The following is a 57,671-nucleotide window of genomic DNA, read 5'->3' as shown; positions in this document are numbered from 1 at the left end:
GTGCCCGATCGCCGAGACCACGGGGGTACGGGCCGCCGCGACGGTCCGTACGACCTCCTCGTCGGAGAAGGGCAGCAGGTCCTCCACGCTGCCGCCGCCGCGGGCCACGATGATCACGTCGACCTCGGGCATGGAGTCCAGCTCCTTGACCGCCTGGACCACCTGGGGCACCGCGTGCACCCCTTGGACGGCGACGTTGCGGACCTCGAAGCGGACCGCCGGCCACCTGCGCCGGGCGTTCTCCAGCACATCGCGCTCGGCCGCCGAGGCCCGCCCCACCACCAGCCCGATCAGCTGCGGCAGGAACGGCAGCGGCTTCTTGCGGTCCAGCGCGAAGAGCCCCTCGGAGGCGAGGGAGCGCTTGAGCCGCTCCAGCCGGGCGAGGAGCTCGCCGATGCCCACGGGCCGTATCTCGGTGGCCCGCAGGGACAGCTGCCCGCGCGGGGCGTACCACTCGGGCTTGGCCAGCACGACGACGCGCGCGCCCTCCGTCACGGAGTCCGCGACGTCGTCGAAGACCTGCCGGAAGCAGGTCACGCTCAGGGAGATGTCGTGCGAGGGATCGCGCAGCGTCAGGAAGACCACCCCCGCTCCCGGCCGCCGCGAGAGCTGCGTGATCTGCCCTTCCACCCACACCTGACCGAGCTTGTCGATCCAGCCCCCGATGAGCCGGGACACCTGACCGACCGGCAGCGGCGCGTCAGCCGACGAATTCAGACCCATGCACGCAGGCTAACCGCCCGCACCGACACCGGCGTCGGGCCGGGAGCCTTCGTCCTGCCCGCGTCGCCCGCGCTGGGCCACCAGGACGCCCAGGCCCACCAGCAGCCACACCGCCCCCACCAGTTGCGCCGTCCACGAGGCCTCGACGATCACCGCGATGGTCACGGCGGCGCCGAGGACCGGGATCACCAGGTGCTTGAACCAGTTCGGAGCCCCCCCGCGCCGCTTGACCACGAACCAGCCGACCACCGAGGCGTGCAGCAGCGTGAACGCCACCAGCGCCCCGATGTCGACGACCGACACCAGGTGGTCCAGCCCGTCGTCGCGCCGGGCCGCCCACACGGCCGCGATCAGCGTGACCGTCGCCGCCAGCAGCAGGGCCGGACGCGGGGTCCCGTGCGAGGTGTGCGCCAAGGCGCGGGGCAGCCGCCGCTCGCGGGCCATCGCGAAGAGCAGCCGGCCCGCCGCGGCCTGCCCGGCCAGGGCCGCGAAGGCGGCCCCGATGGCCTTGCTGACGGCGACCAGGTCGTGCAGCCACATCCCTACGGAGGCCTCGACCGTGGTGTAGAAGGCCGAGCCCTGCTTCCCCGGTTCGGCCGCCAGCTCCGCCGCCGACAGGGGGCTGAGGAGGGCCGCCAGATAGGTCTGGGCGATGAACAGCACCCCGGTCAGCGCCAGGCAGAACAGCACCGCCCGGGCCACCTTGGCGCTGCCCCCCGTCACCTCCTCGGCGAAGGAGGCGATCGCGTCGAAGCCCAGGTAGGACAGGACCGCCACCGAGACCGCGCCGAGCACGGCGGCCGTGGAGAACCCGCCGAGCGAGCCGTCGCCGGTGAAGGGGGAGAGCCAGTCCCGGTGCGCCGCGCCCCGGGCCAGTACGGTCACCGCCGAGACCAGGAACACCAGCAGCACCGCGATCTCCATGGCCAGCACGGCGAAGCCCACGCGCGCGGCGGCCCGCACGCCCCACAGGTTGAGCAGGGTGGTCACGACCACCGCCAGGGCCGTCCACACCCACCGGGAGACCTCCGGGACCAGGGCGTTCATGGCGATCCCGGAGAAGAGGTACGCGACCGCCGGGATCAGCAGGTAGTCGAGCATCGCCATCCAGCCGGCGATCAGCCCGGGACCCTCGCCGAGGCCCTTGCGGGCGTACGTGAAGACGGAGCCGGCCTGCGGGGCCACGCGCACCATCTGCGCGTAGGAGAAGGCCGTGAAGGCCATCGCCACCGTCGCGACGAGGTAGACGAGGGCGACGGCGCCGTGCGATTTGGCGTCGAGGGTGCCGAAGACCCCGACCGGGGCCATGGGAGCGATGAAGAGCAGCCCGTAGACCACCAGGTCCCGGAAGCCGAGACTGCGGCGGAGCGAGGTGCCGGGCGCGGCGGACGGGCCGCCGGACGGGCCATCCGGGCCGGGCGGGCCGGGCGGCGTACTGGGATCCGTCGCGGACGCCATCTTTCCTCCGGGGGTATGGCCGGTGTGGATGTTCGACCCAGTTTGTGCCGAACGGGGGGCCCCCGGCCTGCTGGACACCCCCGTACGATGGAGCCCATGACTGCTGACGCCCCCGCTCCCGCATCCCGCCGCGTTCTGCTCGCCGCCCCGCGCGGCTACTGCGCGGGCGTGGACCGAGCCGTGATCGCCGTCGAGAAGGCTCTCGAACAGTACGGCGCGCCGGTCTACGTGCGGCACGAGATCGTGCACAACAAGTACGTCGTGAAGACCCTGGAGAACAAGGGCGCCATCTTCGTCGAGCGGACGGAGGAGGTCCCCGAGGGTTCCATCGTGATGTTCTCCGCGCACGGCGTGGCCCCGGTGGTGCACGAGGAGGCGGCCCGCGGCAAGCTCGCGACGATCGACGCCACCTGCCCGCTGGTCACCAAGGTGCACAAGGAAGCGATCCGCTACGCGAACGAGGACTTCGACATCCTCCTCATCGGCCACGAGGGCCACGAGGAGGTCATCGGCACCTCCGGCGAGGCCCCGGACCACATCACCATCGTGGACGGCCCGCACGACGTGGAGAAGGTCACCGTCCGCGACGAGTCGAAGGTCGTCTGGCTGTCGCAGACCACCCTCTCCGTCGACGAGACGATGGAGACGGTCGACGCCCTGAAGACCAAGTTCCCGCTGCTCGTCTCGCCTCCGAGCGACGACATCTGCTACGCCACCTCGAACCGCCAGGAGGCGGTGAAGGTGATGGGCAAGGACTGCGACCTGGTCATCGTCGTCGGCTCCAAGAACTCCTCGAACTCCATCCGCCTCGTCGAGGTCGCCCTCGACGCGGGCGCGAAGGCCTCGTACCTGGTGGACTTCGCGAGCGAGATCGACGAGGCCTGGCTCCAGGGCGTCACCACCGTCGGTCTGACCTCGGGCGCCTCGGTGCCGGAGGTGCTCGTCGACGAGGTGCTCGAGTGGCTGTCCGCGCGCGGGTACGGAGACGTGGAGATCGTCAAGACGGCCGAGGAGTCCATCGTCTTCTCCCTGCCCAAGGAACTGCGCCGCGACCTGCGCGCGGAGGCGGCCGAGCTCGTGGCCGCGCCGGGCGCGGCCGAGGGCGCACAGAAGTAGCACCCTCCACGGCAGGGCGCTCCGCCGGGTCCTTTCGTACGGTGGGTCCATGGAGATCTTCGGCGTGGACATCGGCGGTTCCGGGATCAAGGGCGCTCCCGTGGACCTGAACCGTGGCGACCTGGCGCAGGAGCGCCACAAGGTACTGACACCGCAGCCGGCCACCCCCCACGGGGTGGCCGGCTGCGTCGTCGAGGTGGTGCGCCACTTCGACTGGGACGGCCCGGTGGGGGTGACCTTCCCCGGGGTGGTCACGGGCGGGGTGACCCGGTCGGCGGCCAACATGGACAAGGCCTGGGTCGGTGTGGACACGGCGGCGCTGCTCTCCTCGCGCCTGGACGGCCGTCCGGTGACGGTCCTGAACGACGCGGACGCGGCCGGCGTCGCGGAGATGGCCTACGGGGCGGGGCGCGGGGTCGACGGCACCGTCATCCTGCTCACGCTGGGCACCGGGATCGGCAGCGCGCTCTTCACGGACGGGCGGCTGGTGCCCAACACCGAGCTGGGCCACCTGGAGCTGAAGGGGCACGACGCGGAGACGCGGGCCTCGGTGAAGGCGAAGGAGGACGGGGAGCTGACCTGGGAGCACTGGGCGCGCCGGGTCGGGAAGTACCTGGCGCACGTGGAGATGCTGTTCTCCCCGGACCTCTTCATCATCGGCGGGGGAGTGAGCCGCAAGCCGGAGAAGTTCCTGCCGCTGATCGAGGGCGTGCGGGCACGGATCGTGCCGGCGGAGCTGCAGAACAACGCGGGCATCGTGGGCGCGGCGATGGCGGCGCGCTCGGCGGCGGCGAAGTAGCGGGCGGAGTCGTCGGCGGGTCGGCGGTGGGTCGGCGGTGGGTCGTCGGCGGGTCGGCGGTGGGCCTGGTCCCCGCCTCGCTCAGGCGACGCGGCGGGGCATCCGCCGGCGGCCGATGAGGACGGCCTTGCGCACCACCGTGATCAGCGCGGCCACGAGCGTGCCGGCGTACAGCCAGCCGGCGTGCAGGGACAGTGCGGACACCAGCCCCATCACCTCGCCCGCGAAGCCGCCGGAGCCGCCCGACACGGGCCACACTCCGGCGGCGAAGGCGATCGGGGCGGTGATCGGCGCGGTGATCAGGTCGGCGGGCCGCACCCACAGGGCCGTGGCGGCCGCCACGGGCAGGAAGAACAGGCCGTAGACGAACAGCGAGGCGTCGAACAGCAGCCAGTCCAGGCCGCCGATCAGGAACATCGCGGCGCAGGCGAAGAGCCCGCCGCCGAGCCCGGTCAGCCGGGGCCGCGGCAGTCGGCGCACCGCTGCGGGCGCTCGCTGGGGGGACCGCCCGGCAGACCGCTCCGCCGGGTGACGTACCGTACGCGCCTTGTATCGCTCCACCCCCCAAAACTAGGCCGGGAGGCCGCCGATCGCGTGCCCGGACACGCGTACATCGGGGCCCCCTCATCGGAAAGTAAACTGTCCGGTGGCCCACTCCGGGCCGCCGCCCCCCTCCAGCTACGGGAAGTCGCCAACGTGTCGCTCACGATCGGAATCGTCGGCCTGCCGAATGTCGGCAAGTCGACCCTGTTCAACGCCCTGACCAAGAACGACGTGCTGGCGGCCAACTACCCGTTCGCCACGATCGAGCCGAACGTCGGCGTCGTCGGCGTTCCGGACGCCCGCCTCGGTGTCCTGGCCGGCATCTTCGGCTCCGCCAAGCTCCTCCCGGCGACGGTCGACTTCGTCGACATCGCGGGCATCGTGCGCGGTGCGTCGGAGGGCGAGGGCCTCGGCAACAAGTTCCTCGCGAACATCCGCGAGTCGGACGCGATCTGCCAGGTCATCCGCGCCTTCAAGGACGAGAACGTCGTCCACGTCGACGGCAAGGTCTCGCCGAAGGACGACATCGAGACGATCAACACCGAGCTGATCCTCGCGGACCTCCAGTCCATCGAGAAGGCGGTGCCGCGCCTGACGAAGGAGTCCCGCCTCCAGAAGGAGAAGGTCGCGGTCCTGGCGGCCGTCGAGAAGGCCACGAAGATCCTCGAAGCGGGCGACACCCTCTTCTCGCACGGCATCACGAAGGGCACGGAGCAGGGCGACCTCCTCCACGAGCTCCACCTCCTCACGGTCAAGCCGTTCCTGTACGTCTTCAACGTGGACGAGGACGAGCTGACGGACGATGCCTTCAAGGCCGAGCAGAGCGCGCTGGTGGCCCCGGCCGAGGCGATCTTCCTGAACGCCAAGCTGGAGGCCGAGCTCATCGAGCTCGACGACGACGAGGCCCTCGAGCTCCTCCAGTCGGTCGGCCAGGAGGAGCCGGGCATGGCCACCCTCGGCCGCGTCGGCTTCGCCACCCTGGGCCTGCAGACCTACCTGACGGCCGGCCCGAAGGAAACCCGCGCCTGGACCATCAAGAAGGGCGCCACCGCCCCCGAGGCCGCCGGCGTGATCCACACCGACTTCCAGCGCGGTTTCATCAAGGCGGAGATCATCTCCTTCGAGGACCTGGTCGCCTGCGGCTCGGTCGCCGAGGCCCGCTCCAAGGGCAAGGCCCGCATGGAAGGCAAGGACTACGTCATGCAGGACGGCGACGTGGTGGAGTTCCGCTTCAACGTCTGATCGATCTGGCGAAAGGCCGCCTGACCTTCGATGGAGAGGGGCGGGCGGCCTTTGCGTTGTGCGCGGAGTCTGCGGCGTGCTGAGTTGAGCCGGGCCTCGATCAGGTTTTTGACCAGTGTTGGGTGAGGACCGTTATTGCCTTGGTCACGTCGTTGATGTGGGCGTTATCCATCCTTATGGCCCGTGCAAGCTCAATGTGGAGGAATCGGAGATTTTCGTCGGCCGCCACTTGGCCCTGTTCGTTCGACGTGCCGGCCAGTTTGCATTTGCGGGCATAAGCGCGGCAGACCTCCAGGCCCTCTTCGGTCAATGCCGTCGACAGGGTCTTGGCCTCGGATGCCGCGCGGTCGCCGGCGCCCGTCGAGACGACGGCGTCGAATTGCGGGAAGGACTCGTTGGCGAACCCGTGTAGCTGTATCCCCGGCAGGCGGCGCTTCGTGAGTTCCTCGATGACCTGGTGGAATACCGAATCCGTACGGTGGGCCACATCGGCGGAGTCCCCCTCGCCGGCCGTTCGGTGGGCGCCGGCCAGGACCATCACTCCGCCGGGGGCCCCGCGCAGTACCCGGGCGCCGAGCCGCTCGGTCTCCTGGTCGGCTACCGGGTGGGGGACCTGCACGCTCCAGCTCGGCTTCGCGCCCAGGTCCACGTACACCCGGCCCCAACCCCGGTTCTCGGGGCCCGAACTGCCCGCCGCGTCCGTGACCTCGGCGAGGTGGCGGCCGCTCGCGGTGTCCGTGAACGACTGCACGGTGTAGTCGACCTCTGTCAGGCGCTTCCGCGCCCCCTCCAGGTCGCCGTCCAGGAGCAGGGCGACGCCCCGGGTGACCGTCCGGCGTTCGTCCGCCGTGGGGATCCGGTAGCCCCCTCGCTCGCCGAACCCCTGGGTGAATTCCGTGATCCGCTCCTCCAGGTCGACCCCCGGAGCCGTCGGAGTTGTCGAGGGTTTGGAATTCACCTGCATTTCACCTGATGGTCGACAGGATGAGATTGCGAAATACGCCATAATCGCGGCCATGGCCATCACTGCGCACAGAGTTGCCTTAATCGTTATACGTTTCGCGAGGAACGGAGTCATGGTCGGATAAAGATAGACCGAGTGAAGATATCCGTCTCTCTCGTCGCGCTCCGATCCGGAGTTCTCACCCTTCTCCTGTCCACCGCCCTCGCCGGCTGTGGGCTTCTCGGAGACGGGGAACCCGGTGGTGACGCCAAGGGTCGTCTGGCCGTGGGAGCCAAGGGCCGTTCTTTCACCGTGGCCGCGGCCGGTGACGTCCTCATCCACCCCGAGCTGACCACCCAGGCCGAGCAGGACGGCAAGGCCGCGGGCAAGGGCGGTTTGGACTTCGGCCCGATGATGGCGTCGGTGAAGCCGGTCATCAGCAAGGCCGACCTGGCGATCTGCCACATGGAGCCGGTGCTGGGCAAGCCGGAGGGGCCGTTCCAGAGCTTCCCCGACTTCCTCGCGCCGCCCCAGATCACCACGACCCTCAAGGACATCGGGTACGACACCTGCTCGACCGCGTCGAACCACGCGCTCGACCACGGTGAGGGCGGAGTCAAGAACACCCTCGACGCCCTCGACAAGGCGGGTCTCAAGCACACCGGCTCCGCCCGCAACCAGCAAGAGGGCGGCACGCCGCTGATCATGGACGTCAAGGGCGTCAAGGTCGCGCAGCTCTCCTTCGCGGGCGGGTTCAACGGCCGCCAGGTCCCCGCGGACAAGCCCTGGCTGGCGAACAAGACCTCGCTGGACGCCATCTCGGCCGCCGAGAAGGCCGCCCGGGCCGCCGGAGCCGAGGTCGTCATCCTCGGCATCCACTGGGGCACGGAACACCAGCCCGCCCCGAACGCGCTCCAGCTGAGCCTCGCCAAGAAGATCTCCGAGAAGACCGGCATCAACCTGGTCATCGGCCACCACGCGCACGTGGTCCAGCCCATGGAGAAGGTCGGCGACATCTGGGTCGCGTACGGGCTCGGCAACCAGCTCGCCCGGCACGAGGTGCCCAGCGGACTGTCCGAGGAAGGCGTCATCGGCTGGTTCGAGTTCGCCGAGAAGAACGGCCAGTGGGACGTCCGGGCCCGGTACGTCCCCACCTTCGTGGAACTGCCCCCGGACCTGGAGGCGGCCGACCCCGCGGTCAAGGTGCCCGACAACGGACAGGTCAAGGACCACCGGCTGATCGACCTCGCCGCCGCGCTGAAGGACGGCGGCGGGCTGACGCCCGAGCGGCGCGCCCGCTACCGGCTCGCGTACGACCGCACCCAGGGCACCCTGCTCAACCGGGGCGGTGGCAAGGACGGACTGGCCCCCCTGACGAGCCGCTGACGAGCCGCTGAAGAGCGCCGACGAAGCGCTGCACAGCGCCGACGAAGCGCCGCACAGCGAACCACCCGCACCCGCACCCGCACCCGCACCCTCACCCACATCCACAGGAGTCCCGTTGTCCGCGTCGCGCACGAAGCGGCGGCAGAAGGTCCGCCGCAGGGCGGACATGTCGCTGCTGGGCGGCATCCGGCCGCCCATCGCCGCGCTGTCCGCGCTGCTGCTCGCCCTGGCCGCGCTCACCGCCTTCCACCTCGGCAAGGTGGGCAATGAGTCCGTCCCCGAGGCGGTCCGCACGTCCCAGCAGTACTTCGCCGAGGACGGCGCCATCGCGATGCGGGCTTCGCTGGACGAGTCGATCATCGACCTCTCCCGCACCGCCACCCTCTTCAACGCGGGCAGCCCGGTCTCCGCCGACACGGTGCTCGACAAGCTCGGCAACGTCTACCAGAAGTGGCGCGGCACGGCCGTCATCGAGGTCAAGTCGGGGCGCCTGGAGGCCCAGCGCGGCGAGAACGTGCCGCTGACCGCCCTCGACCACACCAAGCTCACCGAGGCCAACGGCCTCGTCCCGCGCATGGTGCGGCTCGAGAACGGCGAGACCCGGCTGCTCACCTTCGCCGTACTGTCCTGGCCCGGCCAGCCCCAGAAGCTGCTCGTCGCCTCGAGCAGCCTGAGGTTCCCCGGTGTCAGCCTCGGCAAGTTCCGGGCCATCGCGGTCACCGACGCCAACGGCCAGATCCTCAGCAGCGACGGCCTCGCCAACGATGAGCAGATCCAGTCGGACGACGTCAAGGAAGAGACCGAGCGGGCCCGCAAGCAGCTCAAGAAGTACGCCAAGATCGCCGCGAGGAAGACCAAGGCCAACCCGCTGACCACCAAGGAGCCCGGCGGAGGCGGCTTCCGCGGCGTCAGCGGCAGCCTGCTCGGCCCCTCCGACGGCGGCGAGCGGACCGTCGTCGGCTACGCGAGCCTGATCGGCCCCGAGGCGGGCAAGGGCACCGCCGCCACCGCCCTCGGACTGACCGTCATCTCCCTCGTCGGCGTCACCGAGGACCGCACCGCCGTCGTCGACCCGTTCTTCGGGATCGCCGCCGCGGCCGTCCTGCTCGTCATCGGCCTCCTCGCGGTCTCCCTCCTCATCGGCACCGTGCAGAGGCCGCTGCTCCAGCTCTTCCTGGAGAGCCGCCGGCTCAGCCGCGGCGACCTGAACCGTCCGGTCAACCGTCCCAAGTACGGTGAGGCCGCCCGCATCGGCACCGCCCTGGAGCGGCTGCGCCGCCAGCTGCTCGGCGAGTCCGCCGAGGCCCAGAAGGCCCACGACCCCGGCCGCGGCCGCGGCCGGATCGGCGCCCGCGCCCTGCTCGCCACCTGCGGCGCGCTCCTGCTGCTGTGGTCCGCGCCCCTGGTGCTGCTGCTCAACCGGGCCGGCGAATCCGTCCCCGTACCGCAGACGCTCGTACACGACCAGCGCGAACGCACCGACACCATGGCCGACCGGGTCCGCCGCGCCCTCAACGAGGGGCACGCCGACCTCACCTCCGTGGGCTCGCTGATCGGCCCGGCCACCACCTCCGCCGAGATGACCGGCATCCTGGAACGCACCCTCACGCAGCACCAGCGCTACGAGTCCCTGTACGTGCTCCAGGAGAACGGCACCATCACCGCCAAGGTCGGGCCCGAGCCCCGGCGCCCGAACGCCAAGGCCCCCGTCGACGAGCCCGTGGTGCTGCTCGAGTCCGGGAACGCGCCGGTCATCATCGAGTTCGTCGCGGCCCCCGGTCTCAAGGGGGCGTCCGTGGTCGGAGAGTTGCGCATCGACTTCCTCAACTCCCTTCTGAAGCGGCCCGGGTTGGGCGAAATCCGGGTGATCGACGAGAAGCAGCGCGTCATCGGCGGCAACACCGGCTACCTGGCCTTCCAGCAGCTGCCCAACGAGAGCATGCGGGCGCTGGCGGCCGGCGCCAACCAGAAGGTCGGCAAGGGCCCGCGCCCCAGCAGCGTCCTGCTGCGCGGCAAGAACGACGACATCACCATCGCCGCCGCGGTCCCGATGGCGGGCGGCGGAGCCGCGAAGCCGCTCGCCTGGACCGTGGTCAGCTGGCAGCCGGCCAAGGGCCTCGCCATCCCCGAGTACAACCTGCAGAACCGCACGGTGCTGGCCGGCCTGCTCGGCCTCACGGCCGCCCTGGTCTGCCTCGGCTGGCTCCACATCGTGGTGATCCGGGCCCTGCGCGAACTCGCGAAGTGCGCCGAAGCCCTGGCGGACGGCGACCGCCGTACCGTCCTCTACCCGCGCCACCACGACGAGGTCGGCGCCGTCACCCGCAGCCTGGAAGTCGTCAGGCAACAGCTCCAGGAGCTGCGCAAGCGGGAAGCGAGCGGCACCGCCGGCCGGACCGGCCAGGCTGCCAAGGCCGGAAGGAACTGACCCGTGCTCTTTCTCTTCAGCGTGCTGGTCGTGTGCTGCGTGGTGATGCTGATCGCCGGCATCGTCGAGCAGCGGCGCCACTTCGCGAACCTTGCCGAAATACCCACCCGGGTGCTGGTCAACGGCATCCGCGGCAAGAGTTCCATCACCCGGCTCGTCGCGGGCGCACTGCGCGGCGGCGGTCTGGTCACGGTCGCCAAGACCACCGGCACCGCGGCCCGCTTCATCCACCCCGACGCCACCGAGGAGCCGGTCTACCGCAAGTTCGGCATCGCCAACGTCGTCGAGCAGATCGGCATCGTGCGCCGCGCGGCGGCCTACAAGCCCCACGCGCTGGTCATGGAGTGCATGGCCGTCATGCCGCCGCTCCAGGAGCTCAACCAGGAAAAGCTGATCCAGTCCACCATCGGCGTGCTGTGCAACGTGCGCGAGGACCACGTGGCCGAGATGGGCCCGACCCTCGACGACATCGGCCGCTCGCTGTCCCGCTCCATGCCGCACGGCGGCATCTGCGTCACCGCCGAGAAGGACCGCTTCCACGTCCTCCAGGAGGAAGCGGACGCGCGGAACTGCCAACTCGTCTACGCCGACCCGGAGATCGTCAGCGACGAGGAGCTGCGCGGCTTCAGCTGGTTCACCTTCAAGGAGAACGTGGCCATCGCGCTGGTCGTGGCCGAGCTCCTCGGCATCGACCGGGACACCGCGCTGCAGGGCATGTACGACGCCCCGCCGGACCCGGGCGTGCTCTCCGTCGAGCGCTACATCGGCCCCGGCGGCAAGCGGCTGCGCTTCGCCAACGTGTTCGCGGCCAACGACCCCGAGTCCACGCTGATGAACATCAACCAGCTCCTCGACCTCGGTGCGATCAGCCGCCCGCTGAACGTGGTCATCAACTGCCGGCTCGACCGGGTCGAGCGCAACGGCCAGATGGGCCAGATCGTGCCCGACCTCCAGCCCGACAAGGTGTTCGTGATCGGTCACCCGGCGAAGAGCGCGATCGACGCGATCCCCGCCGAGTGGCGCGGCCGTGCCGTCGACCTCGGCGGTGACCGCGACGGCGAGGAGTTCATGCACGAGCTCCTCGACCACCTCGGCCAGGAGTCCTCGCTCGTGGCCATCGGCAACATCCACGGCCAGGGCGAGGTCCTGCTGGAACACCTCGCCGAGCTGCCCTCCTTCGAGGAGGACGGCGAGGCTCCGGCCACGCCGGGCGCGCCGGCCCAGCACGTACGGCACGACCAGACCATGGCGCTGTACGTCAAGCACCTCGACCCGTACGCGAACCTGCCCGCGGCCGAGGAGGAGCGCCGGATGCGCAACCCGCACATCCCGGCGCCGCGCGGAGTGAACCGGCAGTACGCGAACCAGGAGTTCGTGAACCAGTACTACGCGAACGAGCAGTTCCCGCAGCAGCAGTACCCGAACCAGCAGTACCCGCAGCATCCGGAGTTGATCTCGGCGTCGTGGCCGCAGCTCCAGCAGCCGCAGCCGCCGGAGCTCCCGCCGCCGCCCCGGCGACCCCAGCCCGAGAACCCGCAGCCCCCACAGTGGTCCAACCCAGGAGAACCCCGTTGATCCCCGCCGTCCTCACCCCCGAGATCGCCGCGATCGGCATCGCCCTGGGCCTGCTGTTCTCCCTCGTCTGCTACCTGACGACGAACCTGTCACCCGGCGGCATGATCACTCCGGGCTGGCTCGCCCTCACCCTCATCGAGGACCTCCAGCGCGCCGCGATCGTCCTCGGCGTCACCGTCCTGACGTACGCGCTCACGCTCGTCGCGCAGCGCTACGTGATCCTCTACGGCAAGCGGCTGTTCGCGACCGTCGTGCTCATCGGCGTGCTGCTCCAGGGCGGCGTGGTGATCCTGCTGCAGATGAAGTTCCCGCTGCTGTACGCGAACCAGACCCTCGGCTTCATCGTGCCCGGCCTGATCGCCTACCAGCTGGTCCGCCAGCCCAAGGGGGCCACGCTGCTGGCCACCGGCTCCGCGACGCTCATGACGTACGTCGTACTGACCGCCGGCATCCTGCTCGGCGTCATGCCGCACGCGTGATCCCGGCCCGGCCCGCCGCCCCCGCCCGCCCTTCCGTCCGCCCCTTCTTCCGCCCGACCGACCTCGCCCGGAGTATCCGATGACCGCCACGTCCAAGCGCCGCACACGTCCCGTCCTGCACGCGGCCACCGTGATCGCCCTGCTGGCCGGCAGCGCCTACTTCACCGTCGAGCTGCGCAAGGAGGAGCAGGCCAAGGCGCCCGCCATCCAGTCGCTCGTCGATGCCCCCGTAGCGGCCAAGGGGGGCGACGAGGGCGCCCAGAAGTGGGAGCGGCTGAAGAACCCCGAGCGGTCCGTGCTGCGCGACGGCAAGGGCGGGATCCTGGCGACCTTCACGGACGGCGCCCGCACCGCCACCCTCACCGGTCCCAGCCGCACCTTCACCGAACCGGCCACCACCAAGACCCGGGTGGTCACCGAGAACTGGGTGCGGCTGATGCCGGAGACCTGGCGCGGCGGGGCCGAGAAGGAGCAGTGGTTCCAGGAGTGGTTCAAGAAGTACCAGGGCAGTGAGGAGGACGACCTCTTCGCGATGGCCTTCCAGTACGGCGACCAGGCCCCGGTCAAGAAGGACGCGGAGGGCGTCTCGTACGCCGGTGACGCGAGCTTCGGCCCGATCAACCCCAACGGCTCGGTCGGCAACGACTACCGCCTCGAGGAGTCGGACTTCTACGACTACCTGGGCATCCCGTACACCTTCCGCAGCGGGACCACCGTGAAGCCGGAAGCGATGCGCGCCCGCTCGATGGACTGCTCCGGCTTCATCCGGACCGTGTTCGGCTACCGGGCCCGCTTCCCGCTGATGGCCTCGGACACCTCCGGCGACGGCCTGCCGCGCACCGCGAACGGCATGGCACGCTCCAAGGCCGGCGTGGACGTCATCCCGCTGAAGGGGGTCGGCGTCGACGGCCGTCCCACCTCCATCGACGTCCTGCAGCCGGGCGACCTGCTGTTCTTCAAGCTGGACGGGCGCACCGGAGACCGGCTGGACCACACCGGCATGTACCTCGGCACCGACACCGACGGGCACCAGATCTTCATCTCCAGCCGCGAAGAGGCCAACGGCCCGACCATCGGCGACAAGGGCGGCACCTCCCGCCTGGACGGCAACGGCTACTACGCGGCGACCCTGCGGAGCGCGAAGCGGCTCTGAGGGTGAGGTCGCGGCCAGTACAAGCCGGAAGGGGCCGGACTCCGAGGAGCCCGACCCCTTCCGCATGACCGTGTCCCGGCTTTCAGCTGCTCCGGGGCGACGTGAGCTTGTCGAGGTCCAGGCTGATCGCGAGGGGCACCGGGCGCTGGAGGGTGCCCCGGAAGATGCCGCAGGGTGCATAGCGGCTGGTGGGCTCGTCGAGTTCGTAGACGTGTACGACGGGTGCCCCGTCCTCGTCCTCGATGCACCAGTAGTGCGGGATGCCGGCCTCCGCGTACTTGCGGAGCTTTACGGTGCGGTCACGGTGGGCGGACTCCGGGGAAACGACCTCGGTGACGAGCTGGACGTCCTCCGGTGCGAACCAGGTACGGTCGCCGTCGAAATCGGCTGTCGTCACCAGCAGGTCCGGTTCGGGACGGTTGCGCGGGTCGAGCTTGATGGTCATCTCGCGGCCGACTCTGGTGCCGGCGGGCACCTGCTCCATGAGTGCGACCGTGAGCACGGTGACGAGGTGGCCGTGCCACCACCGCTGGGGCGACATCCTGAAGACGAGGGCTCCATCGATCAGCTCGGTGTGGCGGGGCGCCTCGGGGAGGCGGTCGAGGTCCTGCGCGAACCAGCCTTCCGCGCGGGGCGGGCGCATCCAGTCGGGCAGTGCGGTCATGGGCCGACCCTAGCGATTGCCGCCGCCGAGAGCAGGTCTTGTGCCGGTGAAGCCGGTCAGCCGGATTTCAGGGCCGCCAGGAAGTCCAGTCGGGTTTCCAGGCGGGACAGGTCGCGGTGCGTGAGGTGTTCGATGCGGGCGATGCGCTGGCGCAGCGAGTTCACGTGGAGGTGGAGGCGGGCGGCGCAGGCGGTCCAGGAGGCGTCGCAGTCGAGGAAGGTCTCCAGGGTGGTCAGGAGGTCGGTCCGGTGGCGGGCGTCGTGATCGCGCAGGGGGCCCAGGAGGCGGGCGGCGAAGGCCCGGCGGGCTTCGGCCGGGATGAGGGGGAGCAGGGTCAGAATGTGCGAGGTGAGGTCCTCCGGGCCGCGTACGGTCACCCGCCCGGGCGCGGCGTGCGCGATCCGCAGGGCGTTGTGGGCCTGCTCCAGTGACCGGCGGGCGTTGCCCGGCTCGGCCACCGGGGAGCTGACGCCGATGGAGACGCTGTCCCCGGGGCCGAGCCAGCGGGCGAGCGCCGCGGAGAGCCTGCGCTGGAGCGAGGCGTGGTCGAGGGCCGGGTCGGGACGGGAGTCCGAGGGCTCGGGGACCAGGACGAGGAGTACGGCCCGGTCACCGTCGACGGTGGCGGCGATGTCCTCCGAGGAGACCGGCACCGGGCCGTCCTCCTGGACCAGGGCCTCCTCCAGGAGGACGCGCAGGGCCGCGGCGGGGACGGGGCGGGCGCCGTGCCACTCGCCCGAGGCGACCACGAACTGGCAGCGCGGCCAGTGGCCGACCCCGCTCACCACGGCCTGCGCGGTGCTGCGCAGGCGGATGGGGATCTCCTCGGCCGGGACGCTGCTGTGCAGCAGGGCGAGGGACCGGTCGGCCAGGTCGTTGCGCGCCGTCTTGGACTGCTCGTGGGCGGAGCGGGCGTCGACGACCAGTTCGGCGGTGCGGTCGAGGAGTTCCCGGTCGGGAGCGGGCCAGAGCGAGGTGTCGGACTCCAGGACGAGCAGCCAGTCGCCCAGCTCGGCGGCGTGGGGAGCGGGTCCGGGTCCCGGTACGGGTAGGGGCGCGGGCGCGGGTACCGGCACGAGGGAGTAGAGGCGGGTGCCGACCGTGACGGTGTGCGGGGCCGTCTCGCGCGCACGGCGGGCCGCGAGGTGGCGGGCGGCCAGTGCCGCCGCGGTCTTGGCGCGCAGCGGCGGCCGGGCCCCGGCGATCTGGCGTCCGGTCGCGGACAGGACCCGCACGTCGAGGCCGAGGGTGTGCCGCAGCAGCTCCAGTACGGAGTCCGGGGCGGCCCGGTCGGTGAGGAGCCGGCGGTGGCGTTCGACCAGGGCGGCCAGGCCGGCGAGGCTGCCGGGGTCCCGGCGGTGCAGTCGGCGCAGGACGTGCTCGGTGACGGCGGCGAACGAAGTTTCCGGCCGTACGGCGATCAGCGGGAGCCCGTGGCGCCGGCAGGCGCGCACGAGGTCGTGCGGGACCAGCCCGTGTTCGACCTCGCCGGCCGCGAGGGCCGTGACGCCCGCCCGGTGGAGGACGCTTACGAACGACTCGGCGTCCCCGTCCGCGCGCCACCAGGCGAGCCCCGTGAGGACGAGCTCGCCGCCGGTGAGGAAGCGGCCGGGGTCGGCCAGGTCGTTGGTCGCGACGGCGGAAATGACTCGGTCGAGCGGGCTGTCGCGGGGGCCGCCGGGCGAGGAACCGGGCGACGAACCAGGCGGGAAACCGGGCGGGGAACCGGGCGACGAACCGGCCGGGGAACCGGGCGACGAACCGGCCGGGGAACCGGGCGAGGAGGCGGTCGCGTCGGTGGCATGGCCCACGAGCAGGAGCAGTCCGAGCTCGGTGTCGTCCAGGAGTTCGCGTAGCCGCATGATCGCTACTTTCGCACGGCGGACGGTGTGCTGGGGAGGGATCGGCGCAGCTCACGGGGGTGCGGCCGGAGGAAAGCATGCTCGTCCACAGCCGTCGGAGAAGCCGGTTCTGAGCGATCGGTGACTGCCTCGCCCCGTGGGGACCGGGGTCTACTTCTGCGCATGCGGCCGACGACGACTCCTGGCCACATGCGAATGAGGAGAGCCGCTCATGGAATTTCTTCGCCCCGCCGACTGGGGGGAGGCGCTCGCCGCGAAGGCCGCCCACCCCACGGCCGTGCCGATCGCGGGCGGGACGGACGTGATGGTCGAGATCAACTTCGACCACCGGCGTCCCGGGTACCTGCTGGACCTGAACCGCATCGCGGAACTGCGGGACTGGGAGGTGGGTGAGGACGCGGTCCGGCTGGGGGCGTCCGTGCCGTACGCGCGGATCACGGAGGGGCTCCACCGCGAGCTTCCGGGTCTCGCGCTCGCCTCGCACACCGTGGCCTCGCCGCAGATCCGCAACCGCGGCGGCGTGGGCGGCAACCTCGGTACCGCCTCACCGGCCGGCGACGCGCACCCGGCGCTGCTCGCGGCGGGCGCCCGGGTGGAGGCGGAGTCCGTACGGGGCTCCCGGCTGATCCCGATCGACGCGTTCTACACCGGGGTGAAGCGCAACGCGCTGGCCCCCGACTACCGCGAGCTACCGCAAGCACGCCGTCGGCATCATGGCCCGCCGCGCGCTCGGCTGGACCTGGGAGTCGTACCGCCGCGGAACGAGCCGCGGCGCGGAAGGAGTTGCGTGACATGCGCGTGAACCTCACGGTCAACGGCCGTCCGAGAGAAGCGGATGACGTCTGGGAGGGGGAGTCCCTCCTCTACCTGCTGCGGGAGCGGCTGGGTCTGCCCGGCTCCAAGAACGCCTGCGAGCAGGGCGAATGCGGTTCCTGCACCGTCCGTCTCGACGGCGTGCCGGTCTGTTCCTGCCTGGTCGCGGCCGGTCAGGCCGAGGGCAGGGACGTGGTGACGGTCGAGGGGCTGGCCGCCTACGCCGGGCAGCGTGTCGCGCACGGGGGTCGCGACACGAGCACCGTCGTAGGCGAGAGCGGGAGTGACGCAGACGACGCAGGCGCCGGCGATGCAGGCGCCGGTGGCGGCGAACTCTCCACCGTCCAGAAGGCGTTCATCGACTGCGGCGCCGTCCAGTGCGGGTTCTGCACGCCGGGCCTGCTGGTCGCCGCCGACGAGCTCCTGGAGCGGGTCGGCGAGCCGTCCGACGCGGACATCCGCGAGGCCCTGTCGGGCAACCTCTGCCGCTGCACGGGCTACGAGAAGATCCTGGACGCGGTCCGCCTGGCCGCTGCCCGCCGGGAACACGAAGGACTCCAGGAAGAGGCGGTCTGATCATGGCTGGCACCACCACCGGCATTCCCACCGAGGTCACCCAGGGCACCCGTACCAAGGGCGGCATCGGCGAATCGACGCTGCGCCCGGACGGCACCCTGAAGGTGACCGGCGAGTTCGCCTACTCCTCGGACATGTGGCACGAGGAGATGCTGTGGGGCCAGACGCTCCGCAGCACCGTGGCCCACGCCGAGATCCTGTCCATCGACGTCTCCGAGGCCCTGACCGTGCCAGGCGTCCACGCGGTCATGACCTACGAGGACCTGCCGACCCCGGTGAAGTACTACGGGATGGAGTTCCAGGACACTCCGGTCCTGGCGCACGGCAAGGTCCGCCACCACGGCGAGCCGGTCGCCCTGGTGGCAGCCGACCACCCGGAGACCGCCCGCCGCGCCGCCGCGAAGATCAAGATCGAGTACCGGGAGCTGCCCCTCGTCACGGACGAGGCCTCGGCGACCGCTCCCGACGCCGTACTCGTCCACGAGAACCGCGACGACCACCACTCCGGTCACGTCCCGCACCCGAACATCGTGCACCGCCAGCCCATCGTCCGCGGAGACGCGGCGGCGGCCCGGGAGCGTGCCGACGTCATCGTCACCGGCGAGTACACCTTCGGCATGCAGGACCAGGCCTTCCTCGGCCCCGAGTCCGGACTTGCGGTGCCCTGCGAGGACGGGGGAGTCGACCTGTACGTGGCCACCCAGTGGCTGCACTCGGACCTCAAGCAGATCGCCCCGGTCCTCGGCCTGCCCGAGGAGAAGGTCCGCATGACCATGGCCGGCGTCGGCGGCGCCTTCGGCGGCCGCGAGGACATCTCGATGCAGATCCTCGCCAGCGTGCTCGCACTGCGCACGAACAAGCCGGTGAAGATGGTCTACAACCGCTTCGAATCCTTCTTCGGCCACGTGCACCGGCACCCGGCGAAGCTGTACTACGAGCACGGCGCCACCCGCGACGGCAAGCTCACGCACATGAAGTGCAAGATCGTCCTCGACGGCGGGGCCTACGCCTCGTCCACGGCCTCGGTCGTCGGCAACGCGGCCTCCCTCTCGGTCGGCCCGTACGTCATCGACGACGTGGACATCGAGGCGGTCGGCCTCTACACGAACAACCCGCCGTGCGGCGCGATGCGCGGTTTCGGCGCCGTCCAGGCCTGCTTCGCGTACGAGGCCCAGATGGACAAGCTCGCCGCGAAGTTGGGCCTGGACCCGGTGGAGTTCCGGCAGCTCAACGCCATGGAGCAGGGCACGATCATGCCCACCGGCCAGGTCGTGGAAGGCGCGGCCCCGGTCGCCGAGCTGCTGCGCCGGGTCAAGGCCCGCCCGCTGCCGCCCGAGCGGCAGTGGGAGAGCGCCGACGGCCCGGCCGACGTGCGCGCACTGCCGGGCGGGCTGTCGAACACCACGCACGGCGAGGGAGTCGTCCGCGGCGTCGGCTACGCGGTCGGCATCAAGAACGTCGGCTTCTCCGAGGGCTTCGACGACTACTCCACGGCCAAGGTGCGCCTGGAGGTCATCAACGGCGAGGCCGTCGCGCTGGTCCACACGGCCATGGCGGAGGTCGGCCAGGGCGGCATCACCATCCACGCGCAGATCGCCCGTACCGAGCTGGGCGTCCAGCAGGTCACCATCCACCCGGCCGACACCCAGGTGGGATCGGCCGGTTCGACCTCGGCGGGCCGCCAGACGTACATGACCGGCGGATCCATCAAGAACTCCTGCGGGCTCGTCCGCGAGAAGGTCCTGGAGATCGGCCGGCGCAAGTTCGGTGACCGGCACGCGGCGTGGGCCGACGCCGAACTCCTCCTGGAGGACGGGAAGGTGGTCACCGACGGGGGAGAGGTCCTCGTCGCCCTCGTGGACGTCCTGGAGGGCGAGGTCGTGGAGATCGAGGCGGAGTGGCGGCACCGCCCCACCGAGGCCTTCGACCTGCGGACCGGTCAGGGCAACGGCCACGTCCAGTACTCCTTCGCCGCGCACCGCGCGGTCGTGGAGGTGGACACCGAGCTCGGGCTCGTCAAGGTCGTGGAGCTCGCCACCGCCCAGGACGTGGGCAAGGCGCTCAACCCGCTGTCCGTGGTCGGACAGATCCAGGGCGGCACCGTCCAGGGCCTGGGCGTCGCGATCATGGAGGAGATCATCGTGGACCCGAAGACCGCGAAGGTGAAGAACCCCTCCTTCACGGACTACCTGCTCCCGACCATCCTCGACACGCCGACGCTCCCGGTCGACTACCTCGAAATGGGCGACCCGCACTCCCCGTACGGGGTCCGGGGCATCGGCGAGGCCCCGACCCTGTCGTCCACCCCGGCCGTCCTCGCGGCGATCCGGGCGGCGACCGGGCTGGAGCTGAACAAGACGCCGGTCCGCCCGGAGCACCTCACCGGCTCCTGACGCGGGTCACGAGGGGGTCGGCTCCGCCAGGGGCCGGCCCCCTCGGCACGGCTGCGCCGCGAAGCGTCGACGGGGCCAAGTGGCGGCCAACTCCGCGGTCAGTTCCGCCCAAGTCCCCTGGCGGATGCTGGGGCTCCGAAGTGTCGTTATACAGACCGCCGTTGACCAGTGAACACCGGGAGCGACGCGGGTCTGGACGGAGGTCTCATGAGGCGGAATTCGATACACAAGCAGGGTCTCTATCTCGGGTCCGTGCCGGAACGGGCGGCGGTCGCGGGCGGCTCGACGCCGCTGACCCTCGATCACGACCTCGACGTTCTGCCCGAGGCGGGCCGGCACCTGACGGTGGCCGAACTCGCCGGGCACGTGGAGGACCTCGCCGGCCGGATATCGGCCGCCGGGGTGAAGGCCGGGCACCACGTGGTGGTCCACAAGGCGGCCAACTTCGACGTGTGGCTGCTGGCCACCGCGGTGGCGCGCACGGGCGCGGTCCCGGTCATGCTGTCGCACACGCTGGACGCCCCCACCCTCGCCGCCCTCATGGAGCGGCTCGACAAGCCGCACCTGCTCACGGACGGCCCCAAGCTGAAGGCGCTGGCCGAGCTGCCGCTCGCCGAGCTCACCCGGGGCGTGATCAGCGTGGGCGAGTCCGCCCCCGGAGTGGTCTCGCTCGCCGAACTCGCCGGCTCCCGGGGGGTGCGTCCCGTACTCCAGGGCCTGGACGAGCCGGCGATGATCACGCACACGTCCGGCACCACCGGGATACCCAAGCTCGTGGTCCACACCCCGCGGACGATGCGCGCCCGGCTGCGGCCGCAGCTGGTCCTGCTCGCGCTGATGCGCAAACGGGAGACGGTCGCGATCCACATCGCCTTCGGCCACTCGCGGATGTTCGCGGCGATGGCCCTGTGCCTCGCCAAGGGCATGCCGGTGCTGCTGGTCAACCACGGCGCTCCCGAGGACGTCGCCGAGTTCTTCCTGAAGCACCGGCCCGGGCTGATCGAGGCGCTCCCCAACTCCTTCCTGGCCTGGGAGAACCTGGCCGACGATCCCCGCAGGCCCTTCGCCTCGGTGAAGTACTTCAGCAGCACCTTCGACGCGATCCACCCGAGGACGGTCCGCCGGCTCCTCGGGGCCTCCGCGCGCCGGGCGCAGTTCTTCCAGATCTACGGGCAGAGCGAGGTCGGCCCGGCCGTCGGCCGGCCGTACTACCGCTGGTCCGCGCACCGGATGGACGGGCGCTGCGTGGGCTACCCGCTGCCGGGCAGCGCGCGGGTGCGGCTGGTGAGCCAGAACGGCAAGCGGCCGTCGGCGGAGAACCCCGGCCTCATCGACGCCCGTTGGGACGGCATAGCCAAGACGTACCACGGTGAGCAGGAGCGCTACGACGCGAACGTGCACGACGGCTGGTGGCGCACCGGGGACGTCGGCTACCGCAGCAAGTTCGGCTGCCTGCACATGCTCGACCGGGAGATCGACATGATCCCCGGGGTGGGCAGCAGCCTGGAGATCGAGGACCTCGTGCTGGACAAGCTGGAGGAACTGGTCGAGCTCGTCGTCGTGCTGGGCCCGGACTCCCGGGGCGTCCCGATCGTCTGCACCCACGGAGACAAGCCGCTCGACCGGGACCGCTGGCGCACGGCCGTCGCCGCCTACCCCCAGCTGGCCGATCCGGTCCAGATCCCGCTGGCCGAACTGCCCCGTACGGCCACGATGAAGACGCGCCGGGTGGAACTGTCCCGTCGGCTGGAGGAGAAGCTCCTGCGGCAGGGCTGAGCCGGTCGGCGGCCGCGGGCCGCACACCACGCTCCCGGCGGACGGGTCTCGAACGAGAACCCCCGGCCCGCCGGGAGCTCGGCATGCCCGCACGCGACCGCACGCAGCCACACACCCGGCCGCACACGGCCGCGTCTCGGCCTGCGGGATCGCCGCCAAGTCGGCGTCAAGTCGCGGAACAGTAGACGGCAAGATCGGTGTTCGAGTCTTGCCCACATGAAGCGTCAAGATGATGACAGCCATGAGTGAGGCGACCGGGGGCACCGAAGAAAGCCCGGTGCAAAGCCTCTACGCGGCCATCGAGGAATCGGCCGGCCTGCTGGACGTGGAGTGCGCGCGGGACAAGGTCCTGCCCATCCTGGACATGTACGGCGACGCCCTCGCGCAGGCCGTGGTCGCGTTCCGGCTCGGGACCGGCCAGAAGCACGAGGGCGAGCTCGACTGCCGGTTCACGACCCCGCTGGACGTGGACCCGTACGCGCTCGCCGTGGAACACGGCCTGACCCCGCGGACGGACCACCCCGTCGGCGCCCTGCTCTCGGACATCCGGGACAACTGCCCTATCGAAAGCTACGGAATCGACTTCGGCGTCGTCCGCGGTTTCAAGAAGATCTGGCTGGTCTTTCCCCGGAACGACCTCCAGGCGATCTCGAAGCTCGCCGGAATTCCCTCGATGCCGCCCAGCCTCGGAAAGAGCATCGAGTTCTTCGACCGGTACGGCATGGGCGAAACGGTCGGCCTGCTCGGGATCGACTACCGGAGCAAGACCGTCAACGTGTACTTCGGCGAGCCCCCCACGGGCGGCTTCGCACCGGATGCCGTGCGGTCGATGCTCCGCGAGGTCGACCAGGCGGAGCCGAGCGACCAGATGCTCGCACTCGGCCGGCAGGCCTTCGGCATCTACGTGACCCTGAACTGGGATTCCCCGAAGGTCGAGCGGATCTGCTTCGCCGTGGCCACCGAGGACCCGACCTCGCTGTCCGTCCGGCTCGACCCGAAGGTCGAGCGGTTCGTCAAGCACGTGCTGGCGGCGGATCCCGCCACGAAGTTCGTGTACGCCGTCGCCTCCCAGCCGGACGGCGAGTACTACAAGCTCCAGTCCTATTACCGGTGGCAGCCCGGAGTGCTCGACATCATGCAATTGGAAGACGGGGCGCTGGACAGCCCCGTTTAACGAAACCCCGGTTTAACGACCCTCCCTCACCTGCGCATTGCTCATTTCGGGCTGTCATTTTCTGGAAGGACGAAGACGAACATGGGAACCATCGAAGTTCCGGTCCTGATCGTGGGCGGGGGCGGGACCGGTCTGTCGGCCTCCGCCTTCCTGTCCGACCACGGGGTCGGCCACGTGCTGGTGGAGCGCCGCGCGGACACCTCGCGGCTGCCGAAGGCGCACTACATCAACCAGCGCACGATGGAGGTCTTCCGCCAGCACGGTCTGGACGCGGAGGTGCTCGAACAGGGCGCGCCCCTCGAGAAGTTCGGCAAGGTCCGCTACCAGACCACGCTGACCGGCGCGGGTCCGCTGGACGCCCGGCTGATCCACGAGATGGACGGCTTCGGCGGCGGCGAGCTCAGCGAGACGTACGCGGCGGCCGGCCCGGCCCTGTCGGCGAAGCTGCCCCAGGTGCGGCTGGAGCCGATCCTGCGCGAGCACGCCGAGCGCCGCAATCCCGGACGCGTCCTGTTCGGCCACGAGCTGACCTCGATCTCCGAGGAGGGCGACCGCGTGACCGCCGAGGTCCGCGACGTCGCGACCGGCGAGATCACCACGGTCGTGGCCCAGTACGCCATCGCGGCCGACGGCGGCCGCACGGTCGGCGCGGCCCTCGGTGTGAACATGCAGGGCCTGCCCTCCCTGTTCGACGCCACGACGGTCTACTTCTCCGCCGACCTGTCGGAGGTGTGGAACGAGGGCTCGCTCATCACCTGGTTCCTCAACCCCTACCGCCAGGACCTCTCCAGCGCCCTCATCGAGATGGGTCCGACCTGGGGGAAGAACTGCGAGGAGTGGGGTCTGCACCTCTCCCTCGTCGGCGTGGACCGTACCGACCCGCAGGCGGTGACCGCCCGGATCCGCGAGGTCCTCGGTCTGCCCGAGCTGGACGTGACCCTGCACGACGTGACGAGCTGGACCGTGGAGGCGGTGCTCGCCGAGCACTACCGCTACGGACGGGTCTTCCTCGCCGGTGACGCCGCGCACCGCCAGCCGCCCGCCGTCGGACTCGGCCTCAACACCGGTATCCAGGACGCGCACAACCTCGCCTGGAAGCTCGCGGCGGTCGTCGCCGGCACCGCTCCCGACAGCCTGCTCGACACCTACGAGGCGGAGCGCAAGCCGGTCGGCCAGTTCAACCTGGGCTGGGCCATGTCCGCGGCCTCCCACCACCAGGTCGTCATCGACGGGGCCATCGGCCTCGGCCAGCACATCCCGCCGGAGCGCCGTACGCCGGTGTTCTTCGGCTACTTCGCCCCGACCCCGGTCGGCGCCGCCCAGCGTCAGCGGGCCGCGGAGATCTTCGCGACCCACCGCGGCGAGTGCCAGGCCCACGACGTGGAGATCGGCTTCGCCTACGAGGCGGGCGCCGTCGTCCCCGACGGCAGCCGGCCGCCGGCCCGCGCGGCTCTGGGCGACGTGTACGAGCCCACCACCCGCCCGGGACACCGACTGCCCCACGCGTGGATCGAGCAGGACGGCCGTCGCCTGTCCACGCACGACCTGACCGGTGCCCGGACCGGCTTCGTCCTGATCACCGGCCCCGAGGGGACGGCGTGGTCCGAGGCGGCCGCCCGGGCGTCGGAGACGTACTCGGTCCCGGTCGTGGTGGCGGCCATCGGCGAAGGCGCGGAGTACGCCGACGTCGACGGTGCGTGGGAGGCGGTCCGCCAGACGGCCGCCGACGGCGCCGTGCTGGTCCGGCCCGACAACCACGTCGCCTGGCGCAGCGCGGGCGGCGAGCAGAACCCGGCAGGGGCCCTGGCCGCCGCGCTCGCGCAGGTCCTGGAGCAGAAGGCCCCGTAACAGGGGCTCGTAACTGGGACCCGTAACAGGGACCCGTAACAGGGCCCCGTAACAGGGACCCGTGGCAGGGCCCCGTGGCAAGGCCCCGCAACAAGGCTCCGCAGCAGGGAGGGCGCGGGCAGCGCCCTCCCCCCGAGTGCCCCGGCACTCACCATCCGGCACGCAAGATCTCCTGGGTAGAAGAGGCAGTGCAGCACATGATCGATCGCAGAAAGTTCCTTGTCGGTGCCGGCGGAGCCGCCCTCGCCGCGACCGGCGCAGCCGCCGTGTTCCCCGCTTCCGCCTCCGCGTCCGTGGGCGCCCGGACCCGGTCCGGCATCCGGTGGGGCCGACTGGAGGAGCGGCTCAGCGGACACCTGGTCCTTCCGTCCGACGCGGACTACCAGCGCGCGAAGCAGCTCTACCAGGTCCAGTTCGACGCCGCCAACCCCCGCGCGGTCGCCTACTGCAAGACCCCCTCCGACGTGGCGAAGTGTCTGACCTTCGCCCAGAACCACGACATCGAGGTCGCGGCGCGCAGCGGTGGCCACAGCGCCGCCGGCTACTCCACGACCCAGGGCCTCGTCATCGACGTGTCCGGGATGGGCGAGGTCACCCTCGGCGCCGGCAACGGCACCGCGAGGATCGGCACCGGCGCGCAGCTGGTCGACATCGCGAACACCCTCGCGCCGGCCGGGCTGGGCATATCCGGCGGCTACTGCCCGACCGTCGCGGCGGGCGGGTTCTTCCAGGGTGGCGGCATGGGCCTGTTCACCCGGTACATCGGCATGGCCTCGGACAAGGTGACCGCGGCGAAGGTGGTCCTCGCCGACGGCCGCATCGTGACCGCCTCGGCCGAGCAGCACCGGGACCTCTTCTGGGCCCTGCGCGGCGGCGGCGGCGGCAACTTCGGCATCGTGACCTCCTACGACGTCACCCCCTCGCCCCTCACCAACGTGGCGGCCATCAATATCGTCTGGCCCTACGCCAAGGCGCTGGAGATGCTGGACGGCTGGGCGAAGTGGCTGGTCGACGCGCCGCACTCGATCGGCAGCGGCATGAACGTCACGCTCACGGACGCCGCTCCCGGCACCGTCCCGACCGCGTCGATCTTCCTCGGCTCCGTGGACACCGGTCCCGCCTTCGACGCGGAGATCGCCCGCCTGCTCTCGATCGTCGGCGCGCCTCCGGTGTTCCAGCAGAAGTTCACCGCCCCGTACAAGAACGTGATGATGCAGCTCTACCGCTGCGCCGAGCTCACCGTGGACGAGTGCCACCGCGACGACACCAGCCCGGGCGGCAAGGTCCCGCGCGCCGCGTTCGGCGCTTGGCGCAGCCGTCTGTTCAAGCAGACGATGCCGCGCGAGGGCTGGGCGAAGGCCCTGGAGGTCTTCGAGAGCGACCGGATGCCCGGCCAGATGCGCCAGCTGCAGATCTCCGCCCTGGGCGGCGAGGCCAACAAGGTGGCGCGCACCGCCACCGCGTACGTGCACCGCGACTCGCTCTTCTCGGTCAGCTTCCTCACCGCGAACGCCGTCGCTCCCGTCTCCGACGAGGCCAAGGCCTCGGCGAACCGCTGGGTCGACGCGGGCTTCGCCGCCATCGACCCCTACTCGAACGGCGAGACGTACCAGAACTTCATCGACGCGCGGCTGCCCGACTGGGAGCGCTCGTACTACGCGGAGAACTACCAGCGGCTGCGCACGGTCAAGGCCAAGTACGACCCGTACAAGTTCTTCCAGTTCGCCCAGAGCGTCCGCTGATCAGCTGATCAGGGGCCCGGCCGGCCGTGTCCTGGGGTGCACGGCCGGCCGGGCCGCCCCCTGGCGCGCCCCGGCATCCGGTGCCGTTCCGAACCCGATCCCGCTCCCCAGCCGTTCAGATAGGAGCATTCCGTGTACATAGCGGATCTGGAGTACGCGGCCCCGATGCCGTGGCCCGCCGAAGTCGACCCCGATCACGTGCGTGAGGCCACGGACCGGCTGATCGCCCACGTCGCCGGCAGGGTCGATGCCGACGGCGCGCTGCGCGAGGAGTGCCAGAGCAGGGTGCTGGAATCGGCGCTCGCCCTGTCGCTGATGACGCGCACCGGTACGGACTCGCCCGCCCGGGACCGCCTGCTCGACTTCCTCCGGGCGCACCAGGACGCCCCGGACAAGCTCGAACGCGTCCTGGCGACGCTCGCCGTCGCGCGGGCCACCGGCCGGACGTCCGCCGGTGACACCGAGCTCGTCGCCAAGCTGACGGAGGGCGTGCTCGGGGAGGCCCCGGGGTTCATCTCCGCCCGCCGCCGCATGATGGTGTGCGCGGTGCTGTCCGTGCTCGGCTGCCCGCTGCCGTCCGAGGTCCTGGACGCGGTCGCCGACGAGGTCCCCTCCGACCCCCTGCACTCCTGGGCCGCCGTGCAGCAGGCCTCGGTGACCCTGATCCTCGCCGCCGCCGCGGGGGTGGACAACGAGGTCACCGCCGCCGCGCTGGAGACCCTGGCCGCCACGCACCCCGCGACGACGGTGTGGGAGGGCTACGCCCTGATGCACCTGCTGGTGCTGCACGGGCTCGCCGGTTTCCCGGGGAACGAGGAGACCGTGCGCAGCGGCCTGGAGACGCTGCTGCGCCACCAGCGCGCCGACGGCGGCTTCCCGTTCGTCCTGGAGATGCACAACTGGTGCACCTCGACCGCCGGAACGGCCCTCGTCGCGGCGGGCGCCCCGACGGAGCTGCTGCGCCGGATGGCGGGGATGCTCGTCGACCACCAGGGCGGCGCCCCGACCCGCTCGCTCTCCCGCGGAGCGACGCTCACCGACGGCTGGTCGATGTCGGAGATCGTGGCCCAGAACGACGTGGACGACACCTCGTGCGCCCTGGAGTTCCTCCAGGCCATCGACCCGATCGCCTACGGGGACTCCGTGCGGCGCGGGGTGGAAGGGCTGCTGGCGGTCCAGGGCGCCGACGGCGGGTTCCCCACGTACGTCGCCGGGGCCTCCTCCGAACCGTGCATGACGGCCGCGGCCATCTGCGGGCTCGCCCCGCACCCCGACACGCTGGCCGCCCGGCAGCGCGCCCTGACCTTCCTCACCGAAAGCCAGCTCGACGACGGCGGTTTCGAGCCGGGGTGGAGCCGCAGCCGGCTGCACACGATCTTCCGTGCGCGCCTCGCCGCGTGCACCGCGGGCCCGCAGGACCACCACGTGGCCCGCATGGCCGAGCGGATCGAGCGCACGGTGCTCGAGACGCAGAACGAGGACGGCGGCTGGGGAATGCAGCCGGGTGACCCCAGCGACGACATCAGTACCGCTTACGGGTTGATCACCCTGTGCTACGGGACCGACCACCGGCCCATCGGGCGCGCGCTGTCCTGGCTGCTCGCGCACCAGAACGCGGACGGCGGCTACAGCGGGCCCCCCGACATGGTCGGCCCGCGCCCGTTCCCGTACAGCTTCCCCATCCTGACCGACGCTCCCGTGCTGCTCGCCTTCGGTCACGTCCGCTCCCGGATCTGGGACACGGCGGCCGTGCTCCAGGGAGCCAACTGAGGTACAGGGCGCGACCGTTCACGCCGCATTTGAGGAATCGCCCACTCAATGTCACCACGGCCGCTGAAAGCACCGAGGGAGGAGGAGGTCTTGGACCTCCTCCTCCCTTCGTGCGGGGTCAACGTGCCCTAGCCTCTTGACCGTTAACGACTCAGAAGCACCATCGAGCTCTTTACCCTTCGACGGAAGACCGAGGAATTGACATGATGCGCAAGATAGCGGCCCTGCCCAGTGGAAGGCTGGGTAAATGGGTCGTCATCGCACTCTGGGCGGCCCTGCTCGTTCCGGCCCTCATGCTGGCCGGAAAGCTCGGTGACGTCGAAGAGAACGACAATTCGGCCTGGCTGCCCGGCAACGCGGAATCGACCGCCGTCGTGGAGCGGGCCGAGAAGTTCATGTCCGCCGACACCCTGCCCGCGGTCGTGATCTACGACAGGTCCGCGGGCGTCACCGATGCCGACCTGGCCAAGGCGAAGGCCGACGTCGAGGCCTTCAAGGGCATCGCGAACATCGTCGGGCCGGCCCAGGGTCCGGTGAAGTCCGAGGACGGCAAGGCCATCCAGACGGTGGTCCAGGTCAAGAAGGACAAGTCGGGCTGGGAGGGCATCGGCACGGTCGTCGACGCGATGACCGAGGTCGGCAAGAAGAACGCCGACGGTCTCGGCTTCCACGTCGCCGGCCCGAGTGGTTACGCGGCCGACTCGATCAAGGCGTTCAGCGGGGGCGGGGCCCTGACGACGATCACCGCGCTCGTGGTGGTCGCGATCCTGCTGCTCACGTACCGGAGCCCGCTGCTGCCGCTGCTGCCGCTGCTGACCGTGGGCGTCGCCCTGGTCACCTCGGAGGCGGTGATCTACGTACTGGCGAAGAACGCGGGCCTGGTCGTCAACAAGCAGACGAGCTTCATCCTCACCGTCTTGGTGTTCGGCGCCGCCACCGACTACGCGCTCCTGCTCATCTCCCGTTACCGGGAAGAGCTGCTCCGGCACGAGGACCGGCACGAGGCGATGGCGGAGGCCCTGTACCGCTCCAGCCCCGCGATCATCGCCAGCGCCGCGACCGTCGCGGTCAGCCTGATGCTGCTGATGCTGGCCACCCTGAACTCCACCCAGGGACTCGGCCCGGCCTGCGCCGTCGGCGTCCTCGTCGGGCTGCTCGCCATGATCACCCTGATGCCGGCCCTCCTCGTGGCCTGCGGCCGCTGGATCTTCTGGCCGGTGAAGCCCACCTACGGAGCACCCGCCACCGCCGAAAGCGGAATCTGGTCCCGGGTCGGCACCGCCGTCTCCGGCCGGCCGCGGCTCGTGTGGATCGGCACCGCGCTCGCGCTCGCCGTCATGGCGCTGGGCGTGCTCGGCCTCAAGGCCGACGGGCTCGCGAACAAGGACCAGTTCACCAACACCCCGCAGATGGCCGTCGGCGAGGAGATCCGGTCGGAGCACTTCCCGGCCGGCTCCGGCGACCCCATCTTCGTCGTGAGCAAGGCCGCCTCGGCGGAGCAGGTGCGGACCGCGCTGCTCGCCGTCCCCGGGGTCGCGAGCGTCACGCCCCCGACGGCCAAGGACGGCGAGGCCGTCATGCTCGGGGAGCTCGAGGACGACCCGAGCAGCACGACCGCGATGAGCACCGTCAAGAAGGCCAGGGACGCGGTCCACGCGGTCGAGGGCGCAGACGCCCAGGTCGGCGGCAGCTCGGCGGTCATGCTCGACACGCAGACGGCCGCCGCCCGCGACTCCAAGGTGATCATCCCGATCGTGCTGGTCGTGGTGCTGCTGATCCTCATGCTGCTGCTGCGCTCGGTCGTCGCGCCGGTGCTGCTCATGGGCACGGTGGTGCTGTCCTTCGGCGCGGCCATCGGCGTGAGCAGCCTGGTGTTCAACCACGTCTTCGGCTTCGCGGGTGCGGAAGCCTCCTTCCCGCTGCTGACGTTCGTCTTCCTGGTCGCGCTGGGCATCGACTACAACATCTTCCTGGTCACCCGGGTGCGCGAAGTGTCGATGGAGCAAGGCACCCGGCGCGGCGCGCTGTTGGGCCTGTCCACCACCGGTGGTGTGATCACCTCGGCGGGTCTGGTGCTGGCCGGCACCTTCGGGGCGATGGCCTCGCTGCCGCTGGTGTTCGCGGCCGAGCTGGGCTTCGCGGTGGCGTTCGGCGTCCTGCTGGACACGATGATCGTCCGCTCGGTGCTGGTCACGGCGCTGACCCTGGACGTGGGCCGCTGGATGTGGTGGCCCAGCAAGCTGTTCCTGCGGGAGGACGACCCCGAGCCCCTGGTGGAGACCCCCGACCTGGAGCCCGCTCTCGGCGGCAAGTGACGACACCTCGTACGCAAACAGGGCCTCCCGGCACCCGCCGGGAGGCCCTTCGTGGTGGTGCGCCGTCGGCTCAGCGGTCGCGGTAGGCCACCTGCTCGGCCATCTTGACCAGGCGCTTGTGCCAGTCCTCCGCCAGCGGCGCGTCGTCGAGCGCCGCGCAGGCCGTCGCGACGAGCTGGTCGATCTGCTCCTCGACCTCCTGGCGGACGCCGGAGGCGAGCAGCGCGTCGTGCAGCTCGGCGGGGTCCCAGCCGCCGTTCCTGCCGTTCTCCACCAGTCGGGCCACCCGCTCGTCCTTGGTGGCCGCCAGGGCCAGCAGCAGGGTCATCTTGTGCTCCACGAGGTCCAGTCCGGCGGGCTTGCCGGTCGCCACCCCGTCGCCGAACGCGTCGAGCAGGTCGTCGCGGAGCTGGAAGGCTTCGCCGGCCGCGACCCCGTACCCCTCGAACGGGACCTGGAGTTCGGGCCGTCCGGCGATGGCCGCACCGAGGGCGAGGGGCCGGTGGATGGTGTAGCGGCCGGACTTGCAGACGGCCACCCAGCGGGACAGCGCCGGATCGGCCGTCAGCTCGGCCGCGAGGGCGATGTCCAGCTGCTGGCCGATGATCACCTCGGTGACCAGGTCGTTCCAGATCTGCAGGGCCGGGCCGGTCAGCCCGCTGGCGAGCCGGTTGGCGTAGCTGAGCGCCAGGTCGCCGGCGAGGATGCCGATGCCCTCTCCGAACCGTCGGTGTTCGCCTGCCCAGCCGTGCTCCGCGTGGAGGGCGGCGTGCTTGGCGTGCACGGTGGGAGTCCCGCGCCGGGTATCGGAGTTGTCCATGATGTCGTCGTGGATGAGGGCGAACACGTGCAGGAGCTCCAGCGCGGCGGCCGCCGCGACGACCGTTTCCGTGTCCTCGGCGTCTGCCGTACCACCGGCCGCCAGGTAGCCGCTCACGCAGAAGGCGGGGCGCAGCCGCTTCCCGCCCGCCCCGACGATGTCCGCGACCGCCTCGACCGGTACCGCCACGCGGGCGTCCACGGCCCGCCAGCGCTCGGCCTCGGCCTTCAGGAGGTCGTCGATCGTGACGCCGACCCGGGCCAGCAGCTTGTCGCGGGCGTCGCGGTCCACGCCGGCGCTCCGGGTGGGAGCCTGCGGCGTCGGCCGGTCTGGTTCCGCGGGAAGTTTCAACACGACGTTCTCCTTGGCAGTCACTTCGTTGTCCGGTGTGGTGGCGCCGTCGCGCACGGGGCTCCCGGCTCGGTCGGGCCGGCCCGGCCAGGGCCTGCGGCCGCCGATCCGGCCATCGGGAACTCATGAATTCAAGCCGCAGGATTTCGGTCTTTCCGAGCTGTGACGGTCATCTTCGGTCAAATGACTTGCCGGGGACTGAGGGGCGGATTGGTGTTGGCTTGGCGGCAAGCCGATACCAATCCGGGGAATAGTCGCGGCCAAGTCCCCCGGTTGGCGGACGCGTGCACCATCCGCTGTAATGCGTGGTGCCGTGGTGCCGCCCCGGGTCGGGCCGGCACCTGCCCGGCCGGCCTCCGGGCTCCACCGCCGCGCGGAGCGGCGTCCGATGGGTCGTACGGGCAACGCAATATCGCCCCATTCGGCGGGCGCGTCATGCTGTGTCAATTCGGCTTGGGGAATTCTAGGCGGGCGGAAGGGGGCCCTTGACGAATCCGTCCCGGCTCAGTGATCCTCTTCGTGCAACCCATTAATCGGAGCTCCGGACGAGAGCGTTCCGATGTACGGAAAAGAGGGGGCGGCATAAAGCCGTCAGGCGGGTCGGGCCGTTCTTCCCGAATTCCTTGGCACCGTACTGCCGTCCGTCCGGCGCGCGGCGCGGCCCTCGTGGGGGACGGGGGCGAACCTCTGCCTCCTCCGGTCAACCAGCTTGAAACAGACGGGCCTTGGCGCACCTCGTCGGCCCGTGCCATAGGCCGTCGGGCCGCTCGCTCCCGAGCGGGAATTCGCACAGACTACGAGGAAATCAATCACATGAGCGGGCTCATTCTTCCCCCAGGCCAGGGGCGAAAACTGGTCACGAAGGCACAGGACGTGACCTTCAAGGTCACCGCGGCGGACGGCTCTTCCATCTCGGTCTTCGAAGTGATCGTGCCGCCGGGCTTCGACGTCGGCGCGCACACGCACACCAAGTCGCAGGAGTTCTTCTACGTCCTGGAAGGGGAGTTGGAACTCCTGGCGTTCGAGCCCGCCGAACGCACGACGGACACGTGGCGCAACTGGGAATCCGCCGCCGGGGACAAGGCCGTCCGCGCGACCGCGGGCAGTTGCATGTTCGTCCCCCCGGGAACCCCGCACGCATTCCGCAACGCCTCGGACGAGCCGGCGCGGATGCTCTTCCAGAGCTATCCCTCGCCCGATCACGAGCACTATTTCGACGAGATCGTCGAGATCTTCTCCGCCGGCCCCTCGGTGGACGCCGAGGCCGTCCGGCAGATGCGCGAACGCTATGACGTCAACCAGATCACGCCCCTGCGCTTCGAACCGCCCGTCCTTCCGAATCTTCGGTCCGCGACCGACCGTACGGCGTAACGAGAGGTGACCACCATGGACAGGATTCCCCTCGTTCACGCGAGTCTGGGAGAAAAGGAACTGGCCGCCGTCGCCGAGGTGTTCTCCTCGGGCTGGCCGGCCGGCCAGGGCCCCCAGGGCAAGGCACTGGAGGCCCAGCTCGTCGAGCGCTACGGAGTCGGCGACGCCGTCTCGCTCAGCAACTGCGGCGCCGCGCTCCACCTGGCGATGCTCGCCCTCGGCGTCGAACCCGGCGACGAGGTGATCGTCGCCGACTACACCTTCCCGGCCCCCGCCCACGCGGTGCGCTACGTCGACGCCGTCCCCGTCTTCGCCGACGTGCGCGCCGACACCGGCACCGTGGACCCGCAGGCGGTCGAGAGCCTGATCGGACCGCGGACCGTCGGCATCATCGCGGTGGACACGGTCGGCCTGCCCGCCGACTACACCGAGCTGAACGCGATCGCGGACCGCCACGGCCTGTTCGTGGTCGAGGACGCCGCCTGCTCGGTCGGCGCCACCTACCAGGGGCGGCAGGCCGGCACGCTGGCACCGGTGGCCTGCCTGTCCTTCCACGGACGCAAGGGAGCCAGCAGCGGCGAGGGCGGCGCGCTGCTCTCCGCCGACCCGGTGATCGGGCAGGACGCGCGGCTGCGGTCCTCCTTCGGCATCGGCAGCATCTTCGACCAGTCGCAGATCGTCGGCCTGCCGATCCCCGAGTTCACCGACATCGGCTACAACTACAAGATGTCCGACATCGCCGCCGCGATCCTGCGGGTGCAGATGGGCCGGATCGACGAACTGCTGGTCCGCCGCAGCTCCATCGCCGCCCAGTACGGCGAACTCCTCGCGGACGAGGACCTCCTGACGCTTCCCCACGTACCCGGGGACCGCACCCACGCCTGGCAGTCCTACATGGTGACCCTGGACCCGCGGGTGGACCGCGCCGGGCTCGCCGCCGCGCTCCGCGCCCAGGACATCGGCTGCGGGCACGGCACGTGGGCGACCCACGTGCAGCCGGTGTACCAGTCCAAGCGCAAGTGCCCGGTCTCGGCCGACCTCTTCGCGCGCAACCTGGCCATCCCGATGCACGCCGAACTGACCGAGGCGCAGGTCGAGCGGGTCGTGAGCGTCCTGCGGACCGAACTTCGCACCCACGCGCGCGGCCGCTGAACCCCCGGCGCGGCAGCAGGACTCGGCTGCTGCCGCGCCGTCTCCCGAAGCGCCGTCCCCGACCGAGCCGGAACCTGTGTGTGAGGAGTGTTGGTGCTTACGGTCTCCCTTGTCGGTGCGGGGCCGCGCGGTTTCGCGGTCCTGGAGCGGCTCTGTGCCAACGAGCGCAAATCCCCGTCCCACCGAGCGGTGACTGTGCACGTCGTCGAGCCGCACGCACCGGGCCCCGGACGGGTGTGGCGCACCGAGCAGCCGCGCCAGCTGCTGATGAACACCGTGGCCTCGCAGGTCACCGTCTACACCGACCACAGCGTGCTGATGGACGGGCCCGTCGAGGAGGGGCCCAGTCTGTACGAGTGGGCGGCCGAGCTCGCCCGCAACGCCGAAGACCCCGGGGTGCAGGGCCGGTTCCCCGCCGAGGCGCTGGCCGAGGCACGTCGGCTGGGCCCGGACGACTACCCCACCCGCGCGTTCTACGGCGCCTACCTCGAGGACGCCTTCCGCGCGGTGACCGCGGCCGCGCCCGAGCACGTCGCCATCGTCGAGCACCGCACCCGGGCCGTGGCCCTGACCGACGGGGCCGGGTACGGCGGTCCGCAGACCCTGGAGCTGGCGGACGGCACGCGGCTCACCGGCCTGGACGCGGTGGTCCTCTCCCTGGGCCACGTGCCGGCCCGGCCCACCCGGGGCGAGAGCGCGCTCGCGCGGGCCGCCGCCGCACACGGGCTGACGTACATCGCCCCCTCGAACCCCGCGGACGTGGACCTGTCCGTGGTGGCGCCGGGCGAGACGGTCTTCGTCCGCGGCCTGGGCCTCAACTGCTTCGACGTGCTCGCGCTGCTCACCGAGGGCCGCGGCGGCACCTTCGCACGCGAGGGGGAGGCGCTGCGCTACCGGCCCTCGGGCCGCGAGCCGAAGATCGTCGCCGGCTCCCGGCGCGGTGTGCCGTACCACGCGCGCGGCGAGAACCAGAAGGGTCCGTACGAGCGCCACGAGCCGCGGCTGCTCACCCCGCAGGCCATCGACCGGATGCACCGGCGCGCGGTGGACGGCGAGCGGCTGCACTTCCTCACCGACCTGTGGCCGCTGATCGCCAAGGAGGTCGAAGGCGTCTACTACGGCGCCCTGCTGGCCGCCCGGGGGCGGGAGCGGCAGCGCGCATCCTTCGTCGAGCACTACCTCGCCGCGCCGGACTCCGAGTCCGAGGCCCGGCTCCTGGACTCCGCCGGCATCGCGCCGGAGGACCGCTGGGACTGGGAGACGCTGGCCCGGCCCTACCGCGACCGCGTCCTGCGCGACCGCGCCGACCACCGCGCCTGGCTCCTCGGCCACTTGGCCGAGGACGTGCGCCAGGCCCGGGCCGGCAATGTCCGCGGCCCGCTGAAGGCGGCCCTGGACGTCCTGCGCGATCTGCGCAACGAGATACGCCTGGCGGTCGACCACGGAAAGCTTGAGGGCGCCTCCTACCGGGACGACCTCCAGAGCTGGTACACCCCGCTCAATGCGTTCCTGTCCATCGGGCCGCCCGCCTCGCGCATCGAGGAACTGATCGCGCTGATCGAGGCCGGAGTCGTGGAGGTCATGGGCCCCGGCGTGCAGGTGCACGCACCGTCCGCGGTCACGGTCACGGTCACGGTCACGGCCGCGGACACGGACACGTCCACGGACACGTCCGCGGACGCGGAATCGGACCGGGCCGCGGACCCGGCCGCGGGCGTCGGTGCCGGCGCGGCTCCGGCGGTGTTCACGGTCACCTCCGACGTCGTACCCGGGCCCCCGGTGGCGGCCACGGCCCTCATCGAGGCCCGGCTGCCGGAGCCGGACCTGCCGCGCACCGCGGAGCCGCTGCTGCGGGACCTGCTGGAGAGCGGGCAGGCCGCCCGCCACCGCATCGAGGGCGCCTGCGGCACCGCGTACGAGACCAAGGGCCTGGCCGTGACCGAGCGCCCCTACCGGCTCGTCGACGCCGGGGGCCGGGCCCACCCGCGCCGCTTCGCCTACGGCGTGCCCACCGAGGCGGTGCACTGGGTGACCGCCGCCGGAAGTCGCCCCGGGGTCAACTCCATGACGCTCGGCGACGCGGACGCCATCGCCTGCGCCGTGCTCGCCCTGTCCGGCGCCCCTCGGACGGCCCGTCCGCCCGGACGGTACCGGCACGCGCCCACCGATCCCGTCGAGGTGAACGCATGACAGCCGACGACCGAGCGAGCGTGCCGGACGCGGAGCCGGCCGGGTGCGGCCCCGACTCCGGACTGCTGTCCCCGGTCCGGGCCGGCACGCCCGCCGAGGCCGTCACCTCCGACCTGGCCTGGCTGCAGGCCATGCTCGACGCGGAGGCGGCCCTCGCCCGCGCCCAGGCGAAGGTCGGCAGCGTGCCCGCGGAGGCGGCCGCCGTCATCAGCCGCGCGGCGCGGGCCGAACGGCTGGACGTGCGCGCACTCGCGCTGGTCGCGCGCGAGACCGCGAACCCGGTGGTCGGACTGGTCCGGGAACTCACCCGGCTGGTCGCCGCCGAGTCGCCGGAAGCCGCCGAGTTCGTCCACCACGGCTCCACCAGCCAGGACGTCTTCGACACCGGCGCCATGCTGGTCGCCGACCGCACGCTGCGGCTGATCCGCGCGGACCTGGAACGGGCCGCCGAAGCCCTGGCGGACCTCGCCGCCCGGCACCGTGACACCGTCATGGCGGGCCGCACCCTCGCCCTGCACGCCGTACCCACCACCTTCGGCCTGAAGGCGGCCGGCTGGCGCAGGCTGCTGCTGGACGCCCGGGACCGGGTGGCCGCCGTACTCGGCGGAGGCCTGCCCGTATCGCTGGGCGGAGCCGCCGGCACCCTCGCCGGATACCTGGAGTTCGCCGCGCCCGGGGAGGGCGGCAGCTACGACGGCTACGGCGACTACGCAGACCGGCTCCTGGACGCCTACGCCGCCGAGACCGGCCTGGCCCGCCCGCCGCTGCCGTGGCACGCGCTGCGCACCCCGATGGCCGACCTCGCCGCCGCCCTCGCGTTCGTCACGGGCGCCCTGGGCAAGATCGCCGTGGACGTGCAGTCGCTGACCCGGACCGAGGTCGGAGAGGTCTCCGAACCCGCGGTGGAAGGGCGCGGCGCGTCCTCGGCGATGCCGCACAAGCGCAACCCGGTCCTGGCCACCCTGATCCGCAGCGCCGCACTCCAAGTGCCCGTGCTGGCAGCCGGAGTGACGCAGTGTCTGGTCTGCGAGGACGAGCGCTCGGCCGGGGTGTGGCACGCCGAGTGGCAGCTGCTGCGCGAGTGCCTGCGGTTGGCCGGCGGCGCCGCGCACACCGCCGTGGAACTGGTCGAGGGGCTGGTCGTACGGCCCGAACGGATGCGGGAGAACCTGATGCTGACGGGAAGCCAAGTGGTCTCGGAGCGGGTGTCGGCGGTCCTGGCGCCCCGGATAGGCAAGGCCGAGGCGAAGGAACTGCTGACCCGGGCCTCGGCCGAGGCGGACCGCACCGGCGGCTCGCTGGCCGACATCCTGGGCGCACTTCCCAAGGTGAAGCGGCACCTCACGGACGCCCAGATCGTCCGCCTGCTGGATCCGGCGGGGTACACCGGCGCCGCACCGGCCCTGGTGGACCAGGAACTGGCCCGCGCCGGCGGGGTCCCGCACGCGCAGGCGCAGTAGGCAGGGCCGCGCCGGGTCCTCCCGGCGACGCGAAGAAGCCCCGGCCGGGGGCGGACGACCTTCGGGGTCGCGTCCTCGGCCGGGGCTCCGTCGTTCCCGCGGGCCGCCGGGCGACGAGTTTCGGCCAGTGCGCCTCCGCGGGGCCCGTCGCGGGCCCCTGCGCCCCAATCCGCACGGCTAAAGATCCAGGCGAAACACCTCGGTGAAAGGTCCGGTCGAATGGTCCGGTCGAAAGGTCCCGGGGAAGGCAAGTCACCGCCAAGCCAGTAGCAAGCGCCATACGCGATGTTGGGGAACGTACACGCTGTGAGGGCAGCAGAAAATTCTCTACATCAGAGAGATAGATGCCAGGTATGCCAATTCTATGTAAGCCTTCGGTGAGCGTGCCGGAACACATCATCACGATGGAAGACACTCTGGCATTCGCCAGGGAAGCGCACGCGGGCAAGCCGCAGCTTCCGCTGGCCCTTCGACTGATAGAGAACACGGGGGTGCGCAAGCGTCACCTGGTCCAGCCGATCGAAAAGACGCTGCGCCACCCCGGTTTCCAGGAACGCAATCGCATCTACGAGATCGAATCGAAGAAGCGGTGCCCGGAAGTCATAGAAAAGGCCCTGGAGAACGCGGGCCTGGTGGCGACGGACATCGACGCGATCATCTACGTCTCGTGCACCGGGTTCATGATGCCCTCGCTCACCGCGTGGCTGATCAACGAGATGGGATTCCGCTACGACACGCGGCAGCTCCCCATCGCGCAGCTCGGCTGCGCCGCGGGTGGTGCGGCGATCAACCGCGCCCACGACTTCTGCGTGGCACATCCCGAGAGCAACGTCCTGATCGTCTCCTGTGAGCTGTGCTCGCTGTGCTACCAGCCCGATGCCGACGACGTCGGTTCGCTGCTGTCGGACGGGCTGTTCGGTGACGCGGTCGCGGCCGCGGTGGTGCGGGGCAGCGGTGGCGCCGGCGTTCTGCTGGAGCGCAACGCCTCCTACCTCATTCCGAACACCGAGGACTGGATCTCGTACTCCGTCCGCGACACCGGATTCCACTTCCAGCTCGATCGCCGCGTGCCCGGAACGATGGAACCGATCGCTCCGGTGCTGGGCGACCTGGCCGCGCTCCACGGCTGGGACATCGGCGATCTGGACTTCTACATCATTCACGCCGGCGGCCCCCGCATTCTGGACGACCTCGCCAAGTTCCTGAACGTGGACCGGACGGTGTTCCGGCACAGCTGGTCCACGCTGACGGAATACGGGAACATCGCCAGTGCGGTCGTGTTCGACGCCCTTCGCCGGCAGTTCGAAGAAGCCGAGCGGCTGTCGGCGGGATCCACCGGTGTGATTGCCGGATTCGGTCCCGGAATCACGGCCGAAATGGTTCTGGGGAGCTGGGTTCCGGCGGCCCCGCAGCACGTGGAAGCGAAGCCGGCCGTCGCGTCGGTGCCGCGTCAGCTCTCGGGAAGCATGGTGGGGACGGCATGACCAACGGCCAGCCGACGTCGGATCGGATCATGCGGCTCATCACCGGGTACTGGGCGACCGGCATCCTGGGCACCGCGGCGAGCCACTCCCTGTTCACCCACCTGGAGGACGGCGCGACCTCCGCCGCCCACCTGGCCGACCGCGCCGGGATCTCCGAGCGGGGCGCGCAAGCCCTCCTCGACGGCCTGATCAGCATCGGCCTGGTCGAGCTGGACGGCGGCGACTACCGCAACACCGCCGAGGCGTCCGCTTTCCTGGTGGAGGGCCGCGCCGAATCGCTGAGCGGGTTCGCCAAGCTCAAGATGGGCCACATGGGCAGCCTTTCGGTGCTTCCCGAGGTCGTCCGCGCAGGCGGCCCGCTGACGGACGCCGTGGTGGAGGTGGCCGACAACCCGCACTGGGAGCAGCTCGTCCAGGCCATCGCCGCGCAGTCGGTTCCCGTAGCGAAGATCGCCGCCGAGACGCTGCGGCTGTCGGAGGCCGGGGAGATCTCGATCCTCGACATCGGCGGCGGCTCGGGCATCTGTTCCGGCATCTGGCTGGAATTGAACCCCGACGCGCGCGCGACCCAGCTCGACTGGGAGCCGATCAACTCGATCGCCCGCCGGCTGCTCACCGAGCGGGGCGTGGCCGATCGCGTCAGCTACGTCGACGGGGACTTCCACACCACCGGGTTCGGCGACTCCGCGCACGACATCGTGATGTACTCCAACATCGCCCACCAGGAGGGGCCGGAGGACAACATCGCGATCTTCGCCAAGGCGCGCGGTGCCCTGAAGCCCGGCGGTACGCTGGTCGTCTCCGACTACATCGTCGAGGACGACCGCAGCGGCCCCCCCTTCGCGTTGACCTTCGCCTCGGAAATGCTGCTCAAGAGCAGGCACGGGGGCACCTGGAGCAGGGCGGATTACCACGCCTGGCTCACTAAGGCCGGCTTCGGCGAAATCACCTTCCAGAGCACGCCTTCGCCGACCACGTTGATCTTCGCGCGGTAGTCGAGGGCCCTAATGCGGAGCGCCGGTCGGAGGGGAAGCGGAATGAACCCCACCCCGGCGCTCCGAGCATGATCAGTGACGAGCAGAACGTCGTCGCGCGGGGAGTGCGGGATTCCGAACGTTGCGCGGATCTACCTGTCCGGCATATGCCTTCCGGCTGGCTAAAGTTCAACTCACCAGATTTTCAACGGGGGTTGTCATTCTTGATCGCCATGCTGGATCCTTCCTGGTGCAGAGGTGACGACTCTCGTCATCCGGCCTGAGGCCGGGACGTACGCATCTTTCGGGGGAGCTTGATGAGTACAGAGGCAGTGAACGAAGAAATTGATTTCGGCGTGTTGACCGCAGACCTCAGGGGCGGCGGTAGACGTGGTACGGACATTGTCGTAGGACAGCGATTGGGAGGTAGTACCAGGAGCACCCGGAGCGTCGCCGAGCTGGAGCGGGAAGTGCGGGAACTCCGCCAGGCGAACGAGACGCTGAAGATGTACTTCACGATGGCGCTGGAGCTCGACCTCCAGTCCCCGCCCCCCGCCGCCGTGTTCGAGATGGCCCGCGAGCGGGCTGGTGCGCACGCCGTCGCGCCCCAGCCCCCCGCTCCGCGGCCGCACGGCGGCGTCCGGTGGGCACAGGAGGACCCGGAGGAGGCCCGGGACGTACCGCCGACCAAGGTCGAGTTCCGGGTACTGGGTCCGATCGAGGCGACCATCGGCGGACGCTACGTGGACCTCGGGGCCACGAAGCAGCGGGCGGCGCTCACCCTGCTGGTCAGCCAGGTGGGCCAGCCCGTATCGGTGGACGTGCTCGTGGAAGCGCTCTGGGACGGTCAGCCGCCGCAGTCGGCGATCTCCTCGCTGCACGCCTACATCGCCAACCTGCGCCGGGTGCTGGAGCCGGACCGCGCGCCGCGCAAGCCCGCGAAGGTACTGCGCACCCGGGGCCGCGGCTACTTACTCGACAGCAGTGTCGTCGACGTGGACGCCCACCGGTTCGGCAAATGCGCGACCGCCGGCTGGCAGGCACTGGACCGGTGTGACCCGCAGCGGGCCCTCGACGAGTTCGAGGCCGGCCTCGCCCTGTGGCGCGGGGAGGCGTACGCGGAAGTCTCCGATGCCACCCACGTGTCGCCCGAGGTGGTGCGCCTGGAAGAACTGCGCCTCTCGGTGGTCGAAGGCCGCTGCGCGGCACTGATCGCCGTGGGCGCCCACGAAGTGGCCGTCTCGGAACTGGCGGGCTTCACCCAGTCCCATCCGCTGCGCGAATACGGCTGTGAACTCTTCAGCCTGGCCCTGTACCGGGCCGGACGTCAGGCCGACGCGCTCTCGGTGCTGCGGATGCACCAGCGGCGCATGGCCGAGGACCTGGGCATCTCGTCGAGCCCCGCGCTCCAGCGCCTCGAGGTCGAGATCCTGCGCCAGGCCCCGACCCTGGACTGAGCGGAGGCAGTCCGGCCTCAGATCGAGGCCAACTCGGCACCGAAACCGGGTACTTCACCCGACCGCGCCCTGCGTCGCCCTGTCCGGCGGCGCAGGGCGCGGGCCGCCGGCAGCAGGGTGCACAGGGCCGAGAGCGCGGCGCAGACACCGGCGACGGCGCCCATCGCGAGCCAGGGGACCACCACCGGCGAGTCGACGCCGAGGACCGCGAGGGCCGCGCGCATGCCCGCCAGGTTGACCGCGGTGACCGCCGTCCCGAGGACGGCGCCGACCGCGGCCGCAAGCAAGGATTCGGCCGTCGTCACCGCGAGGACCTGGCCCCGGGTGGCCCCGGCCAGCCGGAGCAGGCGCAGGTCGCCGGCCCGGTCGGAAGTGGCCATCAGCAGGGTGTTGGCCAGCGCGATCGCCGTGTAGGCCAGGGCGATGCCCAGGACCAGGACGTAGCCGAGCACCGTGAAACGGTTCGTGCGCGGGTGCGTCGCCGTCAGCCACTCCTCTTTGGTCTGGGCCGTGGCCCCGTAACGGGCCGCCGCCGCGCGGACCGCGGCCGCCGCGGACGCAGGTGCCCTGACCTCGATGCGCGAGACCTCGGCGCCGGGCGCGTTGCGCGGGGTGACGTAGGCCCCGTTGTTGCCGGTGCCCGTCCGCATCACGGCCACGATCCGCAGCCGGGCGGCGGTGCCGTCCGCCCGCCACAGCGGTACCGAGTCACCCACCCGGTGCTGCCACCACTCCTCCGTGACGATGATGCCGCCGTCGTCCAGGTCCGCGACCGAGCCCGCGACCACCGGCAGCCGGGAGACCTCCGCCAGCGCCGCCGGGTCGACCGCCGAGGCCTCCGTCGGCACCTTCACGAACCCCTCCTCCAGCACCGTCAGCCTGGTGTCGGCCACCGCGAGGACGCTCGCCGCCGGGACGCCGGCGATCCCCGCGGAGTACGGCAGCCGCCCGCCCGTCAGTACGTAGTCCGCGCCGGTCCGGGCACGGGCCTCCACCGTCTTCGCCCCGGTCAGGGTCGAGGCCGCGCCCAGCAGCGATCCGGTCAGCGCGACCATCACCAGCACCGGCGCCGCCACCGCGGCCGTCCGGCGGATCCCGGCGGCGGCGTTCGCCCGCACCAACCGGCCCGCGTAGGAGGTCAGCCGGACCGGGAGCCACATCAACAGCCGTACGACGGGCCGTACGAGCACCGGAGCCAGCATCCCGCACGCGGAGATCAGCAGCATCGGCTGCACGGTGTACGTCTTGCGCTTGAGCAGCTCGCCCGGGTCCGACCCGAGCCGCCACCCCACGAAGGCGACCGCGGACAGCAGCAGCCCGCCCCCGGCCACCCAGCGCCCCGGAGTCATGGGCCGCTCGTCGGTCACGGCCTCGCGCAGCGCCTCCAGCGGACCGACCCGGCCCGCCCGCCGGGAAGCGGCGTACGCACCCGACAGCGCGACCAGCAGCCCGGTCCAGAACGCCGTCTGCAGCGGCCAGGTCTGGTCGCCGATCGCGTACCCGGCGGGCGCCAGCCCCTGCGTCACCGTCCAGCGGGCCATCAGCGGTGCGCCCGCCAGGCCCAGGACGATCCCGGCCGCCGACCCGGCCAGCCCGACGGCCGCCGCCTCCGTCATCACGAGGCGCCGCAGCTGGCCCGGCGTCGACCCGGCCAGCCGCAGCAGCCCCAGCTCGCGCCGCCGCGCGGCCACGGCGTACGAGAAGGTCGACGCCACCACGAAGGCCGCGACGAACGAGCTCACCCCGCCCGCGGTGCCCAGCATCGAGTTGAGGCCCACCACATCAGCCCCCGCCGGCAGCGCCGCCGAAGCGGCGAGCCCCAGCCCCATGACGGTCATCAGCGCGACCCCCAGGGCCACCGCCACGAACGTTCCCACCTGTGTCATCCAGCGCCGCCGCAGCGACCTCAACGCGATCTTCAGCATGGTTCCCAGCCAACCTGCCGCCCGGCCCCCGGTCAGCGGGGCAGGGGCGAGTCCCGGGGGTATGGCCAGCCCTACCGCGCCGCCCGCGCCCGCCGCCTACGGTGGACGCATGCCGCTCTCCCTCCCCGTCCCGGGCCGGTACCTGCGCACCGCCCGGCCGTGGCGCGCCGCCGCCTACCTGCTCACCGGCGGCATCACCGGCGCGCTCGCGTTCACCGTGCTGACCCTGCTCGCCGTGTCCGGGGCGGCGCTCGCCGTAATCCTCGTGGGGCTCCCGCTGCTCGCCGCGCTCGCGCTGGCCGGCGTACCGTTCGCGGCCGTCGAGCGCCGCCGGCTGCGGCTGGTGGACCCCGGCTCCGCGCCCCTGCCCGACCCGCACCGCGATCCGGACCGTACGGGGCTCGCGGCGTGGGCCCGCACCCGCTTCCGCGAGCAGGCGACCTGGCGGGAACTGGGCTACGCGGTGCTCGCCGCCACCCTGTTGTGGCCGCTGGAACTGCTCGCCGTCGGCGCCGCGCTCCTCCTGCCCGCCGACCTCCTGGCGACGCCGGTCCTGCTCGCCCTCGACGGGCAACAGGCCAACCCCCTCAAGATCCACGGCATCACCGGCTACCCCGAGGCCCTGCTGTGCGCGGTCGTCGGCCTGCTCCTCCTCCCGCTCTTCCTCTACGGGATCGGCGCGGCGGCGGCGGCCCGCGCGGCCCTGGCCCGGCTGATGCTGGGCCCCGGCCCCGGCGACCTGGCCGTCAAAGTCACCGAGCTGACCAGCTCACGGGCTCGGCTGGCGGCCGCCTTCGACGCCGAACGGCGGCGCATCGAACGGGACTTGCACGACGGAGCGCAGCAGCGGCTCGTCGCACTGTCCATGACCCTGGGCCTGGCCCGGCTCGACGCCCCGCCCGGCAGCCCGCTCGCCGCGCAACTCGCCGCCGCGCACGCCGAGGCCGGGATCGCGCTGACCTCGCTGCGCGAGCTCGTGCACGGCATCCACCCGCAGGTGCTCAGCGACCGGGGCCTGCCCGACGCCGTCGCCGACATCGCCGACCGCTCGCCGATCCCGGTCGAAACCGACTTCGACCTCCCCGGCCGGCTGCCCGAACAGGCCGAGTCCGCCGGGTACTTCTTCGTCAGCGAGGCCCTGGCCAATGCGGCCAAACACAGCGGGGCGGCCCGCATCACCGTCACCGGCCGGCACGACGGGACGCGGCTCACGGTGGAGGTGGCCGACGACGGCCGTGGGGGAGCGGACGCGGGGCGGGGGAGCGGACTCACGGGGCTCGCAGACCGGGTGTCCGTCGTGGACGGCAGACTGACCCTGACCAGTCCTCCCGGAGGCCCGACCCTGCTGCGTGTGGAGATCCCTTGCGTTCCGAAGGCACCGAAGACCCCGAAGGCGCCGAAGCCACCGAAGCCACCGAAGCCCACGAGTACACCGAAGACCCGGTGAACCCGTCAGCCCCCGCGGGAGCCGTCCGGCAGCCCCTGCGCGTGGTCCTCGCCGAGGACTCCGTGCTGCTCCGCGAGGGGCTCGTCGGCCTGCTCGCCCGCTTCGGCCACCGCACGGTGGCGGCCGTCGGCGACGCGGCCGCGCTCGAAGCGGCCGTCGCCGAGCACCGGCCGGACATCGTCGTCACCGACGTGCGGATGCCCCCGGACCACACCGACGAGGGGCTGCGGGCGGCCGTGCGGCTGCGCGAGACCCGGCCGGACCTGCCCGTCCTGGTCCTCTCCCAGTACGTGCAGCGTTCGTACGCCGCCGAGCTGCTCGACTCCGGCGACGGGACGGCCGTCGGGTACCTGCTCAAGGACCGCGTCGGGCAGGTGGAGGAGTTCCTCGACGCGGTCGCGCGGGTGGCGGCCGGCGGGACCGTGGTCGATCCCGAGGTGGTGCGCCGGCTCATCAGCCGCCGGCGCGACCCCCTGGAACGGCTGACGGCCCGTGAGCGGGAGGTCCTCGCCCTGGTCGCCGAGGGGCACTCCAACGCCGAGGTGTCACGCCGGCTCACCGTCTCGGAGGCGGCGGTGGGCAAGCACATCGGGAACATCCTGATGAAGCTCGACCTGCCCCCGGCGCAGGAATCCCACCGCCGGGTCCTCGCCGTCCTGGCCTACCTGCGCGGCTGACGGAACCCGCCGACAGAACGCGCCGACAGAACCCGCCGACGCAACCCGCCTGCGGGTCAGAAGCCGCGGACCGAGGCCACCGTGAACGCGGTCGGCGCACCGCCGGCCGAGGGCATCGGCCCGCCCTCCCTGTCGAACTGGGACCGGATCACCAGCGTCCGCCCCGGCACCCGCACCAGCGTGGTCGGGATCTGGAGCGCGGGGTCCGTGACGGTGCGGACCAGGCGGGCCCGCGTGCCGTCGGCCGACACCTGCCAGCGGCTCAGGGTGTTCCGCGTGTTCTGGGCCGCGCGCAGCACCCCGCCGGGGGCGAGGTCGAGGCCGTCGGCGGTCTTCAGGTCACCGCCGGTCAGGGCGACGCGGGACACCGCCCCGGAGGCCGGGTCGATGCGGTACAGATCGCCGGCCGTCATGTCGACGGTGAGCAGGAACCGCCCGGCCGGGTCCGCGGTGATGCCGTTGAGGCTGAAGCTGCCCGCCGGGGAGGGGGTGAGCCGCCCGCTCAGGTCGTACGCGGGCAGCAGCGGGCCGGAGCCGGCGGCGAGTTGCTCCGGGGTGACCCGGTAGACCACGGCGCGGACGCTGTCGGTGAGGTACGCGGTGCCGTCCGGGGTGACGGCCAGGTCGTTGAGGAAGCGCGGCCCGCTCCCCGGTATCTCGAAGTGGGCCACCCGGGCTCCCGAGCGGGTGTCGTAGACCGAGACGCCCGAGGTGGAGTCGGTCACCCAGAGCCGGCCGTGCCCGTCGACCCGCAGTCCGTTCGCGGTGTGGCGCCCGTCGGTGCCCGCGGGCAGGAAGACCTCCGCCGCGCCTGCGCCGGAGCGGGCCCGGTAGACGGTGCCGTTCGTGTAGGAGCCGACGTAGACCGTGCCGGAGCGGGGGTCGGCGGCTATGCCCTCCGGGAAGACCTGTTCGCCGGGCAGGGTGAAGGCCGTGGAGATCTCCGTACGGACTCCCCGGCCGGCGGGGGCGTCGCCGGCCGAGGCCGTGGCGGCGGGCGCCGATCCGAGGGTCAGGGCGGCGGTCAGGGCGAGCAGGGCGGCGGGCAGGGCCACGGGCGGAAACTTCTGCGCCGGCTTCTTCGTCATTGGACGTCCTCTTCTCTCTGGATGAGCACGAATGTAAGTTAGAGCTCTAATGCATGCAAGGGCTTTATGATGCGTGGATGACTTCCATGCCCGTCGAGCAGCGCATCGGCTCCTACCTCAAGCGCGCCGAGCAGGCGCTCGTCGGGGCCAAGAACGCGGCGGTGAAGCCGGCCGCAGTAACGGTTCCGCAGTACGCCGCCCTGCTCTGGCTCTCCGAGAAGCCCGGGATCTCCGCCGCCTCGCTCGCGCGCCTGTGCGGGGTGACGCCGCCGACCATGAACACCGTGCTGAAGAACCTCGCGGAGCGCGGACTCATCGAGCGGACCCCGCACGAACTGCACCGCAACGTCCTGGAGACCCGGCTCACCGACGAGGGGCGCTCCGTGATGGAGCTGGCCGACGCGGGGGCGGTGGTGGTGGAGCGGGCGCTGGCCGCCGAGTTCAGCGGCGAGGAGCGGGAGTTGCTGATCGGACTGCTCGGGCGGTGCGCGGGGGTCCTCGACGCGCTGAGGTGAGGTGCGCGGGATCCGGGATCAGGCGTGCGGCATCCGGGATGTGGGATCCGGAGATTCGGATCATGATTTTGCGCTGATTTGGAACTTTCCGGGGGATTCACACATCAGGACTAGGGGGAGCCCAGTCCCTTCTGTCCCGCAGGGGGCAGTCATGACCGTTCGGAGCGAAGTTCGTGCACCAGGACCCGCAGCGCCCGCGGCCCGATGACCAGCCGTACCAGCCCTACCCGTCGCACCCGTCGCCCCCGCCGTACCGGCAGGACCAGTCGTACCGAGCCGATGGCCACCCGGCGTACGGCAACGAGGCGTACGTCCCTCCGCACATACCCGAGCCCCCGCGGCGCTCCCGCCGCACCCGCTCCCGCCGCGTGCTGTGGACCAGCGCGGCCGTCGCGTTCGTGCTCGTCCTCGGCGGCGGTGGCTTCGCCGCCTGGAAGCTGGACTGGTTCTCCGGCAACGGCTCCTCGGTGAGCTTCGGCAAGACCCCGCCCCCCGCCGACACGGGGACGGCGCAGGGGAACCCGGGCCAGACCCCCGCGAGCCCGCCCGCGCCGACCGGCGACCCGGACGTACAGCAGGCGACCGGTCCGGCCTCCGAGTTCAAGCAGACCACCAAGCTCGACGACGGCACGATCATCGCCAAGACCCGCCTCAAGGGCGCCAAGTCCGGCTTCGAGGGCGACGTCTGGGTGTGGACGCCCAAGGAGTACGGCGAGGCGAAGTACGCGAAGAGCGGCTTCCCGGTGCTCATCGCGCTCCCCGGCGGCAACGGCTTCCCGAGCAACTACTGGTCCGACCGCAGCCTCGGCCTCCAGAAGGCCATCAGCGAGGGCGTCCAGGCCGGCACCAGCCTGCCGTTCATCGTGATCATGCCGGTGCTCAACCCGGACCCGAAGTACTACTACGACGGCTCCGACATACCCGGCCGGCCCAAGATGGGCACCTGGATCGCCGAGGACGTCCCGGACTTCACCCGCGCCAACTTCCGTACGTACAAGTCCCGCGACGGCTGGGCCTTCATGGGCTCCTCCTCCGGCGCCTTCGTCGGCATGAAGCAGGTCCTCCAGCACCCGGACAAGTTCAAGGCCGTGATCGCGAGCGGCGGCGAGATCGTCCCCGACTCCCCGTTCTGGAAGGGCCACCAGGCGGAGATGGACGCGAACAACCCCGAGAAGCTCGCCCAGAAGCTGATCGACGCGGGCGGTCCCGAGGTCTACATCAACTTCCAGATCGGGACCAAGGAGAGCGGCAAGGAGCGCATGACGCAGTTCCAGCAGAAGTACGCCAAGGGCCCGGTCAAGATGACCATCCGGGACATCCAGAACGGCGAGCACAACGGCTGGCACTACGTGCGCGGCATGAAGGAAGGCTCACTGGAATGGGTCAGCAAGGTCCTGAAGGGTCCGAAGCCCGAAACCGGCTGACCCGCGTGGCCCTCGACACGTCCACCCGTCCCAGGCAACCCATCCGGTCGTTCATACCTCTGTTATGGATGTAAGGGGGACCAAACGGTCCAACCCGCGCTCCCAGGGGGCGCCGGAGAAGGAACGGGAACGATCCGTGCACCAAGACCTGCAGGGTGACAGGGCCGCCACCACCGGGGACGGCGCGACCACGACCGAGAACGCCGCCACGAGCGGCGGCGCTGCCGGGGCCGGGGGAGCCGCCGGTCCCGGGGGCGGCCGCCCCAAGCGCCGGCTGCGCCTGATCCTGATCGGCAGCGGGCTCGGGCTCACCCTCCTGGCGGGCGGCGGGGCGGCCGCGTACCACTACGGCCTCTTCTCGGGCATAGGCGATCCCGTCTCCTTCGGGAAGTCCCGGACCGCGGCCTCCACCGCCTCCGACACCGATTCCGCACCCGGCGTACGCCTGCCCACCGGGCCGAAGGCCGCGTTCGTCCGGACCTCCCGGCTGCCGGACGGCACCCAGATCGCCAAGACCACCCTGACGGGCAAGAAGTCCGGGTTCACGGGCGACGTCTGGGTGTGGGTGCCGAAGGAGTACGACGATCCGGCGTACGCCGACAGCGCCTTCCCGGTCCTGATCTCCCTGCCCGGCGGCCGCGGCTACCCCACGAACTACTGGGGGACGGGCCCCGGCCTCGGCCTCCAGCAGGCCGTGAGCGACGGGGCGAAGTCCGGGAAGAGCCTGCCCTTCATCCTGGTCATGCCGGTGCACAACGCCGACACCAAGCACCACTTCGACGCCTCGGACATCCCCGGAGAGCCCAAGATGGGCACCTGGATGGTCGAAGACGTACCGGATTTCACGAAGGCCAATTTCCGGACCTTCACCTCCCGCGACGGGTGGGCCTTCATGGGCTCCTCGGCGGGCGGATTCGGCGCCTTCAAGCACGTCCTGAAGTACCCCGACCGCTTCAAGGCGGCCATCGCGAGCGGGGTCGACATCGTCCCCGATTCCCCGCTGTGGAAGGGAAACACGCAGGCCATGGACGAGAACAACCCCGAGAAGCTCGCCGCGAAGCTGATCGCGGCGGGCGGCCCGGACGTCTATGTGAACTTCCAGATCGGCACCGCGGAATCCGGCCGGGAGAAGGTCGAGCGCTTCATGACGGACTACGGCAAGGGTCCCGTGCACACCACGCTGCAGGTGATCCAGGATGGTGAGCACAACGGGAAGTCCTACGTACGCGGGATGAGGGAGGGCGCACTGGAGTGGATCAGCAAGGTGATGTCCGCACCCACCCCGAAGCCCCGGCCGGCCCCGAGCGGCGGCGCGAGCGGCGCCGCCCCGCGGTGAGCACCGGGCTCAAGGGGATCGTCTCGGCCGCCCTCGCAGGGGCCGCCGCGCTGCTCGCCGTGGTCTTCGTCAGCGACTCCGGCGGCTACGAGGAAGGCGGCGCGCTCCCCTTCCCCACCGTCGGCGTCCTCATGGCCAACGGCGAGCACTGGTGCACGGCCAGCGTCGTCGACAGCCCGCAGGGCAACGTCGTCGCCACCGCCGCGCACTGCGTGGCCCCCGCCGGTGAGGACGGGCGGCCGGGCGAGGCCGCGCACGACGGACTGGCCATCGGCGAGCTCGCCTTCGCCCCCGCCTTCTCCGGGGAGGGCTCCGGGCAGCGGCCGCTCGGCGTGTGGAAGGTGCGCTCCGTCCAGGTCGACGAGCGCTGGACGAAGTGGGGCGAGGACACCGCCGACTTCGCCTTCCTCACCGTCGAACCGGACGCGGACGGACGCAGCCTGCAAGAGGTCGTCGGACACGGCGAGGCCCCGAAGCCCGTCTGGACCTCCGGCTACGAGCGGGAGGTGACCGTCGTCGGCTATCCGCAGTCCGAGCACAACCCCGAGAACAAGCCCGTCGCCTGTACGACGCAGAGCCGGCACGACGAGGACGATCCCGCGATGCTCTACATCAACTGCTCGGGGTTCTGGACGGGGACGAGCGGCAGCCCGTGGATCGCCGATCGCGGCGGGCCGGGGCGGCCCGGGCAGCTCATCGGGGTGCTGAGCGGCGGGGACACGGACGTGGACTCCACGGCCGCACTGTTCGACGACCGGGCGAAGGCCCTGTACGAGCGGGCGGCGAAGCCTGCGGGCTGAGGGGCTGAGGGGCTGAGGGGCCGGGGGGCCGGGGGGCCGGGGGCGTCAGGCGCGGCGCTCGGTGCTCACGATCACGCACACCGCCGCCACGACGATCGCGCCACCGAGCAGGATCGGCCAGGTCAGGGCCTCGTCGAGGATGAGCCGGCCCAGGGCGACGGCCACGACCGGATTCACGTAGGCGTACGTGGCCACCAGCGAGAGCGGAGCCGCGCGCAGCAGCCACACGTACGCGGTGAAGCCGACGAGGGACCCGAACAGCACGAGGTAGCCGAGGGCCAGCCAGGACGCGGTGGAGTACGAGGTGAGGTCGAGCCCGTGCTGTTCGCCGCGGCACAGACCGACGAGGATCCCGCCGGTCCCGCCCGCGAGCATCTGGTACGCGCTGCCGGTGAAGGGGTTCGCGGGCAGGGTCAGCTTCGCCGCCGAGAAGGAGCCGAGCGACCAGCACACCGAGCCGGCCAGCACCAGGAGCACCCCGCCGAGCGCGATCTCCCCGCCGAGCCCCGGGCTGGTCAGGACGGCGAGCCCGCCGAGGCCCAGCAGCACCCCGGCCACGGTGCGGGGGGAGGGGCGGTCTCCGGAGCCGGCGCGCAGGACGACCAGCCACATCGGGACGGCGGCCACCAGGAGGGCGGCGAGTCCGGAGGGGATCGAGGTCTCGGCGAGGACGACGAGGCCGTTGCCGCCGAGCACCAGCAGCAGCCCGACCAGGACGGCGGAGCGCACCTGGGCGCCGGTGGCCTTGAGGGCGGCCGGGCCGTCGCGCCAGGCGACGAGGCCGGCCAGGAGGAGACCGGCGGTGATGAAGCGGGCCCCGGCGGAGAGGAACGGGGGCATGGTCTCCACGACGATGCGGATGCCGAGGTAGGTCGAACCCCAGACGACGTAGACGAGGGCGAGGGCGAACCAGACACGGGCCGTTGGGGTGCGCATGAGGCGGAGCCTATGTCGTTGGCCCCTGCACCCATCGAGGGGTCCCCGGACCGGGAAGCTCCGGTCGGCCGACCGCGGTCAGGCCGCCGGCGCCGCCATTCCCGTCTTGGCGCCCGCGCCGCAGAGCGGGACGACCGCGGTGCGCCCCTGGAGGGGGTCGTCGGGTGCGGCGGGCCCGACCGCGGCCCAGCAGGCGGCGGCCGTGGGCTCCACGAAGAGCCCGCGCCGGGCCAGGTCGAGCTGGGCCGCGCGGACCTGCTCGTCGGTGACGGTCAGGAAGGTCCCGCCGGACGCGCGGACGGCCGCCAGGATCTGGCGGGCCCGCGGCGGAGCCGGGATCGCGATCCCCTCGGCCAGGGTGGGGAGTTGGGGGACGGCTTCGGCGTCCTCGGCGCCCGCGTGGAAGGCGGAGGCCAGCGGGGCGACGGCCGCCGACTGGACGGCGATCAGCGTCGGCGGGCGGACCCCGCGGCGGGCCAGCTCCTCCACCGCCAGCGCGGCCCCGAGCAGCAGCGTGCCGTTGCCGACCGGGACGACGATCACCTCGGGCAGGTGGCCGCCCAGCGCCTCCCAGATCTCGTAGACGTACGTCTTGGTGCCGTGCAGGAAGTACGGGTTGAAGACGTGACTGGCGTAGAAGACCCCCGGCAGGTCGGCCGCCTCGCGGGCCGCCACCGCCGCCGCCTCGCGTCCGCCCGGCACCACCGTCACCGTCGCGCCGTGCGCGCGCATCTGCTCCGTCTTCTTCGCCGAGGTGCCCTCCGGCACGAAGACCTCGCAGCTCAGCCCGGCCCGTGCGCAGTAGGCCGCGAAGGCCGTACCGGCGTTGCCGCTGCTGTCGGCCACCACCCGCTGCGGCCCGAGCCGGCGCGCGACCTCCGCGAGCATCACCGCGCCGCGGTCCTTGAACGACAGCGTGGGCATCAGGAAGTCGAGCTTGGCGTGCACCCGCTCGGACAGGGGCACCAGCGGGGTGTTCCCCTCCGCCAGGGTGACGGCGAAGGCCCCGGTGAGCGGCAGTGCGGAGCCGTAGCGCCAGAGCGAGTGGGGCCCGGCCGCGGGATCCAGCACGGCGGCCGGGTCGGGGACGAAGTCGAGGTCCCACGGGCCGCCGCAGACCGGGCAGCACCACGGAGCCGTCCGCGCGTCGGCGCGGGTGCCGTCTTCTGCGCAGACGTAGCCGGGTAGTGCGTGCGTCATGTGCGGTGAGCCTTTGCTCGTTCATGGCCGAGGTATGGCACGGATGTTACGCGTTCGTTGTCCTCTTGTGGTGGGGCGACTCCGTGGGTCAACCTTTCGTCAGCGGCGCATCGTTGGGCCGAATTGATTGTCATGGTCATGGCTAAAAGCCATGCCCTGGCGACGGGCTCGACGGCCGCGCACCCCCCGCAGCGCACCACCTATGAGGAGGACACCTCACATGTCCGCGACGCGTCACACCCGCCGGAAGATCACCGGCATCGGAGCGACCGCCACACTGGCCCTCGCTCTCGGAGCCGCACTCGCGTTACCCGCCTCGGCGGCCCCGCTCGCCCCGCAGGGCGTCATCGAGAACGCCGGCGCGGAGGGCACCATCTCCGGCAGCTACATCGTGACCCTGAACGACTCCGCCGCCCGCTCCACCGCCGACAGCGGCAAGGCCGTGGCCAAGCGGTACGGCGCGAGGATCGACCGGACCTACAGCGCGGCCCTCAACGGCTACTCCATCGAGGTCTCCGAGGCGCAGGCCAAGAAGCTCGCCGCCGACCCGGCCGTCAAGTCGGTCGTGCAGAACCGGGTGTTCACCGTCGACACCACCCAGCCGAACCCGCCGTCCTGGGGCCTGGACCGGATCGACCAGGCGGCCCTGCCGCTGAACCAGAGCTACACCTACCCGGACAAGGCCGGCGAGGGCGTCACGGCGTACATCATCGACACGGGCGTCCGGAAGACCCACCAGGACCTCGGCGGCCGCGCCTCCGACGGCTACGACGCCATCGACAACGACAACACCGCCCAGGACGGCCACGGCCACGGCACGCACGTCGCCGGCACCGTCGCGGGCACCTCGTACGGCGTGGCCAAGAAGGCCAAGATCGTCGGCGTGCGCGTGCTCGACAACAACGGCTCCGGTACGACCGCCCAGGTCGTCGCGGGCATCGACTGGGTGACGCAGAACGCCGTCAAGCCGGCCGTGGCGAACATGTCCCTCGGCGGCAGCGCGGACTCCGCGCTGGACACCGCGGTGCGCAACTCCATAGCCAGCGGCATCACGTACGGGGTCGCGGCGGGCAACGAGTCCACCAACGCCAACACCAAGTCCCCGGCCCGCGTGGCCGAGGCGATCACCGTCGGCGCCACGACCAACACCGACGCCAAGGCGAGCTACTCCAACTACGGCGCGATCCTCGACCTCTTCGCCCCGGGCTCGAACATCACCTCCTCGTGGGGCACCGGCGACACCGCCACGAACACCATCTCCGGCACCTCGATGGCGACCCCGCACGTGGTCGGCGCCGCCGCCCTCTACCTGGCCGCCAACCCGACGGCCACCCCGGCCCAGGTCTCCACGGCCCTGGTGAACGCGGCCACGCCGAACGTCGTGACCAGCCCCGGCACCGGCTCCCCGAACCGGCTGCTCAACATCGGCACCTCCACCACCCCGCCGAACCCGGGCACCCGCTTCGAGAACACCGGCGACTACGCGATCGCCGACAACTCCACCGTCGACTCGCCGATCACCGTCAGCGGGATCTCCGGCAACGCCCCGGCCACGCTGAGCGTTTCGGTCGACATCAAGCACACCTACATCGGTGACCTGAAGGTCGACCTGGTCGCCCCCGACGGCACCCTGTACAACCTGCACAACCGCTCCGGCGGCAGCGCGGACAACATCATCAAGTCCGTCACGGTGAACGCCTCCTCCGAGGTGGCCAACGGCGTGTGGAAGCTCCGGGTCAACGACAACGCGAACATCGACACCGGAAAGATCGACTCCTGGGCGCTCCAGTTCTGACCCTGGCGCGGTAGGGACGCGATGAACCCGGCGGGGGCGGCCGTTTCGACGGCCGCCCCCGCTGCGTACTATTCGCGCATTCGTTCGCCCCCCTCCTGGAGCCCCGTGAGCACCCAGCCCCCGCACCACTGGCCCGCCCCGCCCCCGCAGGGGTACGCGTACGGGCCGCGCCCGCTCAACGGCTTCGCGCTCGCCTCCCTGCTCGTCGGGCTGCTCTGCTTCCCGCCGCTCGGCATCGTCTTCGCGATCGTGGCCCTCGTACAGATCGGGAAGAAGGGCGAACGGGGCAAGGCGCTCGCCGTCTGGGGGCTGGTGGTGTCGCTGGTGATGAGCCTCGCCGCCGTCGTGGCCGTCCCCGTGCTCGGACGGGCCTTGGACAGGCTCGACGAACGGAGCGGCTCCCGGCGTGCGGCGCAGCTCCGCGAGGACGTGGAGGGCACGCTCGTCGACGCCTCCGAACTGCGCGTCGGGCACTGCTTCAACGTCGCCGGCGGTGACCTGCTCGCCGAGGCGCCCCTCGTGTTCCGGATCGACTGCGCCGAGGTCCACGACGCGGAGGTCACCTCCGCGACCTCGATGAGCGAGCAGAGGTTCCCCGGGGTGGAGCAGATGAGGAGCACCGCCGCGAAGGACTGCTGGAGCGCGCAGGACGCGTACGCGATGGACACCTGGGCCCTGCCCGCGTACGCGGAGCTGTACTACTTCGCACCCTCGCGCCGCAGCTGGAGCGACGGGGACCGGCGGATCGTGTGCGTGATCGGCACCCCGGACCGGGACCACCGCGGCAGCCTGCGCAACGACGCGGGCATGCTGACGCCCGAGCAGGTGGCCTTCCTGAAGGTCATGAAGGGGGTGGACGAGGCGATGGGCGAGCAGCCGGACGAAGAGGTGGCCGACGATCTGCTCGGCTACCAGGCCTGGGCGTGGGAGATGGACAAGGCGCTGGGCGCCGAGTCGCGGTTCCTGGACACGGTGAAGGGGCGGCCGGAGCTGGCCGGTCCGGCCGGGGTGCAGCGGGAGCGGCTGGAGGTCGCACGGCTCGCGTGGCAGCAGGCGGAGCGGGCGAAGACCGAGGACGCGTTCCTGGACGCGTGGGACCGGGCGACCGCCGCGCTGCCGGTCGAGCTGGAGAAGGCGCTGCGCGGGGCGTACGGGCTGTCGACGACGGTTCCCGACTGGCTGGCGGGATCAGAGGGGGACGAGGGCGACGAGGGGGGCGGGTCGGGCCCGCCGGGCACCTCGCCCGGTCCCGCGCGGAGCCCTTCCCGGGAGTCCGCGTAACGCGTGTGACGCGTGGGTTTGAGTGACCTGCCTTCATCACTTCGGGTGAAACTCTGGCCCTTGCTTGCGATGGACAACCCTCGGTTGCCAGGGTGTAGCTGTCTGTCAACCTGATGGGAGTGGCCTGTGACTTTCGGCGAGCAGCCGGCCTATCTGCGCGTCGCCGGGGATCTGCGACGGAAGATCGTCGATGGGTCCCTGCCTCCGCACGCCCGGCTCCCTTCGCAGGCCCGGATCCGTGAGGAGTACGGGGTCTCCGACACGGTGGCCCTGGAGGCGCGCAAGGTCCTGATGGCGGAGGGCCTGGTCGAGGGCCGGTCCGGATCCGGCACGTACGTGCGAGAGCAACCCGTCCCGCGGCGCGTCGCCCGCTCCGGCTACCGCACCGGCGGGGTCTCGACCCCCTTCCGGCAGGAGCAGGCGGAGGTGGGCGCGCGCGGCACCTGGGACTCCAACAGCGAACAGGCCGCCGCCCCGGCCGACATCGCGAAGCGGCTCGGCATCGAGCCGGGCGAGCGGGTGATGCGGACGCGGTACGTCTACCGCGACGCGGGCGAGGCGATGATGCTGTCGACCTCCTGGGAGCCGCTGAGGGTGACCGGGCGGACGCCGGTGATGCTGCCGGAGGAGGGGCCGCTCGGGGGCGCGGGGGTCGTCGACCGGATGGCGGCGATCGACGTGGTCGTCGACAACGTGGTGGAGGAGGTCGGGGCGCGGCCGGGCCTGGCGGAGGAGAGCATGCTGCTCGGCGGGGTGCCGGGGCACGTGGTGCTGGTGATCGGGCGCACCTACTTCGCGTCCGGCCGCGCCGTGGAAACCGCGGACGTCATCGTCCCGGCCGACCGCTACCGCCTGGCGTACCACCTGCCGGTGAGGTAAACCCGGGGGGCGTGCCGGGCCCTGGGCGGGCGGCGGCCCCGGGGATGCGCTGACCTGCGCCCCGTGCGGCGCCGCTGCCGGGGACCAGCCCCCGGACCCCCGCTCCTCAAACGCCGGAGGGGCTGGATTCTGGCCGGCCTCGGCCCGTACGGTCGCGCAGCTCAGCCCTTCGCCCGGCGCGGGCCATCAGCCCGATCCAGCCCCTCCGGCGTTTGAGGAGCGGGGGGGGGCGGGGGGCGGGGGCCGGCCCCCGCCACCGCGGCGAGCCCGGACGCAACGGCGGAGCCCCCCCCACCCGACAGCGGCCCCGGGGGGCGCGGGGGGTAACCCC

At 71.5% G+C, this 57,671-nt stretch carries 43 protein-coding genes and 1 pseudogene (1 of these 44 running past the window's edge); 33 read left to right on the top strand and 11 right to left on the bottom strand.

Going from position 1 to position 57,671, the window contains the following annotated elements; genetic code table 11:
* A protein-coding gene (gene xseA / locus ACFVX6_RS21470) for an exodeoxyribonuclease VII large subunit (RefSeq protein WP_389693697.1) crosses the window boundary here: on the bottom strand, window positions 1-723 show its 5' portion. The gene continues 501 nt to the left of window position 1, outside the view; only the first 723 of its 1,224 coding nucleotides appear in the window; the start codon lies at window positions 721-723; the stop codon falls past the left edge of the window.
* Between the two features lie 9 nt (window positions 724-732).
* Window positions 733-2,181, bottom strand: coding sequence for an APC family permease (locus ACFVX6_RS21465; RefSeq protein ID WP_389693695.1), 1,449 nt, complete (start codon window positions 2,179-2,181; stop codon window positions 733-735).
* A gap of 87 nt (window positions 2,182-2,268) precedes the next feature.
* Here ACFVX6_RS21465 and ACFVX6_RS21460 point away from each other — a divergent pair, with 87 nt between their 5' ends.
* Both ACFVX6_RS21460 and ppgK read left to right on the top strand, forming a co-directional pair.
* Window positions 2,269-3,297 (top strand): 4-hydroxy-3-methylbut-2-enyl diphosphate reductase, encoded by a 1,029-nt coding sequence (locus ACFVX6_RS21460; protein WP_389693693.1) that lies wholly within the window; start codon window positions 2,269-2,271, stop codon window positions 3,295-3,297.
* Between the two features lie 49 nt (window positions 3,298-3,346).
* Complete coding sequence (ppgK, locus tag ACFVX6_RS21455) at window positions 3,347-4,096, top strand: polyphosphate--glucose phosphotransferase (RefSeq protein WP_389693691.1); 750 nt, start codon at window positions 3,347-3,349, stop codon at window positions 4,094-4,096.
* Window positions 4,097-4,177: 81 nt separating this feature from the next.
* On the opposite strand, the gene ACFVX6_RS21450 is transcribed toward ppgK, so the two are convergent.
* On the bottom strand, window positions 4,178-4,576 hold the full coding sequence (locus ACFVX6_RS21450) for a DUF6542 domain-containing protein (RefSeq protein WP_389693689.1): 399 nt from the start codon (window positions 4,574-4,576) through the stop codon (window positions 4,178-4,180).
* Window positions 4,577-4,792: 216 nt separating this feature from the next.
* Between ACFVX6_RS21450 and ychF the strand changes: the two genes are divergently transcribed.
* A complete protein-coding gene (gene ychF / locus ACFVX6_RS21445; protein WP_327254749.1) occupies window positions 4,793-5,881 on the top strand; it encodes a redox-regulated ATPase YchF in 1,089 nt (362 codons plus the stop codon).
* A gap of 100 nt (window positions 5,882-5,981) precedes the next feature.
* Here ychF and ACFVX6_RS21440 read toward each other — a convergent pair whose 3' ends face one another.
* Window positions 5,982-7,166, bottom strand: coding sequence for a hypothetical protein (locus ACFVX6_RS21440; RefSeq protein ID WP_389693687.1), 1,185 nt, complete (start codon window positions 7,164-7,166; stop codon window positions 5,982-5,984).
* Here ACFVX6_RS21440 and ACFVX6_RS21435 point away from each other — a divergent pair.
* From ACFVX6_RS21435 to ACFVX6_RS21415, 5 genes are all read left to right on the top strand, one after another.
* Entirely contained in the window at window positions 7,137-8,210 is a 1,074-nt protein-coding gene (locus ACFVX6_RS21435; protein ID WP_389693685.1) for a CapA family protein, read from the top strand. The two genes, ACFVX6_RS21440 and ACFVX6_RS21435, sit on opposite strands and share 30 nt — an antisense overlap.
* A 115-nt stretch (window positions 8,211-8,325) precedes the next feature.
* Window positions 8,326-10,638, top strand: coding sequence for a HAMP domain-containing protein (locus ACFVX6_RS21430; RefSeq protein ID WP_389693683.1), 2,313 nt, complete (start codon window positions 8,326-8,328; stop codon window positions 10,636-10,638).
* Between the two features lie 3 nt (window positions 10,639-10,641).
* Complete coding sequence (gene pgsB / locus ACFVX6_RS21425; RefSeq protein WP_389693681.1) at window positions 10,642-12,213, top strand: poly-gamma-glutamate synthase PgsB; 1,572 nt, start codon at window positions 10,642-10,644, stop codon at window positions 12,211-12,213.
* Complete coding sequence (locus ACFVX6_RS21420) at window positions 12,210-12,692, top strand: poly-gamma-glutamate biosynthesis protein PgsC/CapC (protein WP_243335815.1); 483 nt, start codon at window positions 12,210-12,212, stop codon at window positions 12,690-12,692. Before pgsB ends, ACFVX6_RS21420 begins: the two co-directional genes overlap by 4 nt.
* A gap of 79 nt (window positions 12,693-12,771) precedes the next feature.
* Entirely contained in the window at window positions 12,772-13,845 is a 1,074-nt protein-coding gene (locus tag ACFVX6_RS21415; protein ID WP_389693679.1) for a C40 family peptidase, read from the top strand.
* An 82-nt stretch (window positions 13,846-13,927) separates the two neighbouring features.
* Here ACFVX6_RS21415 and ACFVX6_RS21410 read toward each other — a convergent pair whose 3' ends face one another.
* Together ACFVX6_RS21410 and ACFVX6_RS21405 are read right to left on the bottom strand one after the other, a co-directional pair.
* The gene (locus ACFVX6_RS21410) at window positions 13,928-14,509 is read right to left on the bottom strand and encodes a Uma2 family endonuclease (RefSeq protein WP_389693677.1); all 582 of its coding nucleotides are present in this window, start codon (window positions 14,507-14,509) and stop codon (window positions 13,928-13,930) included.
* Between the two features lie 56 nt (window positions 14,510-14,565).
* Window positions 14,566-16,371, bottom strand: a complete 1,806-nt coding sequence (locus ACFVX6_RS21405) for a PucR family transcriptional regulator (protein WP_389693675.1) — start codon at window positions 16,369-16,371, stop codon at window positions 14,566-14,568.
* A 211-nt stretch (window positions 16,372-16,582) separates the two neighbouring features.
* Between ACFVX6_RS21405 and ACFVX6_RS21400 the strand changes: the two are divergent.
* From ACFVX6_RS21400 to ACFVX6_RS21360, 9 genes and pseudogenes are all read left to right on the top strand, one after another.
* Window positions 16,583-17,050 (top strand): annotated as a pseudogene (locus ACFVX6_RS21400) (FAD binding domain-containing protein); the annotation flags it as partial.
* A 113-nt stretch (window positions 17,051-17,163) separates the two neighbouring features.
* Window positions 17,164-17,760 (top strand): (2Fe-2S)-binding protein, encoded by a 597-nt coding sequence (locus ACFVX6_RS21395; protein ID WP_389693673.1) that lies wholly within the window; start codon window positions 17,164-17,166, stop codon window positions 17,758-17,760.
* Window positions 17,761-17,762: 2 nt separating this feature from the next.
* Entirely contained in the window at window positions 17,763-20,153 is a 2,391-nt protein-coding gene (locus tag ACFVX6_RS21390; protein ID WP_389693671.1) for a xanthine dehydrogenase family protein molybdopterin-binding subunit, read from the top strand.
* A 207-nt stretch (window positions 20,154-20,360) separates the two neighbouring features.
* Complete coding sequence (locus ACFVX6_RS21385) at window positions 20,361-21,929, top strand: AMP-binding protein (RefSeq protein ID WP_389693669.1); 1,569 nt, start codon at window positions 20,361-20,363, stop codon at window positions 21,927-21,929.
* A 241-nt stretch (window positions 21,930-22,170) separates the two neighbouring features.
* Complete coding sequence (locus ACFVX6_RS21380) at window positions 22,171-23,103, top strand: aromatic prenyltransferase (protein ID WP_389693667.1); 933 nt, start codon at window positions 22,171-22,173, stop codon at window positions 23,101-23,103.
* An 81-nt stretch (window positions 23,104-23,184) separates the two neighbouring features.
* Complete coding sequence (locus tag ACFVX6_RS21375; RefSeq protein WP_389693665.1) at window positions 23,185-24,951, top strand: FAD-dependent monooxygenase; 1,767 nt, start codon at window positions 23,185-23,187, stop codon at window positions 24,949-24,951.
* Between the two features lie 197 nt (window positions 24,952-25,148).
* Complete coding sequence (locus tag ACFVX6_RS21370; RefSeq protein ID WP_389693663.1) at window positions 25,149-26,693, top strand: FAD-binding oxidoreductase; 1,545 nt, start codon at window positions 25,149-25,151, stop codon at window positions 26,691-26,693.
* A gap of 132 nt (window positions 26,694-26,825) precedes the next feature.
* Window positions 26,826-28,463 (top strand): prenyltransferase/squalene oxidase repeat-containing protein, encoded by a 1,638-nt coding sequence (locus tag ACFVX6_RS21365; RefSeq protein ID WP_389693661.1) that lies wholly within the window; start codon window positions 26,826-26,828, stop codon window positions 28,461-28,463.
* 203 nt (window positions 28,464-28,666) lie between these two features.
* Window positions 28,667-30,778 carry an MMPL family transporter gene (locus ACFVX6_RS21360; protein ID WP_389693659.1) on the top strand — a complete coding sequence of 704 codons (2,112 nt, stop codon included), beginning with the start codon at window positions 28,667-28,669 and terminating at the stop codon, window positions 30,776-30,778.
* A 70-nt stretch (window positions 30,779-30,848) separates the two neighbouring features.
* On the opposite strand, the gene ACFVX6_RS21355 is transcribed toward ACFVX6_RS21360, so the two are convergent.
* Complete coding sequence (locus tag ACFVX6_RS21355) at window positions 30,849-31,952, bottom strand: polyprenyl synthetase family protein (RefSeq protein ID WP_389693657.1); 1,104 nt, start codon at window positions 31,950-31,952, stop codon at window positions 30,849-30,851.
* Window positions 31,953-32,762: 810 nt separating this feature from the next.
* Between ACFVX6_RS21355 and ACFVX6_RS21350 the strand changes: the two genes are divergently transcribed.
* The 7 genes from ACFVX6_RS21350 to ACFVX6_RS21320 all read left to right on the top strand — a co-directional run bounded on the left by ACFVX6_RS21350 (window position 32,763) and on the right by ACFVX6_RS21320 (window position 42,037).
* Entirely contained in the window at window positions 32,763-33,320 is a 558-nt protein-coding gene (locus tag ACFVX6_RS21350) for a cupin domain-containing protein (protein ID WP_389693655.1), read from the top strand.
* A 15-nt stretch (window positions 33,321-33,335) separates the two neighbouring features.
* Window positions 33,336-34,472 carry a DegT/DnrJ/EryC1/StrS family aminotransferase gene (locus ACFVX6_RS21345; protein ID WP_389693653.1) on the top strand — a complete coding sequence of 379 codons (1,137 nt, stop codon included), beginning with the start codon at window positions 33,336-33,338 and terminating at the stop codon, window positions 34,470-34,472.
* 90 nt (window positions 34,473-34,562) lie between these two features.
* Window positions 34,563-36,662, top strand: coding sequence for an FAD/NAD(P)-binding protein (locus ACFVX6_RS21340; RefSeq protein ID WP_389693651.1), 2,100 nt, complete (start codon window positions 34,563-34,565; stop codon window positions 36,660-36,662).
* A complete protein-coding gene (pcaB, locus tag ACFVX6_RS21335) occupies window positions 36,659-38,122 on the top strand; it encodes a 3-carboxy-cis,cis-muconate cycloisomerase (RefSeq protein WP_389693649.1) in 1,464 nt (487 codons plus the stop codon). Before ACFVX6_RS21340 ends, pcaB begins: the two co-directional genes overlap by 4 nt.
* Before the next feature lie 353 nt (window positions 38,123-38,475).
* Window positions 38,476-39,606 (top strand): type III polyketide synthase, encoded by a 1,131-nt coding sequence (locus ACFVX6_RS21330; RefSeq protein ID WP_389693722.1) that lies wholly within the window; start codon window positions 38,476-38,478, stop codon window positions 39,604-39,606.
* Window positions 39,603-40,601, top strand: coding sequence for a methyltransferase (locus ACFVX6_RS21325; RefSeq protein ID WP_389693647.1), 999 nt, complete (start codon window positions 39,603-39,605; stop codon window positions 40,599-40,601). The genes ACFVX6_RS21330 and ACFVX6_RS21325 overlap by 4 nt, the downstream gene beginning before the upstream one ends.
* 398 nt (window positions 40,602-40,999) lie before the next feature.
* Window positions 41,000-42,037, top strand: coding sequence for a BTAD domain-containing putative transcriptional regulator (locus ACFVX6_RS21320; protein ID WP_389693645.1), 1,038 nt, complete (start codon window positions 41,000-41,002; stop codon window positions 42,035-42,037).
* A gap of 17 nt (window positions 42,038-42,054) precedes the next feature.
* Here the strand turns inward: ACFVX6_RS21320 and ACFVX6_RS21315 are convergent, their stop codons facing one another.
* A complete protein-coding gene (locus tag ACFVX6_RS21315; protein ID WP_389693643.1) occupies window positions 42,055-43,962 on the bottom strand; it encodes an FtsX-like permease family protein in 1,908 nt (635 codons plus the stop codon).
* A 109-nt stretch (window positions 43,963-44,071) separates the two neighbouring features.
* Here ACFVX6_RS21315 and ACFVX6_RS21310 point away from each other — a divergent pair, with 109 nt between their 5' ends.
* Window positions 44,072-45,409 (top strand): sensor histidine kinase, encoded by a 1,338-nt coding sequence (locus tag ACFVX6_RS21310; protein ID WP_389693641.1) that lies wholly within the window; start codon window positions 44,072-44,074, stop codon window positions 45,407-45,409.
* A gap of 35 nt (window positions 45,410-45,444) precedes the next feature.
* Window positions 45,445-46,086 carry a response regulator gene (locus ACFVX6_RS21305; protein ID WP_385370357.1) on the top strand — a complete coding sequence of 214 codons (642 nt, stop codon included), beginning with the start codon at window positions 45,445-45,447 and terminating at the stop codon, window positions 46,084-46,086.
* A 56-nt stretch (window positions 46,087-46,142) separates the two neighbouring features.
* Here the strand turns inward: ACFVX6_RS21305 and ACFVX6_RS21300 are convergent, their stop codons facing one another.
* The gene (locus ACFVX6_RS21300; protein WP_389693639.1) at window positions 46,143-47,174 is read right to left on the bottom strand and encodes an SMP-30/gluconolactonase/LRE family protein; all 1,032 of its coding nucleotides are present in this window, start codon (window positions 47,172-47,174) and stop codon (window positions 46,143-46,145) included.
* A 77-nt stretch (window positions 47,175-47,251) separates the two neighbouring features.
* On the opposite strand from ACFVX6_RS21300, the gene ACFVX6_RS21295 reads away from it, so the two are divergent.
* The 4 genes from ACFVX6_RS21295 to ACFVX6_RS21280 all read left to right on the top strand — a co-directional run bounded on the left by ACFVX6_RS21295 (window position 47,252) and on the right by ACFVX6_RS21280 (window position 51,249).
* Window positions 47,252-47,689: a MarR family winged helix-turn-helix transcriptional regulator gene (locus tag ACFVX6_RS21295; protein ID WP_389693637.1), complete on the top strand. Its 438-nt coding sequence runs from the start codon at window positions 47,252-47,254 to the stop codon at window positions 47,687-47,689.
* Between the two features lie 173 nt (window positions 47,690-47,862).
* On the top strand, window positions 47,863-49,113 hold the full coding sequence (locus tag ACFVX6_RS21290; RefSeq protein ID WP_389693635.1) for an alpha/beta hydrolase: 1,251 nt from the start codon (window positions 47,863-47,865) through the stop codon (window positions 49,111-49,113).
* Window positions 49,114-49,387: 274 nt separating this feature from the next.
* Entirely contained in the window at window positions 49,388-50,449 is a 1,062-nt protein-coding gene (locus tag ACFVX6_RS21285; RefSeq protein ID WP_389693720.1) for an alpha/beta hydrolase, read from the top strand.
* Window positions 50,365-51,249, top strand: a complete 885-nt coding sequence (locus tag ACFVX6_RS21280) for a trypsin-like serine peptidase (protein WP_389693633.1) — start codon at window positions 50,365-50,367, stop codon at window positions 51,247-51,249. The genes ACFVX6_RS21285 and ACFVX6_RS21280 overlap by 85 nt, the downstream gene beginning before the upstream one ends.
* A 45-nt stretch (window positions 51,250-51,294) precedes the next feature.
* Here ACFVX6_RS21280 and ACFVX6_RS21275 read toward each other — a convergent pair whose 3' ends face one another.
* Together ACFVX6_RS21275 and ACFVX6_RS21270 are read right to left on the bottom strand one after the other, a co-directional pair.
* Window positions 51,295-52,185 (bottom strand): EamA family transporter, encoded by an 891-nt coding sequence (locus tag ACFVX6_RS21275; RefSeq protein ID WP_389693631.1) that lies wholly within the window; start codon window positions 52,183-52,185, stop codon window positions 51,295-51,297.
* A 78-nt stretch (window positions 52,186-52,263) separates the two neighbouring features.
* Window positions 52,264-53,385, bottom strand: coding sequence for a pyridoxal-phosphate dependent enzyme (locus ACFVX6_RS21270; RefSeq protein ID WP_389693629.1), 1,122 nt, complete (start codon window positions 53,383-53,385; stop codon window positions 52,264-52,266).
* A 220-nt stretch (window positions 53,386-53,605) separates the two neighbouring features.
* Here ACFVX6_RS21270 and ACFVX6_RS21265 point away from each other — a divergent pair, with 220 nt between their 5' ends.
* The 3 genes from ACFVX6_RS21265 (at window position 53,606) to ACFVX6_RS21255 (ending at window position 57,340) form a co-directional block, all read left to right on the top strand.
* Window positions 53,606-55,180 (top strand): S8 family peptidase, encoded by a 1,575-nt coding sequence (locus tag ACFVX6_RS21265; protein ID WP_389693627.1) that lies wholly within the window; start codon window positions 53,606-53,608, stop codon window positions 55,178-55,180.
* A gap of 105 nt (window positions 55,181-55,285) precedes the next feature.
* Window positions 55,286-56,461 (top strand): septum formation family protein, encoded by a 1,176-nt coding sequence (locus ACFVX6_RS21260; RefSeq protein WP_389693625.1) that lies wholly within the window; start codon window positions 55,286-55,288, stop codon window positions 56,459-56,461.
* A 126-nt stretch (window positions 56,462-56,587) separates the two neighbouring features.
* Window positions 56,588-57,340, top strand: a complete 753-nt coding sequence (locus ACFVX6_RS21255) for a GntR family transcriptional regulator (RefSeq protein WP_389693623.1) — start codon at window positions 56,588-56,590, stop codon at window positions 57,338-57,340.
* Window positions 57,341-57,671 lie beyond the last annotated feature (331 nt).

This window comes from Streptomyces sp. NPDC058289, assembly GCF_042880975.1.
Classification (GTDB): domain Bacteria; phylum Actinomycetota; class Actinomycetes; order Streptomycetales; family Streptomycetaceae; genus Streptomyces; species Streptomyces stoeckheimensis.
Note: the sequence above shows the minus strand (reverse complement) of the source record. Positions and strands in the feature narration are given on the sequence as shown.

Excerpts from the sequence above, each read along its gene's own strand:
- ACFVX6_RS21465 (WP_389693695.1), bottom strand. The coding sequence starts at position 2,181 with ATGGCGTCCGCGACGGATCCCAGTACGCCGCCCGGCCCGCCCGGCCCG.
- ACFVX6_RS21460 (WP_389693693.1), top strand. The coding sequence starts at position 2,269 with ATGGAGCCCATGACTGCTGACGCCCCCGCTCCCGCATCCCGCCGCGTT.
- ppgK (WP_389693691.1), top strand. The coding sequence starts at position 3,347 with ATGGAGATCTTCGGCGTGGACATCGGCGGTTCCGGGATCAAGGGCGCT.
- ACFVX6_RS21415 (WP_389693679.1), top strand. The coding sequence starts at position 12,772 with ATGACCGCCACGTCCAAGCGCCGCACACGTCCCGTCCTGCACGCGGCC.
- ACFVX6_RS21410 (WP_389693677.1), bottom strand. The coding sequence starts at position 14,509 with ATGACCGCACTGCCCGACTGGATGCGCCCGCCCCGCGCGGAAGGCTGG.
- ACFVX6_RS21405 (WP_389693675.1), bottom strand. The coding sequence starts at position 16,371 with ATGCGGCTACGCGAACTCCTGGACGACACCGAGCTCGGACTGCTCCTG.
- ACFVX6_RS21395 (WP_389693673.1), top strand. The coding sequence starts at position 17,164 with ATGCGCGTGAACCTCACGGTCAACGGCCGTCCGAGAGAAGCGGATGAC.
- ACFVX6_RS21390 (WP_389693671.1), top strand. The coding sequence starts at position 17,763 with ATGGCTGGCACCACCACCGGCATTCCCACCGAGGTCACCCAGGGCACC.
- ACFVX6_RS21385 (WP_389693669.1), top strand. The coding sequence starts at position 20,361 with ATGAGGCGGAATTCGATACACAAGCAGGGTCTCTATCTCGGGTCCGTG.
- ACFVX6_RS21380 (WP_389693667.1), top strand. The coding sequence starts at position 22,171 with ATGAGTGAGGCGACCGGGGGCACCGAAGAAAGCCCGGTGCAAAGCCTC.
- ACFVX6_RS21375 (WP_389693665.1), top strand. The coding sequence starts at position 23,185 with ATGGGAACCATCGAAGTTCCGGTCCTGATCGTGGGCGGGGGCGGGACC.
- ACFVX6_RS21370 (WP_389693663.1), top strand. The coding sequence starts at position 25,149 with ATGATCGATCGCAGAAAGTTCCTTGTCGGTGCCGGCGGAGCCGCCCTC.
- ACFVX6_RS21360 (WP_389693659.1), top strand. The coding sequence starts at position 28,667 with ATGATGCGCAAGATAGCGGCCCTGCCCAGTGGAAGGCTGGGTAAATGG.
- ACFVX6_RS21350 (WP_389693655.1), top strand. The coding sequence starts at position 32,763 with ATGAGCGGGCTCATTCTTCCCCCAGGCCAGGGGCGAAAACTGGTCACG.
- ACFVX6_RS21345 (WP_389693653.1), top strand. The coding sequence starts at position 33,336 with ATGGACAGGATTCCCCTCGTTCACGCGAGTCTGGGAGAAAAGGAACTG.
- pcaB (WP_389693649.1), top strand. The coding sequence starts at position 36,659 with ATGACAGCCGACGACCGAGCGAGCGTGCCGGACGCGGAGCCGGCCGGG.
- ACFVX6_RS21330 (WP_389693722.1), top strand. The coding sequence starts at position 38,476 with ATGCCAATTCTATGTAAGCCTTCGGTGAGCGTGCCGGAACACATCATC.
- ACFVX6_RS21325 (WP_389693647.1), top strand. The coding sequence starts at position 39,603 with ATGACCAACGGCCAGCCGACGTCGGATCGGATCATGCGGCTCATCACC.
- ACFVX6_RS21315 (WP_389693643.1), bottom strand. The coding sequence starts at position 43,962 with ATGCTGAAGATCGCGTTGAGGTCGCTGCGGCGGCGCTGGATGACACAG.
- ACFVX6_RS21310 (WP_389693641.1), top strand. The coding sequence starts at position 44,072 with ATGCCGCTCTCCCTCCCCGTCCCGGGCCGGTACCTGCGCACCGCCCGG.
- ACFVX6_RS21300 (WP_389693639.1), bottom strand. The coding sequence starts at position 47,174 with ATGACGAAGAAGCCGGCGCAGAAGTTTCCGCCCGTGGCCCTGCCCGCC.
- ACFVX6_RS21295 (WP_389693637.1), top strand. The coding sequence starts at position 47,252 with ATGACTTCCATGCCCGTCGAGCAGCGCATCGGCTCCTACCTCAAGCGC.
- ACFVX6_RS21275 (WP_389693631.1), bottom strand. The coding sequence starts at position 52,185 with ATGCGCACCCCAACGGCCCGTGTCTGGTTCGCCCTCGCCCTCGTCTAC.
- ACFVX6_RS21270 (WP_389693629.1), bottom strand. The coding sequence starts at position 53,385 with ATGACGCACGCACTACCCGGCTACGTCTGCGCAGAAGACGGCACCCGC.
- ACFVX6_RS21265 (WP_389693627.1), top strand. The coding sequence starts at position 53,606 with ATGTCCGCGACGCGTCACACCCGCCGGAAGATCACCGGCATCGGAGCG.